Below are 57,671 nucleotides of genomic sequence, written 5' to 3'. Positions count from 1 at the left end.
ACTAAATTCAATCCACCCAATGACATTGCCCGAATATGAAAAATAACTTCTGGAGCAGATCCATAATCAGTATAAGCAACACTGATACCACCGGCAAAAATTTGTGTATATGTAGGGTTTTCAGGATCACTTCCGTTCGTACTGGCATAAATAATTAAAATATTTCCTAATGCCTGTGGACTTTGCTGATATTGTCCTAATCCTGTTAATGCATTGGCCAATTCTTGATTGACATTATAAATACTACAATCACATTCTGGTAAGCTACTTCCACTATTATAAGTGATAGATACGGTTGCTCTTAGCTTTTCTACAACGGCTTTTCCTTGTTTTTCAGCAAAATAAGTTTTATTGCCTTTTTTATCAACGCCGCCGATAAACTCAAATTTTAAATATCGTTTAGTAAATGTTGAATGAAACTTTTGTGTATTTTTATTAATTGCATTGCTATTTTCTTCTGCCATTACATTCCTATCCCGTCATCATCACCTTCGGCCAAATAATATAAAAGATATCGTGAACCAAACCCTGTATATGTGGGATGCGTAAATCCTTCTTGATCCACGAACATTAAATCCCCAGGAAAGTTAACATAAGCCGAGCGTACCAAACGCACACGATCCAAACATAATATCCCCGTTAATACAGGATCAACCCCATCATATATATCCATAAAAACGCCTGCATTCCCTTTGTCCATCAGACGGAAACTGTACATTGTTCCATCAAAATTAGACGAGAACTCTTGCGCATCAATTGCATTCAGAGAAATTATTTTCATGTTAATGATTCTACTTTTGTATTATTGAGTTTTACTGGCCGCTTGTTGTTGGCTACCGGATGGGGCATTAGTTGCTAATTGCCCCTGATCTTTACTGTCTGAGAAAAAAGGTACAGGATCACCCAACCCCGCCATATTGACGCTGACCATGACCTCTTGAAATGTAATCTGGTATTGTATTAATTGAGTCCCTTGACTGGAACTGCGATTAACGGAATAGCCTGTAATTTTGATATTAGGCATTACTCGTTCTGCGGTATGTAAATTATAAAATATAATTTCCTTTTGCGCTTTCTCTAGTGCTTTTTCAAAATAGGCACGCTGCTTTTCTGTTCCCGTAGAAACGTACGTCACTTGACCTTGGCGTGGTTGCTCAACCAAGTTATAAGGGATTTGATGTCCTTGCTCGATTGGAGCGGTGGTTATATTATAGTTTTTGTTATAATTTAACGCGGTCACCCCGCTTTCTGCTAAGGCATTTCCGCTATAAAAAGTAAATTTTTTATTGAATAACTCAATATCTGCGCGGTTTAATCCATTTTCGTAAAAAGCATTACCATTAGCATCGAAAATACCAAACCGAGAGTTCGAGTTAATCAGTTGGTTCAGTGCCTTCCACCCTGCACTTTGCGCATAGGAACCCAGAATGCTCCCCACCCCTATTTTTGCCATCTGGCCCTCCATAAAAAAAGCACCATCAAGGGTGCCTGTTTATTCAATATATTGTTTATTAAAGAAAGAAATCACTATGGAATTATTCCACTGTTTTTTTAACTATGGTAAAAAGAAATACATAAATTATACGAGAAGATCGATCATGAAAAAACTTATCCTTACACTTGCTCTTTTATCCGCACCTGTTGTTGTGCATGCAGAGGAACAAAAGGTTAAAGATGCCTCCATACAACTGCCACAAAAAACGTTTGATGCAGCCGTGAATGCGTTAACCCCTGCATATTGCTCTCTTGACATCTCTTCCAGAATTTCCAAATCCATTGATGTTGTTCGGGATTGTTATAATAATACTCGAGAAGCCTCTCCTGAAAATGATATTTGTGTATTCGAAGATCAAATACTCAAATCCCTTGTGGATACCTATCGATATAGACTTGAACAAATAAGCGATGATGATCCAACCGCTGGAATTAAATTTATTTCACGATACTCTATCGCAACACGTTATGCTAATAAAACGAGTAATTTTCATAGAAAGGACTTAAATATTGATCAAAAATTCAATTATTTCCGCAATAGAGTTCATGAAGCTTTTGATGTTTTAAACGAGAGATGTAAAAAACTTAGACAATAACCCCTCTGGCTCCAACATTGATCGCATCGCCAGTCATCATTGCTTTGTTTCCCATCAAATTGACTAAGATTATTATACAAAAGGTTTCCCTATGATAAAAAAACTTATCCTTACACTTGCTCTTTTATCCGCACCTGTTGTTGTGCATGCAGAGGAACAAAAGGTTAAAGATGCCTCCACACAACTGCCACAAAAAACGTTTGATGCAGCCGTGAATGCGTTAACACCCGCCTATTGCTCTCTTGACATCTCTTCCAGGATTTCCAAATCCATTGATGTCGTTCGGGATTGTTATAATAATACTCGAGAAGCCTCTCCTGAGAATGATATTTGTGTATTCGAAGATTCAATACTCAAAGCCCTTGTCGATACTTATCGATATAGACTTGATCAAATCGGCGATGATGATCCAACCGCTGGAATTAAATTTATTTCAAGATACTCTATCGCAACACGTTATGCTAATAAAGTACATAATTTTCATATAAAAAACCTAACGTCAAAGCAAAAACTTCATTATTTCGATGATAGAGTTTATGAATCATTCGATGTTTTAAACGAGAGATGTAAAAAACTTAGGCAATAACCCCTCTGGCTCCAACATTGATTGCATCACCAGTCATCATTGCTTTGTTTCCCATTGCAGAAGCAACATTTTTCCTTAAACTGGATGGATCTTGTAAAATGCTGCCATTAAAATTCATATGAAAGATTTGATGATTGGTAATATTTTGGGTAATTGTTTGATTCCGTTTTGCCCATTCAATATCCATTCCATTTGATGCCATAGGTCGGTGACGCGTTTCAGGATGTTGGTATTTACCATCCAACGAATCATTGAGATTTTTGGACGGTCTGCTTATTTCAGCAGGTTTTACCAAATCTTTGACATTGTCTGGGGGGGCATGTTCCAACACTCCTCTGTTCCCTTTTGATTCCTTAGCATTGGCTTTACCTGCACCCGCCGTCATCCCTATACCAACAACACCAGCCGCTGCCGCTGCCGCAGTGGCTGGTCCAGATACTGGCAAAGTTGCAAGCACCATTGCCAATCCACCTATTATCATCAGATAAGGGGCGACCTCTTCAAAACCTTTGTTAAATTTTTCAAGACCGCTATTGACCTTGTCAACCATACCTTGAGCATCTGCACCCAACTGTCCGATATCCCCCTTGGTGACTGGTGGCTGATAAGGAACTCCTAAATTTCCCATTGATGCATGATACGATGGATCAACTTTGTAATCTTGGTTCGGTGATGCCGTATTAGCCATCCCGTGTTCTGGGGTTGGTTTAGCACCCCCAGCCACAAACATTCCACCCAAAATAGCAGCAAGCGCAGAAGCTGCAAAAGAACTGGCCATACCAGCAGCCCCTTGGGCAGCACGTTGTGGCTCTGGGCCACATGGACAACAACATCCAAATCCACCCATACCTCCGCCCAAACCAGCACCAGGACCACCAGAACCGCCACCCAATAATTTTTTAATACCCCACAGCCCTAAAATAGCAGCCAAAGCACTTTTAAAATCCATCACTACTTCTACAGTTTTGATAATCCCAGAGGTAAAAGCAGCAACTGCATTCACAATGGCAACCGCTTCTGGAAATTGCTTAAGCATTTTTTGTTGCCAAATGGCCAAATTATCTAACAACTCTTTGCTCATTGCTGCACTTTGTGCATGACTGGCCCTCCATGCATCATCGGTTTGTCCTTTGATTGTAGAAGTATCTGAGTTCCCCTTTAAAGTTGGAGCATATCGTTGAGCAAAATCTCTAGATTTGTCATACAAATCGTTTAAACTACCATTTGCATTGCCCTGCAACGTATCTTGATCGCCTTTCATTAAATTTTGTAAAGGAATATTAGGATCAACATATTGATCCAATTTTTTTTGTAATGCAATCTTATTTGTTGTTGGATCGTTATATGCAATCCCTATCCCACGCACAAATTCTTTAAATAATATTGCAGGATCTGCATTTTTATCTTTTAATAACTTTGCAAATTCTACATTATGTTTAGCTGCCTCTTGAATAGCTTGATTATTCTTAAATTTCTCTATATCTTCTGGATCTGTGCTGTTCCTGCTATTTAATAAACTAAGCACTCTGATTGCTAATTGTTGTGATGCAGCATCTGAGGCTCCACCTCCATTTTTAATCATTGATGAAACTGTTAAAAACTGCTCCTGACTAACATTGGCACGTTTAATATTCCCAATAACATCGGTTGCTTTGTCCCCTTCTGCATATAAATCAGAAATACTCATAAAACGATCTGTAACTTTACGTATCGCAGAGGCAAAATCATCAAAAGTCATTTTTTGTTGTTTGACTAAATTATTATACTCATTAATCGCTGCCAATCGTTTTTGATCAAAAGCAAGACCTAATTGTTGGGTTTTTTGATCTAATGCTGTCGTTGTGACAGTCTGAGAAACGGGCTTGCCATCTTTAAATGTAGTTTTAGTGACCTCTTTATTCATCTGTGCTACTGTATTTTGCACAAACCCCTGCATTTGTGTTTGCGCAATTACTACAGCTTGTTTTACTGCACCTTCGAAACCATCACTTAGTTTAATTTTTACTGTAGAAACTGAATTTCCAAAACCACTAATAGCAGTTGATAAATTACCAATTGCTGTCGTTAATGGCAATAAATCCATCGTAACTTTTTGTGGTTCAGAATTATTAGTTGTACTCATTGTTTATATTCCGTTTTGCTTGCTCATAACTAACGACTTCGTTATAATTATTAATCATAATAATTTCCAAAAAATCGTATAAATCTTGAACCCCGTAAATGGTTTTCAGATCATTCAGCGTCGCAAAACCAGAGGCTACGACTTGGCTGATGGTTTGAGGGACGTTTGGGGTGTATCGGATGACTGATCGGTCACTGAGTCCATTTGGCTGAGAAATTTGCTCAAATGACGCTTGGCGCCGTTGGTAAAAAAATCTGTGTGCAGTTTAAATACCTCCCGCTTTAATCCAAAAATAGTTGACGCTTCTTCGATATATTGTGTTGGATTATTTAATACAGGCTCTGTTATTTGGCTTTGTCCTGGATTTAAATAAATCGCACAACATTGTAATAACGGGTCACTGACCACACGCAATTCATCATAAGGCAATTGAAAAAACATCGATGCAAAATAAATCGCTAGACTTTCAGTCGCTTGATTAATAGCTGCTTTACCTTCTTCACGATCTTCAACCACTTCTTCTAACGATTTATCTTCATTTACTTGTTGAACATAAGAGTAAACTAACGGTAACAATACCGATAAATCTTGAGCCGTTGCATTACGTAAAATCGCATTAATCGCGCGCTCTGCCCATGCTTCGGTATCAAAAGCAGACATTTCCGTGATTTTAAAAAGTTTCCCTTGGTCTCTACCTTTTTCTTCAATTTTAATATCAATTGAACGACGTGCCATCTGTATTTCTCCAGTAAAAAAGGCACCTGTGACGGTGCCTGTTTGTGTTTGATTTTAGAGTTATAATAAATAATATACCTAAACGAAACAAAATATCAGTAAATAGGAGTTCACCCCTATTTACTTTGAAACCTTAAATTTCTAATGTTTCATCCACAGATTCAAAGCGGAATTTACAAGCAATCGGTTGCAAGATTTTCGCATGCGTTGGAATAGATTGCCATTCCAACCAATAGCCATTATTCAACGCAAAGGTTTTCCCTTGTGAAGGAATAATCATCGTGCCATTAAATTTCATGGTTTCACGTTGCACTTGCATGACTTTCGCTAATGCTTGTAACGTTGCCAATGAATCAGAAGCTGCAATAAAAGTAATCGTCAACTCAACGGTATTAGCAGTTGCTAAATACCCACCATAAAGGTTCCCCTCCATAGAGGTTTGCGTTTCCACCATATTTTGATGAGAAAAGCTGAATGGATTGTCAGAGGTCATCCCTTCAAGACTTAAAGGCACACCAACCAACGGGGAAACGAACCCTGTTGCTGTCGATCCAAGACCGACAGCGTCTGCTGCACTATTATTAACCCAAGGATTAGATGCAATTAATGTCAATTTGGTATTAACTGCGGTAATTGTTCTACTAGCTGCCATGTTACTGAATCTCAATGCTGTTCATGTTAATTTGTTGGACGGATTGTCCGTCTGTGTACCAAAAATCAATTGGTGGAGAACCACGTTTTACCCGAGTTTGTGGCGTAACCGATGCCATATCAACTCTAAGATAATAGCCAACTGCGGTAATATTATTAATTTGAGACTGATTTAATCCTGCTTGTTTCAATTCTTGAACTTGTTGATCAGACAAACTAATCCCTGGACGAATAGCCCCAAAGTTTAAGTATTGATCAATTGCAGGTTTAATCGCTGTGGTTAAAATCCCTTTACCATCGGTATTATATGGAATCTGACCTTTGGACAGCATTGTCAAAACAAAGTAATATTGGAACTGACGACGCATCCATACTTGGCAAAACCAGCTATCCAACCAAATATATTGACCTGAAATTTTACCCTCATACATAAAGGTAAAGTTACTGGTTGCAGAAGCCCATAGACCGTAAAAATTATAACCTTTTTCTTTTAAAAGTAGTGCTTCTTTTTCATCATTGACATTTGCTGTTAACAAAGTATTTCTTCTGAATGCTGCGGTAAAGCGACCATCTGTTTTTGTTAGATCCCACGCAGCTGGATAACCCGCAATAAACGCACAAAGTTCAAGGTTATTATAAACGCAAACAACCCCTTCATATTGATCCATTACATTTTCAGCAAATGAAAGATCTTTTATCGTTTGACCTTCTGTTAGCTTCTCATTGATAATAACACAAACATCATCTTTCATAGAATTAGCCCATTTTGCTAATTCTTCTCTCTCCTCTAATGTAGGTGTCCAGCTTAAGAATACAGAGCAAAATGATAAATTAGTTTGACGAATAGTATTTAACAATTTTGTTAAAGAGTTATTGTTGCTAGCTGAAGAAACTTGAATACCGTCAGCAGAAGTCAAACGTAAAGCATCACCCAAAGATCCAGAAACAGTAATCTTTGTATCATTAGAGCCTTCGGCAGTAATGACAATTGCTCTATTGGCTGAAGAATATGTAATAGATCCAACAGCATTGTCACTACCAAATAATGCGGCACTCATGATAGATGCGGCATCACTGAAGCTTTTTGCTCTTCTTAAATCAATTGTCTTTGGTCCATAAGAGTTTGAACCAATAGACACGGTTAGTTCACCTTCAAAATCACGCAACTCTTGCAATGTAAGACGACCAAATAAACTGCCACCGATTAAACTTGCTGGTACGCTACCAGTATAATATGGAGCAATATATAGCTGTTCAGCAACACGATCTGAATTCGTAAAACCAGAAAAGTAAACATTAGCTAATGTATATTCTTGGCTTTTTTCTCCAAATAATTCACTAACTTGGTTAATACTCGTAAAAGTTGTTGTTTGATTAGCAGCAAGCGCTTTATTCGTTTCATCTTGTTTAGTTAACATTAACCCAAACAGGTTATTTCCATTATTCCCGACGTTTAATACGCCAGGATTAATCTTTACAATATTATTTAAAGGTATAGACATAAAATTCTTAATCCTTACTTTATTTTGGATTGTTATTTAAATAAAAAAGGACATATAAATATGCCCTCAGTTTCACAACGGATTTAAACCCGAAATCTTTTAATGATTTTTCCAATAAAAAAGGTATCTTTTCATAGATACCTTTTCCATAATTATCAGTTAAATCAAAAGATGATTAAAAATCAGATAACGCGACGCGCTTCCATTTATTATTTAATACACAAACATAATGATAATTTTTATCATCTTTAAATTCACCCACCGTGCATAGTGCAGAAGAAGAGGAAGGCGTTGATAATATTCCAACAAATTGTTTTCCAATAACTTTAGGTGCAGAGATTTGATTAGTTAATGTAGCTGTTTGACCATAATACCCATTTACACCGCGAATATTCGCACCACCCACAACCTTACTACCAACAAATAAATCACCTCTTGTATCAGCTTTCCCAGCGGCTTGATCTGCATCAGTGAAATTCCCTAAATCCAACAATTTCTTAAAGGTAAAAAATAAAAAAGCACAATATATTATAATATATTGTGCTATACATCTCTTATCTTATACAATTATTAAAAAAATTATTGTTGAAATTCTTTTTTATAATTTATTTTTCTGATCGACATTTAACGCTTTTTGAACTTTCATATAATAAACAAAAGCAGCACTGACGATTGCTAAAGAGGGTGTTAACGTGAACAGAGAAGCAAAAAGGGTTAATCTCGTTTGGTCGGCTGGATTATTCACATTTGGATTCATAAATAGATACCAATAGGCACTGCCCCAACCAATAACACATATAATAACCAATGTTATCAATGATGGTATTTTACTGACTTTGAAGGCTTTCAACTGTGACGATTTAAATGGAAAAGTCAATAATGCGATGACGGCACCAATAGCGATAATAAAGCCCAAACCACCGATGATTCCGGCTTTGAAAATTACAACTGAATCCATAGGAGATCCTTTACTTTATATCAACTTCGATAGAATGATTGTAATAGGATTCTAAGTTAAGCACAATAAACTTTTATCGGTATCGAAAGCAGCTTTTCACAAATGATTTCATGGCTGTGTGTTATCTTTATTGCACACCAAGCGCTTTTTTAAAATCATCAAACTCACCTCTTAATGATGCTTTGCGATCTTCAATTTTACCTTGTTTTTCACTATCATCACCAAACCCTCTGAAAACGATCGAATCAATACAATTTTTTCTAAAAGGGCTTACCGAAATTGCAAATATCCCCCAATCAACAGGTGCCTCATAATAAAATGGAGCACCATCATGTAACGTATCTGGAGGTAAAAATATCATATGAAAAGGTTTTTTAATTGTATCAATTGCAATGCAAGAATCTTTGATTATACGAATATCCAATATCCCCACCACATCAGGTTTTGTTGATATATTTCTTATTTCGATCATTAACATTGTACCATCTTTCGTCTGATATGGTCCACCTTTATAAAAAATGATATAGGGTGTAGTAGAACGCTCAAGCGTATTATTGAAAAGTTTTTGTAAGCTTTCTATTGGTATTTTAGAACTTTTAGGAATAAGCTTTAATAATTTTACAAGATCAACATCTATCTGTATTGTCTTTTTCAAAATAGGATAATACTGATTTGTTGTTGCTTGCAGCTCGATTGGATAAAATGGTAGTACGATTATGAATAAATAGGATTTATTTAATCTTATTTTGTAAAGCTTATTTTTTACAATCACTAGTATCCGCATGATAATATTCAGCATAAGAAATACCCATATTCGTAGTTTCATAACACTTGTAAACATGCCCAATCGTTTTAAGAGCTTGTAGTATATTACCTGTTTTTAGCATCTTATCGTAAGCTTGACTATACAAAACCGCAGTCTTTTTACCAGCAGTAACGCCTATTTTATAACAACCCGTTTTATTAATTTCATTTATTATTTTAATATTATTAATTGTTGCATATGCTTCTCCATTAAAAACATCACGTCGGCTTTTTGTTGGATGAAAAATATGTCCTAGTTCATGTGCTAAAGCTGTTACAATATCTTCAGCATTACCATAAAGATTTTTATTGATAAAAACTACACTATGTTCATTGTCAGTTATACTCCGATCACTATACAAAAATTGCCATCCTTTTGCTTTTACTTCCCTAAGCTGTTTGTTGCATCGTAGGGGAAAAAGCTGCAATACGATCTACATCGCGACCTAGACCCGTTTCAACGGGGGTAATATTTAAGACCTCGGTATAAGCGGCACATTCCTCTGGAAATAACGGAAAACTGTCTTTGGTAAATCTTGGTGGAATGGGTTTTAAAGCTTCTTCTTGTCCTGCCATGATAATGCCGCCTTACTCTTTATTATCAACAGAATTTACCTGCATAGCAATCATTTTAGCGCTGTCTTGGCACATTCCAACTTCTGTATGATATTCAAAATGCGCATCAACAATATAACAATCAGCATATTGTTGATCATCATCCAAATAGGGCATATTTTTCATATCGTCACTGTATAATGGAAATAAAATATTGCTATATTGTGCAAATTGCTCACTCGCCCAACTGTCATTAAATCTTATTTCAAATGCTTTGGCCATTTTATGCGATTTGATCGTTGGATTGCCATAAAATTCAATTGAAACAATCACCTCACAAACTTGATGAATAATTTTGTGCTGATTAGTATATCTTGTTTGACTATACGAAAGCGTTCCTTCTCTTGAAGATTGTATTAAAATATAAGGCGTTTGAGGTGGAGATACCCTATTGCTTAATCCATTCACAATAGATAATTTTTCACCTTTAATCGGTATCGCTTTACGTATAAATTTAGCAATAAGATTATATAACTCTTCTTGATCGATCGTTTCTAATTATAGAAGATCTTCATCTTCTGTTCCATAGGCCACAACCTGACCGTTTATTTGTTTTTGATTTTTCATCAATGACCCGTCATTCTTTATTTATCGAAGCATAAGCATAGCGCAGTTTATATTTATAATTGCGATCCCCTTTGGCATTATATTTCTTTGCTATACTTGAAAAATTAATCGCTTGCCATCCTGTGATGTATTTTTTGACTGTTGCTTTTTTATATTTTAATTGCATTCCAGTATGTAAATGATGCTGGTTAATTTCTGGATTTAATTGTTTAAGCACTCCAATAGTTGTATGGTGAGACAACGCAATTTTATTTAAATTATCCCCTGCTTTAACAGCAATAATATGTTCAACATCATCATTAACGATTGTTTTATAACCAAATTTCGCATGGCGCATTAATAAATAAGTCACTCCAGCTTGAATATTTAGCTGTGGGTTTTGTCGTATTTTATGTTTATTGTTCACGGTTAAGTTAGGTTTATATTCAGGGGGAATAATCAACTCTGCTCCCTCACTTTGAATATGTAATTTCCCATTTTTTAACCAAGTTTTCTTGATATGTAATACTGCCTTTAACCCAGCATCACCATTATTCCCAATTTGCATAGGTCGTAAACGCCATGCAGAATTTTTATGCCCACTTTCTGTCCATATGATTGCCTTGACCAACCGCCAATCAAGATCATGATAATTGGAGGTTGGATATTTCTTTTTAAGATAGTGATTAAATGTATCAACAATTTGACGAATATCAGCATCATACTGATTTCGCATTTCATTCGTTTGGGAAAAACGATCTGAACAATGAATATGACATGCAGCAGGCATGCCATCATAAGACATGTCCAGCCTCTTTTAGTTATAAAACGATAAAAGATTTATCAACAGCGCAATAAAAAAGGCCTTTATCAACTTATTAACCAAGTTTAAAGACCTTGCTCTGCATATATGGATTTATGAAATAAACGCAATAAAACCATTGTGGAATTAATATAACATCTTTATACAAAAGAAGCAAGCCTAAGAACGGTTATTTCTAAAATTAATTCTGATTATTTAAGAAAACATAAACAGCAACCAACCTAAGAGGCTGGTTTTGTTTGCATCTGTAACTCTTTGGCACTGTCTTGGCACATTCCGACCTCGGGATGATATTCAAAATAGGCTGTAGCACTGTAACAATCTGTATATTGGTCTTCCGCATCAATATATTGGTTATTGTGCATCTCGTCACTATAGAGTGGAAAAAGAATATTACTAAACTGTGCAAATTGTTCACTAGTCCAACTATCATTAAAGCGCATTACAAAAGACTTAGCCATCTTGGATGCTTTAATTTTATTTGCACCATAAAAATCAAACTGTATGGTTAATTGTGTAATATTTCGAATAATTTTATGTGTATTCGTATATCTTGTCTCACTAAAAGATAATTGTTCTTCGTGTACCATTTGAAACGACACATATGGAGGTTTAGGAGTGGAAATCCTATTTTCTAAGCCATTAATAACGGTTAATGTTGTTCCTTTGATTGGAATGGCTTTATGTATATATTTACCAAGGATACTGTATAATTCTTCTTGATCTATCACATTTAATTCGGGGAAACCCACATCTGGCGATGCAACCGCGACCACTTGACTATTTTTTTTATTATTAGGCATTAATCTCTCTCTTTAACATTATCGCTATGTTCAACAATTTCAGGATGAAGTTCAAAATAAGCGTCTACGGAACATCTATCTTCCAATTGATCTGTTATACCCAAGCAAAAAGGTTTCACCCGTAAGTTATTGCTATAAAGCGGAATAAACGCTTTGCTATATTGCGCAAATTGTTCAGTCGCCCAACCTTTATTAAATCTGGCCTGGAAAGCTTCAGCCAGCTCTATTGAACTTATTTGTTCATTCCCGAAAAAGAGTATATTCATCATGACTTCTGATTGAATCAGTGATATTTCCTGGTTATCCACGATGTAAGTCTTTAATTCTGGTAAATCATAAATATCTTCGATACATAATAAGATAAAGGGGCGTTTAGGGATAGAAACTCTTAAACTTGTCCTGTTCGCAATCGTTAGATCAATATCTTTGATTAAAATGACTTTCTGTATAAATTTTGCGACAAAATCATACATTTCGCTGTAATTTAATAGTTTTAACTCTGGCAAATCTCCGTTTTTAGGAGCTTTGACCATAACTTTTGATAAGTTATTTTTTGTATTCATTTTTTTTTACCTTATAGATTTGTTTATTAAAATAAAAAAAGATGGCCTGTAAAGGACCATCTTTTTCCTGCGCATTAGCATTTGAAGACACACAAAATAACAGAACCACAAAACAAAAAAATCTGACCATCATATTCCCAACAATAAAAATCTATCGAACCATATCACAGTCAAAATTTTCTTCCGACGTTTGTTTTGTGTCTTTTTGTCTATGATATTCTTCCACTGATTTATAACCAGTCAAAGTCCAGTGTTCAAATACACTATCCTCTGAATCCATAGGCTCTTTATAAAATTCAATAATTTTAATTCTACAATATTTACTTGGATTTTTGATTAAATAAACAATCCTTTTACCCTTATCATCAAATTGCATTTCCAATATTTTATAAGTAGAGCGTTTGCAAACGGCAAAACTAGAAATCCATTCTATGGTCTTTGTTTTTATATATAAATGTCCATAACAGACACGACCGTGCCCTTCGAAAACACCTGTAAAGGGTATATTTTTTTCTTGTGCATTTGCATTTATAGAAAAAAAGGATAATATCACAATAATCAAACTAAAATATTTTAACATGTTATACTTTTAATAAGTTAACGGACATCCTAATGAATCTGTACTTTGATTTTTAAAATCAGCCCTTAATGCGTACCCCGTTGCATTTCAAGAATAACGATAACCTTCAACACGCTGCAATTCAATTATTTTAATATCATACATCAATCAACCTAATCCACAGATATCATAGCACAACCAAAACCATCAATCGATCTTTTCTTGTATTCATCTATTGTTTTATACGCAATAAGATTCCACCATGTATATGGAGGTATTCTCTCAGATGATTCTGGGTTTCCAATAAATTCAATAACTTTCATTCCACAATTTTTACTTGGTTTTTCGATTAAATAAACAATCCTTTTACCTTTATCATCAAATTGTTTTTCCAATATTTTGTAAGGAGAAATTTTACAATTATGGTAATAACTAATCCATTCTATAGTTTTTGTTTTTATATATAAATGTCCATAACATCCACTACCACTACCCATAACAAAAACACCTGTGAAAGGAACATCATTTTCTTGTGCATTTGCATTTATAGAAACACAAAGTAACAAAGTCATCACAAATATATAACAGAAACGCTCAACCATCACACCTCCGAACAAAAGTTATTTAATAATCTTATTCAAAACATAATCTAATTTTATAGCATAGTTTTTATCACCGCGATTATATCTTTCTGCAATATCTTTTGTTCCCATCTTACGCCAACCAGTAATCACAACTTGTCGAGAAGCAGGTACAACCAATATCTTGTCTCCAAGATGTAGTATCTTAGCTTTTGGATTGTGTTTTACCATTGCCTCTGTTGTGCTATGATATGTTGTGGCAAGTGCTGCCAAACTGTTATTTGTCTTATCTTTCCCTACCAATACAATAATGGGTTTGCCTTTTGGATCTTCAACACTTTGATCTTCGAAATTTGCCGTGCGCATTAAAAGATATCCAATCCCTGCCGCAATATTATATCTTGGATTGGTTCTGATCGCAGCCTTGTTGTATTGATTTAATATGTTTGTTAATTCTGGCGGAATAATCAAGGCACCATGACCTTTAGCAGCCAATAAATCATCTAACCCTGGATCTGTTGATTTACCAATTTGAATAGGCATTGTTTTCCATTGTACATGTTTTGCACCTGTTTCAACCCAGATCATGGCTTTGATCGTCAGCCAATCTAATTTTGGATAATCTTTATATTTAGAAGATAGATGTTGATTATAAATATTCACCGTTTGTTTGATATAGGTATCATAAACATCCCATTTAGGATCACCCACTGCCCTATCAATTGTATCTTTCCATTTATCAAGCCCTGTCGATGTATCTTTTACGACTTTTGGTGCTGTTTTCTTTGAATTTGTGTTCTTTTTGGAATGATTTTTATCGCCAACAACAGGATGTTGATTCGATGTTTTTCCTGTAGATGGATGAGATTTGTTCCCTTTTCCTTTATGATTGTTTACTCTGTGTTTTGCCATTGAACAAATTACTCCACATAATCTTCCAGCACCGCATCGTCATCTTCTGGTTTATCGAGCTGCGCCACCACGGCAACTTTGCACCAATCAGAGTTCTCCCATGCTTCCAAGCGTTGCACAACCAACCAGCGTCTGCCGTAAAATTCCAATAAGTCACCACCAGCTCCACGCACACGATCAATGCCAAATGCTTGTCCATTCACATAAACGACTTTGCGTTCGCCTTGTTGGTTCAAAAAGTGAGAATGGGTTAATTTATCCCCTGGCACAGATTGAATTTGTAATTCAACTTGAATGGGGTCTTCGTAAATCGGCTTTTGTTGAGTTCCTTCTAACTCATATCCTTTGGATCGATACAAAGACCCCATAATGTTGGGATTCACAACCCCAATCATTCCTCTAACTAACTCATGAATTTTCATGATCGTTTTCCTTTTATTTTGTGCATCACAACATCTTATTAAAAAAACCTGTCCTCGTTTTTTAAACAAGATGAAAGGCTGTAAATTTCAAACCATAAGAAATTTACAGCTTTTTTTATTCATTAGCGTATAGAAACGCTATTTAATCAATTGATCGGAATCACTATAGGAATAAGTCATTTTTCCTGTTTTAATATCTAGAGTTGCTTTAACAATTGGAACAATCAACCCTGTTTGTGTATAATAATCTCTTTGATAATAACGTGCATCATCGAGACCACTTTGACCTTGATCGTTCACCATGTAAAAGAATGTTTGAATAGGAAGCTTTGCCGGTTCTGCGACCAAGTTGTTCACTGTTAAAGGTGCCACATTAATTAATAACTCATTATAACTATAACTCCCTCTAATAGCTTGCAGTGATTGTTGAGCTTTTAATGCTTCATTAAATATATTGGCTGTATTTGTTCTGACATTTGATAAATCAAAACCGCATTGATGACGCAAGCGATCTGAACCATTATCAGGGATAGAGGTGAAATGATTAATCCATGATGTTGCTGTATCAATTCCCTGATCTTGACAAGCTTTACTGGCGGTTGGATATGTAGAATGCTCGCCACATCTTAATATTCTACCATCTGTCCAGCCATCTACAGGAAACATACATCTTGCCTCATCGCCTGTTTTTCCTTTTGGAACAATCATTGAAGGATAATAAATCAACCCCAAAGTTTTGTTTTGAAAAGCTTTATCAATTGGAATGTCCCGTCTTATATACATAAAAGGAATGCCTTTTTTCGTATAAGATTGATAGCTTGGGTCCCAAACATGGTAACTCGTAGAAGCACTGGTAAAACGAATTAAATTTCCTGAACATAAATAAGCAGGTTTATCACTTGCGCCACAATTTTTGACAATTTTATTATAATTAGCTGTTAAATCCTGTGCAACATTAGCATCTGCTTGCTTGACAAACCCAGCCGCAGACACAATAACAGCCATTAATGAAATTACGCGAAGAAATTTCATATGATGGTATCCTTAAATTTTTAATGAAAAATACTTATATGTCAATAGTTATTTAGTTAAACTCTGTTCCGCTATATTGTAACTATAACTAACTTTTTTGAATGAACTATCTTGATACAATTTTACAATTGGAATAACGATATGATTATTTAAATCATAATATCTTTTTTGAAAAAAACGAGCATCTTCCAATCCAGAATTACCATTTGAATCCGTTGTATAGAAAAATGCTTGTATAGGAAGATCTTGTGCGTTACTGATATGACCGTTGCTGTCCGCTGGCCATAATTTCATAATCATTTCATTGTAATACATAAATGTATCACCCTCAACTATACCTTCAGATACAGCTAAATCACGACTTTTTAACATTTCATTGAAAATGTCAGCTCTGTTTTCTGTACCTTCTGCAACATTAAATCCACATTGATGAATCCCTCTTGTCCAATTTGCTCCGTCAACAGCTTTGGGAACGGAAATAAAATGTTGGTACCATGCCTGTGCAGTATAAATTCCTTGATCTTGACAATTATCACTTTCATTACCGTGCACTTTACTATCAGGTGCGTTAACCCCGCAACCTTTTACCCGTTCATTGGTATCTGCATCAATAGGAAATACACATGAAAATTTGGCTTGTAATTTCCCCTGAGGTCTAATCAAGGGGGGATAATAAATAACGCCAAAATACTGACCGTTAAAACTAAGACGGTTCTTTATATCACGACGCGTAAACATAAAAGAGACACCATTTTCATTTTTATATGCAGTTGGAGGTGCCTCCCATGGTAGATAATCATGGTTGTTCGTCGTAAAGCGAATTAAATTTCCTGAACATAAATAGGCTGGTTGATCACTTGACCCACAATTTTTTACAATTTTGTTATAGTTAGCTGTTAAATCTTGCGCAACATTGGCATCTGCCAAATCAGCGCTTCCAATACTAATTGCAGATATAATAACAGCCATCAATGAAATTTCACGAAGGAATTTCATGGCGTGTTTATCCTTAAATTTTTAAATGAAATATGAGTAGATAACTCGTTTAAAATAGATTTTTTTTTATATTTATTAGTTTCTCTAAGTTATTGAGTTTTTAATATATGTTAAGCATATTCGAATTGAGCACTATTGATATCTTTGACCAAGATGCCTGCTAAAATAATTGTATGATTTTCTAATTCAATAATGGCGTTATTATTCAGATTATATGCGTTATTTAAAATTTCTTTTAAACTATTTTGATCTAAACTATAGTGATACATAACAATTTTATTTTTTGGATTATGATCAAAATTTAAAATAATAGTTTTACCTCCTGCAACAGAAGACTTAGTAAACACAAAGCTATTATTAGAAGCATTACTACCAGAGAACACAGACATCCCTGTTCCTGCAGCAAAAATCGTGTTGCCATCACCTGAAAACATCCATAATGATGACAACACATCATTATTTGGATAAGCATAAACTGAAATATCAGCTGTCGATTTAGAAGCATTAACCATATAGCTGCCTTTATCGCCAACAATCAAGCTATTAGCACCAAAAGCATCAAGGGTTAAATCCAATCCGTTACTACAAAAAATTGATGATGCACCGTTAACTTCAGCATAAGTTTTTCCTGTTCCATTCAAAAACGTTAGATCACGATCTGCGTAAATTGTATTACCGCTTCCTTGAACGATCTGAAGGTTAGTATTAGAAACACCATGTATTGTTGCGTTTGTTGCTTTCTGTACAGTGCTTTGTACTACGTTCTTTTCATCATAATTAATGAAAAAAGCGGTATAGTTATTTCCGCCAAGAATTGTACTCCCACCTAACAGTTTGTTAATACTATAACTTACCGGTGTATTTAGTGTCATTACACCTTGACTTTGATAATCGTTAACTGTCATATCATCTCCTAATTTCTAAAATTATTCTATTTAATTACGTTATTATTCACGACAAAAATCGAACCTTTGGATAACGGCGGCCAATTTTCGTGTGTTTTTAGGAATTTGTTCCATAATGATCTGGTAATTCTGGTAAAACCAACATTCTCATAAGTTGCTTCTTTTTCATTAATCGACATATCATTAATTCCGCGTAATAGGACTTTGCTTTTCCCTAGAGAAATGACAACACCATTTGGAAAGCGACATCCAACAACGACATAGTTTCGTTGATCTTCTTCTATTGTTTGTCCAGAATTTTCATTATCAAAAATTCTATGATGAATTTCAGATGAAATGACACGATCAACAGGTTCAAAACTATCATTATCCTTTGTATTTTCTTGATCTTCATCTTCTTGGACGTGACAATTTTTGGTTATATTTAATACTGAACGTAATAAACACTGCCCTTCATCAAATTGAGCATCGTCTTCATCATCCATTATCTCTTCTGCAGCAGCAGAAACTTTATCTGATGCTTTGAGTTTTTGAATTTTAACCGTTTTTTTACTTGGAGCAGATTTGTTTTTTGTTGTTTTTACCTTAATATCAGCCATCACTTGTTCCTTATGGAAAAATTCTTAGTCTTGGATCGGGAATAGGTCGGATGTACAATGTGCTGCGATATTTTTTGCTGAGCGCCCAAAATTCTTGACCATAGCGGGTCTGAGACAACCATGGATCAATTTTACCAATACTGCCTTTGGTATCTACTGACAAAGAGACACTGCCCTCTGATACAGAGGAAACAGGCCCCATTAATTGATCCCCATCGGCGGTTTTCTTTTGCAATAAAACCAAATGAGAAACCAATAGATTCAATAAAATACGACGCTCTTTTGCACAGCAAACAACCCCTTTGCTGCTGGGGTTGAAATATATTGCCGCACGTTCGGCAATTTTTTGCACATTAAAAGGTCGGAAAAAGCTTTCAAGTTCTGGAAAACTTGCAGCCCATTCCGACCAATCAAATACGACTTCCCGATCCGTTATATCGGATCGTTCGCTCATTAAATTTGTCCTGCTTTCACTTGTTCCAAAGTCTTGGGTAGTCTAGAAGGATCAATCCGTTCTAAACCACTTTTCAGCTCTGATTTCTCATCTGCTTCGTCTAACAGACGCTTCTTTTTATCAGATGCAAAAATTAGACCTTTTTTAACAGGTTCGAATTCTTGATGATCTTTGATCCATGCTTCCCAAAAATCACGAGGAACTTTGGTTAATCCGACACTATTAGAAGGAGCCATAAAAAAAGGCGCTTCGATGCGCCCACTTTGCATTACTCCGTTTAATTTTATACGCTGTTTTCCAACGTCTAAATACATCCCGTGCGGTAATTTGCACGCGACCAAAATATCATCACTCATTCTTTAAACCCCAATCATTTGTGCGACTAATACAGGACGTGTTAAAATGGTTCCCCAAGAGCCTTGTGTTAATTTTTCTTTCATCGAAGAACTTTCACGCACCACACCGTGGCTACGTAATTTTTCAGAGAACGCACAGGTAAATGTATCAATCCCTTGATAATTTTCGACGAATAATTGTACCAATTCACCACCTTCCAAAGAAAGCTGTGGTGCGCTCATTTGAACCAAATTAGGAAAGTTCTTTTTCAATAAATCAAGAACAGAAATACCGTATTCATTTGTTTTCAATAAATAAGCTTGAACATTATTGGAAACAACCAATTTCAATGGGCTATCCATATCCACAGCGCTATCTAAACTGACCACACCTTTGGTTTGGCTTTGTAGCTCACGATATAGCTCTTGGATATCTTCATAGATTTCCATTGCTGTTGCTTTTTCCCAAGTCGTACCTGAGGCTGCTTTAGTTTTTGGTGCAATCGCTGGCAATAAATTAGGATCGTTCAATGCACCGTAATTTTGTAAATTTGCTACCCCAAAGAAATAACTTTGATTTTGCCAATGATTTAACAACAAAGCTGCTGCCAAACGTTTACGAGATGGCAAATCAATATTGGCAAGACCTGCACGACCAACTTCACGATCACCCCATTCTGCAAAAGCTTGTACAAGGAATTGTTGGCGTTGTGGAAAATTGGTATTCATACGGCTATAACCAGCCTGATGAAAATCGCCATAAGCTGCCACATCACCCGCAGGTTCCACGACAGTAAACATCATGGTATCATGTAGCCAATCGCCTTTTTTGGCTTCACCATAAATCTGTGCAGCTTTTAAAGGGGCAATTAATACATCAATGATCTGAGGATCAATATAGGTGGTAAATTGTGAAGGAATAGCATTATTGCCAGCAGTGATGGGGGTAAATGCACTATCACCTACTCTAGCGTTCGTATTATATTCCACAACATTAGGTAAATGAATCCCAAATTCGCTTGCTAAAATAGCTCTGTCACGAGCCCATGATTTTGTTTGAATAGTCATTTAAATAATTCCTTAAATCCACGCTGAAATAGCTACCAAATCGCCACCTTTGGCGCTTGATACATATTTGTATGTTGTTGGAAGAATATTACCCTTCACAGTAACCGCACCTGTTGAAACATCTACGCAAACAGTATCGCCACGTTTGACTGCATCCTTACCTTCTGGCAAAGCAACCAAAAACTCACCTTTTTCGTAAACAGTTACCATGAATCCTTCAGGGATATTCATGGAGGCTTCTTCTAAATATTGTGCTGGCACACCAGTTAATTCACGACCAACAAACCCAGCAGGGACACCTTCACCTGTGTTTACAACGGTTTGAGTTGCTTCATCCACCCAAACAAAAGATCCTGCTTGCACACCATTTGCACCTGCTTGGAAACAACCGTCCCCTAGCAAAGATACTCTGACATTGGTAGAAGCAAAATCACCATGCCAACCTTTTGCTGGCTCTAAATTTACTTTATTTTGAAAAGACATTCTTAAATACTCCGTAATCGTGTTGCACCAAAACGTTGCAAATCACCTTTTTGCATTCTTTTACTATCGCTTGCTCTGCCCTGAGACTTATGGGATAAAACCAGACTTACTGCGTATTTCAATCCAGCATATCCCATAGAGGCTGGCGGTGCTTCACCTGTAATTTCTAAAAGCACACTGCGTAAGATTTCTTCGCCATCATCTTCGCTGATCGCCCATTCACCCACCAATGGCTTTACCAATTGGCGTGCTTCTTGAGCTTGCTTTGCTTTGGCTGTCAATTTCTTTTCAATTGAACGTTCCAAAGAGGCTGCATCAAACGCTTGGACGCGTTTTTTTGGATTTTTCTTACCCAAACGATCACAATCAGACACATCCAACTCTGATCCGCCTTCGTCTTGTGTTGAAACTGTGTCTACAGGTTCTTCGTCGCCGATATAGTCTTCGCCTTCATCCATTACACGATTAACAGCATCATCAATTTGATCGTCTTTGACACAATCGCAATCTGCTGCTGTCATGTTATTTGATAAAATGGCTTGCAAAATTTTGCCAAGATTTTTACGTCTTGTGCCACTGGCAACGGCCACTGCATCTTCGACATCACTGCGATTAAGCGCTGTTTTGCCCAATAAATTTGCCAAAGCTGTTGTAAGTTGCAGCCCTGTATCATTAAGTTTTGGCATTGTGTTATTCAACCTTTCATCTGAAACTCTAACATCTGGACCTGCCCGTCCTTCTGCCACTAATGCGACGTGATCGACATAAATTTCTGTCATAATCCCGTCATAAGATTCCCCTTCAAATTCACCTTTATCCATAATCGGGGTAAATGCATAAGATGCCGATAATTCAGCCTGCGTATTATTCTTAATTGCCTCAATATAATCGCCATCCCAAATGGTGATCGAAGATTGAATATATGGATAAGAAAATGCAGGATCTGAACCCGTCGTCCCAATAACTTTTGAGTTATCCAAACGATGCGCATCTGCTGCTTTATGAACGTAAAGAATGGGTCGCTCTTTAAAAGAGCCCACTGCTTTTTCCAAAGCATCAGGCGAGCGTAAAAAACGATATTTTTTGTTGGGGTCTAGCCCATATTGTTTATGGTTATTGATTTCAACACCATAATATTCACAGACATTTGCTTTGGTTAAATTCGTATTATGCACGCGCAAATGCCCGTTCCAGTCTTCGAAACGCATAGACTGCGCATCAAAAACCAACGTCCTGTTTTTTAATGTCATTGAATTAATTTTTTAATTAGTTGCTTTGATTATACACATCAGTTTGATCTGTTTTATTATAGCTATACTCGACTTGACCTGTTGTGATATCAAGGTCAAACTTTACAATTGGTACATCAACACCAGCTACATTATGATAATCTACTTGATATCCTTGAGCCTCTATCAGGCCAACCGCATTCGTATAGAAAAAAGCTTCAATTGGTAAAACTTTAGGCTTCTCGATTTGATATGATATACCATTAGCTGTATTGACTGCTTTATATGCAGGTATTGTTAAGACCAATTCATTATAATTCGCACTGCCTCTTTCTTTTTGTAGCTTTTTTTGTCCATCAAGAACTGCTTGAAAAACTGATGTTTTATCTTGTTGGTCAATCAAATTAAAACCACATTGATGATTTAATCTGTCTTTATCTATATCTGGAATAGAAGAAAAATGATTGTACCATGCATCTGCTGTATATATACCTTGTTCTTGACAAGGTTTACTATCATTTGGGTAATTTATATTCGCACCACAAGCATCATTTTGTCCATTCGTGTATCGTCTATCAACATATCCATCAACAGGAAACACGCACCTTGTAGGATACACATCTTTATATATAGGCATTCTCTGTGAAGGGTAATAAACTATCCCAGAAGTTTTATCTTTAAAAGCTTTATCAAGAGGAAGATCTTTACGAATATACATAAAGGATATTCCTTTTCTACCTACTGCTGCTGGACTTGGATCCCAAACTCTAAAATCTCTAGAATAATTCGTGAAACGAATTGTATTTCCTGTGCATGTAAAAGCTGGAGCATATTCTCCTCCACAATCAATGATTTTGTTGTAATTACTAGTCAATTCTTTTGCAATGTCAGCACCTCTATTAACAACTTGATCAGCGGTAAAATAGTTAAAATAAACATTACTAAAATCACCTACGTTCATATAAACAATAGGAACAATTTTACCAGTAGTCTTAAAATAATCTTGTTGATAGGCTTGTGCTTCGGTTAGACCTTGAGGATTTAAATAGAAAAATGCTTCCAAAGGCAGTTTATCTGGCTGAATAATTTTTCCATTTTGAAATATCTCTGGTGCTTTAATAACAATTTCATTAGAACCAACGCTACCTTTTCCTTCAAGATCATGCATAGCAATATTATGTGCTTTTATAGATTGAAAAAAAGCATCTGCACTATGGTAACCTGAATTTGATACATTAAACCCACATTGATGAGGGAATCTATCCGCCCATACCATATTTGCAACATTAAAATGTTTATACCATTCATCTGCTGTATAAATACCTTGTTGCTGACAATCAACGCTATTGAGTGGATGGCTTGTAGACTGCCCACAACCTCCATATATTCTGCTACCAGACCAACCAACAGTAGGAAAAGAACAAGAAATTCTGGCATCGTTTATCCCATCAGGATTAGTTTCTGAAGGGTAATAAATATACCCAGAATTCCGTCCTGGGTTCATAAATTTATTAACATGAATATCTTTACGAAGGTATGAAAATGAAATACCATTTTTTCCATTAGCTAACGGATTAGGATCCCATACATGACCATTAATATTAGGGCGAATAATTCTAAACATAATACCAGAACACTTGTATGCTGGACTATTTTCAGAACCACAATGTTCAACAACTTTATTATAATTTGCATTTAACTGATCTGCAACGTTAATCAATTGATCGTCAGCTTTATACGAAAAAGAAACATTTGTAGGATCATCTAAATTTGATTTTACAATAGGAACAAAAAGACCTGTCGTATTAAAATAATCTTGTTGGTAATATTGAGCCTCTACAAGACCATTATGATTACCGTTAATTTTATAAAAAAATGCTTGAATAGGTAATCTCTCTGGATTAGCTGTTATTTGCTTTTCATTCATTGACCACGTTTTTAAAACAAGTTCATTATAGCTATAAAAGGCATGTGGATTCATATTTGCTGCTTTCAAATTTTCACTGAAAGCAACTGCTGTATTTTGAACACCATCCCTCATATCAAATGAACACTGATATTGTAATCTGTATGCTTTATCCTCTACAGATAAAGTAGGATCAGTTAAAGACATAAAATTATCATACCATTCTCTTGCAGTGTAAATCCCCATATCCTGGCATCGCTTATTATTATCAATACGCCCACAGCCATCAGGTCTTCCACCAGTCCAACCATCCGTTGGGAATGCACAAGAAACTATAGACTTATCTTTTCCTGATGGTTGTAGCATATTAGGGTAATAAATGATTCCTGATAACTTCCCCTCAAAATCCAACTTTACTGAAACATCTTTACGCAAATACATATTAGAGAACGCCTGCATTCGAAGGGCGTTAGGACTAGGATCCCAAGCATGGTAAGATGGAGATGCCGATGTAAAACGAATAATATTTCCTGAACATTCATATGCGGGCTTATTATCATCTCCACAATCATTAACAATTTTATTGTAATTTGCATTCAAATCATCGGCGACATTAGCCAATGCTGTATGTGCTGCCCCTAAACTAAAGAAAGCCCCAAACAGGGCCGTAGCAGACACTATATTTAATAGTCTCATTTTATTAACCTTATTCATTATTATTTTGGAAAAATGAATAAAAAGACATAAAAAAAGCCCCCATTCGGGAGCGCCTCAAACCATCAATTTATTCTTTGATTATTCTAAAAATTTTTACGACTAATTATCTCTTTAATCTTCTTTGTATCCACGGCACCCATATTTGAATAATCGGCAAGAACCTTTGCTGTATTCACATCAACTTGTGATTGTTGAACCTCGTCCAACTGCCACAAAGAGTTAAATTCAAAGGTAAGATTAGGATCAATAATGCCAAACAAATGCAGCTGCACAATATTTAAAATCGTTTGGATAGGTTGACGTAAAACAGATTGCTGTAATGCTGAAATTTTATCGTAAAAACAGCGTATTTCCCCATCAGAGGACGCATTTAAACCCGAGGGTGTAATGCCCAGTAGTTTCACCAAAGGAATACCAGAAATAGAGGCCAAATGTTCCTGAGATTGTGCTTGTAATTTATCTAAACCCGATAAAGGTGTTGCGATATTTGTCAAATCTTCACTGTCTTTATCAACAATTTGCAACCCACGATTATCTCGATATGCCGCCATCAACTCTGCACGTTTACTTAATTCTTCACAGCCTGGGCTTAACAGTTGAGATAAATCCGTTTTTAACACCATTGTAGAAAATGATTTAATTAAATCCGCCACTGATTGACGTGTCCGTAACCAATTATCAACATAAGGTTTGCACATAAATGCTAAAGGCACGCCACCGAAATTATAAGCTGGTTTTAAAATATCAGGCACAGGTTGTGAAACCATTGAAATCATACGAGACGCATGAATTTGTTGTCCTAAAACCCACCATATAGAAGGCTTATAAAAATCTTCACTAAATGGATCAATAGCGTCATAATTAACAGGTGTAACCCATGTTGGATCAACCAGTTTAAATCCTTTCAATTCCCCTTTTTTAATTTTCTTAGGGGTTAAAAAAAGAGGACTCATTTTCTCTTCTGGATCATGTAATGCCGTTTGCAAGTCAACATATAAAAAAGATTGTCCAAAATAACCTTCGGTACAAAGTGCTTTTCGAAGCAATCCTTGAACATCCAATCTTTTGAATTCTGCATTAATCTGAGCAATTTTATCATCATAATTGACAATATTCTCTTGGCTTTTAATTGTAATCCATTGCCTTGTTGCTTCTTCTGCTCTAGTCTCAACGACCATACGATATTCACCACGCAAAGAAAGCTGCGCCAAATAAGGATAGCCAGGAAACCCAATCCCCTCTTCGAACAAAGTGGTCATCGGATCATTCGTTATATTAAAATTACGAAACTGATCTGTAAAAATACTGTCACTGACCAACGAATGATCGTCTTCGTCGCTTTCACCCACAATTCCATCTGGCACTTCATAAGGCGCAAAAAGGTCAAGTTTATCAATCGGGCTATTTTTTCTGGTTTCAGAAATATAAATTTCTCTTAGTTTAGTTTTTTTTACCATTACTTCTTTTCTCGACTATTTAAAAAACCACAACTGGCTATTTTGAAATACGTAATAAATTTGCAAAAGACGGCATTTTAGGTAAGCCTTTTTTGATGGCTATGAATGCGAAGGCTCCTGATGCTGCATCGACCTGATCGTCATGACCGCCTTTTGGAAAACAACTTAACTCTTCTAAAAATGCTCTGTTCCAAGAGGCACGGATTAATGCAATATTCCCTATGTTTATTTGTGCGGCAAAAGGCTCGGCTCGGGTTGCTTTATCCCCAGTTTCTCTGATGGACTGAATTTTATATCCAGCCAATAATTTTGTATAATATTGCACCTGAGCAACCCCTGCTTGACCAGGATCTTGAGGTAAAACAATATGCACATCATATCCATCCTGACTGGCTACAGCGGTTACGGCTTTTTCTACTTCATCAGGGCGACCACGAAAACGCACGATATCAAGGATTATATATCCGCCATCTTCATTACGTTGCATTTTAACCCCAACAGTCCAATCAGGATTATAACTTCCCATAGCTTTGCTGGCGGCGAAATCCCACCGCCTCACAATTTTAATTGCTTTCGACGCAGCATCTAGAATTGAAACCCGTTGTGTTTTAAAAAATGATCCTGTTAACACTGTCGGAACGCCTTGATACAAAGCCATCCAATCTCGCTCACCAACCGCTTTTTCAATTTGTGTTAATTCTTTCTCGCCAAAAGCTTGACCCCATAAAGGTTCATTTACTAATCGACCTAAAGGGTCATTTTCCATCGCTCTTGCTGGCAAATGTAAAATATCCCAAGCCTCACCTGAACCATTTTCCATTTCATTGAGTAATCGCCCTGCAAGATCATCAACATGCCAGCGCGTTAAAACCAATATGATCGCACCACCTGGCATAATTCTGGTACGTAAAACGGATTTATACCAATCCCAGATATTTTCTCTGATAACTTCACTTTCTGCATCTTGACGGTCTTTGATTGGGTCATCAATGATCGCTAGATCCCCGCCATAACCCGTCATCGAACCACCGACCCCAGCAGACAGAAAAATACCCCCCTGATTGGTTTCCCATAAATCCTTTGCTTTGCTATCTGAAGATAAAGCAACCGTTGGAAAGATATTTTTAAATAAAGAAGAACCAACAATATTACGCACATCCCTGCCAAAACTATCGGATAATTTTGCAGAGTAACTGGCTGCAATAATTTGTTTAGTAGGATTACGCCCCAAAAACCACGCAGGAAAACGTTTAGACGTTAATTCACTCTTCCCATGTCTGGGTGGCATAAAAACCATTAAACGTGTGATTTTACCTTGTTCAACCGCCTCTAATTTTTCACATAAAAGACGATGATGGGAACCAATACAATAATCTTGTTTTGTATAAATTGTAAAATCAATCAAATGCGCTCGGGCTGACTGCCGTCTTGTTAACTCACGAAGGGCTGCCTGCTTTGCTTGCGCCGATAAAGATTTGCAGCTCTTCATCGCTCATCTCCTCTGGACGCTTTAAATTGGTTACTTCTAATTTTGACTCTGTTAATTTCGCATGAAGGTAAGGTGCAACTTTGTAAGCCACATTCAACGCTAAATCATAATTTTCCTCTTCTAGACTTTTATTCATGATAAAAATCATAACCTCTAAAGGTGTTTTTTGTGTTTTAGAAATTGATTTAGTCGGTGCTTTTCTTACTGTTTTTTTTGGAGAAACTTTAGTGGATGGTATTATATAAGCACTTGCTTTAGACATTCATCTTAACCTATCACTTAATCCTTGATACTATTATTTTGACCTTGGTTATAGACGGTATTAGAAGTCAAAGCATATACATTACCAAAAACTTTCCAACCTCTTGATGCAGATGCTAGCAAAATTCCAGTTGTGTATTTCCTAAATATATTACTGCTAATAATATTTGTGTTCATTCCCGATGGAGATGATGCATTCATTACAATCGCATTCACGTTATTTTCTGTTCCAGCACCTTCAAATTGATTACCTGTAATAATATAACCGTCCACATAACTATTACAGCAAATGCCATATCCGTTTTTTTGGTTAGTAAACACCAAATTATTACTGAATAAGAAACAGGTGGTTCCACCAGATAAAAATACTGCACAATCTGTACAATCAAATTGAGACAATGAAATGCTGATTTGATATCCATTTTCTGGCACAACAACGCCATATTTACAATTTGTAAAATTCGATTGAGAAATTGATAAACCCTGAGTGCCTACACCATTTTCCACACCGTCCAAAAGGTATAAAAAGTTACAATCTGTAAAATTAGTTACAATAGAAGAAAGGGTCTGATTGGATGATCCGATGCTACTATTAATAATAACTCCTTTGGAATTCGTGTTTGTATTTGGATAATAATTACCAATAAAGTCGCAATCGATAATGTTGTTAAATGAAATTGTGTTCAGGTTTAAACATTCTGCCCATCCATAACTGCCAGAAGCTTGACCATTTTGACCGCTAATTGCGACATTTCTCATTGATAAATATCCCCCTCCAAATCGATAAGGGTTTTTATTCTCTAGTTTAATGGCTGTACCTGTGTTGGTATCTTTTGTAATAAAGCTGATATCATGTATATTATAACGGCATTCACTCTGCGCCCCATCGTAATGAGACATACTGAGACCAGAGCTTGTGCCACCACTCCATAACAAATTGGTCACGCCTTTGCCCTGTCCCTTAATCGTGATCGATTGGCTTCTATTTGAATATTGTCCTTGATTTAAATTCAATTGGATATTGCTTTTAAATAAATAAGTGCCTGATCCAAATTCAATAACTGCGCTTGCTAAATTAATCTCTGCTACAATTTTATTCCATACGGCTGTACAATCAAACGCCCCATTGGATGCTGCCCCATAATCATCAAAATAATATGTTTTCATAACCATTTTCCATTTCTGTTTTACAAATAAAAATGGCGAACATAATTTTCATTATATTCGCCACTAATTCATTCAAAATAATAAACGCTAATCTTATTCTAAGATTTTTTATTTCATTACTTCATTCAATAACAAAAAAATTACAACGATACATACTTGGCTTTAATCCTACAATTTTGGTAAACACTTTGGTAAATGCACCCTCATCCTTATATCCCACGTTACAAGCAATTTTATGAATTGGCATGCGCGTAAATTGCAAAAATATTTGCGATTGATGGACACGAAAACGTTGTAAATATTCAGTCACATTGAAACCAGTTGCATTAACAAAACGTCTTTGCAGTGTTCGTTTAGTTAATCTTGCGACAACAGATAACTTGTTTAAAGTAATTTTATCCCTAATCTTAGTTGTTGAAATCCATCGTTGAACTCTTAGTATCGCATCATCCCCATGATAAAAAGACGGCTCAAAAATACTATAATGTCGTTGTTCTTTGTTCGTAGGTTGTATTAAACACATCTTAGCCGTATCGGCCATTACAATTGGACCTAACAATCGCTTAATCAAACATAATCCCAAATCTGCCCAACTCAGACCACCACTTGCAGTGATAATATCTATATCATCAATCAATAGTTGATTGATATTTAAATGAATCTGAGGGAACGCTTTTTGCAAAGAATTTGCATATTTCCAATGTGTGGTAACAACTCTATTTGCCAACAATCCTGTTTCACCTAATAAAAAAGCCCCTGTTGAAACAGAGGCTAAAATTGTACCCTTTTGGTGGTGACACTGCAGAAACTTAATATATACATTATCCTTTGAAATAGAAGGTATCCCTTGTAAATCAGGGGGAATAATAATTGCCGAGAAATCTTTATCCGGATGATAGGATTTTAAAAATGCAATGTCCGTATAATCAATTTTATCTTCTAAATCAATGATGCTTACTTTTACATTAGGCAAACATTGTTCGACTACTTTTTGAGCCAATTGATTCGCTATGTTAAATAGGTCTTTTAACCCCAATATGCTTGCCTCTTGTGCGCCAGGATAACGTAAGATACCAATATGTATTGATTGAAAATTTTTCATTTTTGCCGTCATAATTATATTAAGTGAGAATGATTACTTAAATAAATAGAACCCATAAAATTGTTCTATTTTATTTTGCTGAAAACAGGAAAATATGACAAAGATTTATCATCAGTTTTCCTGAACAAAGACAGGTTTGATGAAATAAGCTACAAACTAAATCTAAATATTATATATAAGATAAGGAAGAAATTATTCACAAAACCTGCCATTCGTATTTTTGTATATACATACAAAAAACTGGACAATAACCTTTAAACTATTTGTCAAATGGCACTTATATGTTTCCATTGGTATAAAATATTTTTTTAACACATACATATTCGAAATGACTTGATCAGTTTATATTTATAAAATTATATAAAAAATGTAATATTCTAAATTAATCAATAGGATTCCTTAATGATTTTCAACAAAATTACGGCATCACTCCTTGCAGGCAGTATAATATTGGGTATTCCAACCTATATATTCGCGAGAGAAACACAATCTGTTTTTCAAAAAAAAACAAATGAACCCTATACATCTTATTTAAAAGAAAGCGATATAGTAAATAGTCTAGCTTTACTTCCACCCCCGCCAAAAGAAAATAGTGCTGCTTTTCTCGCTGACCAAGAGGCATATAAACAGGCATCTACACTTGCGCATACTCCCAGATGGGGTGTTGCTCAATCCGATGCAGATCTAAGCGATAGCAATATTGGGAAACCGTTTTCAAAAGCCCTCGGTGTATCCATTTCCAAGGAAAATACACCGGCCACTTATCATTTAATGCGTAATATTATGGCCGATAGCGGCTTTTTAGGAACCAAGAAAGCCAAAAAATACTATAAACGCGTCAGACCCTATGTGTATTATCATACACAGACCTGTTCCCCACAAGATGATAATATATTAAAACATAATGGGTCTTATCCTTCTGGTCACACCGCCATAGGTTGGTCGACCGCCTTGATATTTGCAGAAATGTTTCCTCAAAAACAAGATGAAATTTTGCAAAGAGGATATGATTTCGGGCAAAGTCGAGTTGTTTGCGGTGTCCATTGGCAAAGTGATGTCGATGCGGGTCGTATCATTGGTGCAGCTATTGTTGCAAGGCTACATGCTAACCAAAAATTTATGCAAGATTTTCAAAAATCTAAAAACGAGCTAATTGAAAAAATGAAATAACAAGAATAGCCCCATTATTGGAATGATAATGGGGCTATTTTTTAAAAAGAGTATATACTTAAACGATTAATAATCGCCATCAATAAGATTTTCTTAAATTTCTTTTGAAAAAAAATGTATTATATACTCGCACCTATAATAAAGACGCAATGAATACATTGTACAATAAATTTAACATAACTTTGACAAGAATGCAAGTCCTATTCAACCATCAAACTAGATATTTTATCGACATAAAGCTTTGGAAAAATTTGGATTGCCACGCGCTTTTTGACAAATTTGAGTAATATCTTGTTTGATAATTTCCCAAGACTGATTGGCATTGAATTGTAAAATAAGTTCATATCGCTTTTTCTTGATGCTGTCGTCATCCAAACCATCAATTGTCAAAGCGATTTTTGCTTGTAAAGGGCATAATTGCGAACTTTTGCAATATATCCGAGATTGCTGTAAGGTTACAATCTGTTTGCCCTCTGCATCCCCACTGGGTAATTTATCCTGTAAAAAAGCAACAGCAACTTCTAGTGGTTTTTGTTCTGGTTTCCCCGTATATAACGTTTTAGCTGATACAGGCAAGGACACGAATAATCCAAGAGCGTAAATTACTATAATCTTTTTTATCATTTAATATCTTCTTTTCGCGATAACAAACCACCAAAAGAGTATCATTTTAAATCTTTTATTATAAGATTTATTTCACAAACACATTTTCAAACGCTTCTTCTAGCAAAATAAAGGTCGAAAGCACTTGTCCCATTGTATAATGCAAATTCAATTTCATTGCTTGAGAGATGTCTTTTGTACTCATATTCCCCAGCACGATCATATTTAATATTTCTTTATGATAGCGCCCTATTTCATTCCATAGTTTAAAAAGTTTTTCATAGGCTTCATGTTGCGCAGCAGAGGGTTCCCAAGAACATCCCACTCCGTCCCTCATAAAATTCATTTTAGCGTATAGATCCCCTGTTCGACCCAAAGCCTTTTCACATAAAATTGCATATTTTTCCGCATAATCTCTTTGTTCTTTGGTAATAGATCCTCTGTTCAACATCTCATCATAAACCGATTTACGGCGTAAACGAGTGGTAACCCTTTTAGGATTATCTGAATCTACTTGTTTCTCGACTTGATATTCACCACGTAAATATGGAACGATCATCCCTTGTTTTTTTACAATTTTTGGAAACGTAATCTGTGGTTGCTTCTTGGTATAATTCGTCAATTTAATTTACTCCTTAATAATAAAACGCTTTAATTTTGTTGAATCATGTTTTGCAATATCTTTATATTACGAGTGATTTTTTGCCGATGATTTATCAAGACTCGCTCAACATCATGAGCAGATGGGAAAAAAGGTGTTAAAACTGCCAATTCTCTACAGGTATCTGTATTAAAAAATAGCAAAGGAACGGCTTTAAAAATTGAATATAATGATTTCACCTTAAGGTTAAAAATCTCGTTATTCAAAGGATTAGCAATCGCAAAATTAATAATTTTAAAGAAATCAACAAAAACTTCAAAATTAACCACGGTCTGTGACAACAGCTCTAACTCTGCCAAATATTGCTGAACTTTCTCTTTTCCAAATAAAGAAGAAGTAGAACCAATTATAAACTTATTTTGCACATATTCTTCGGTTGTTGGAACAACAGAAATCCAATCTGGTAACGTCAATAGGTGATGCTCAACATATCCATCATTGATGTTTTCAGAAACTAAATACATAAAACATTCCTATTTTTACGCGTGTATTTTCAAATCATTAAAAATAACTAAGATTTTTTTTTTCATCAGATTGAACAGACGTCGTTTTTAGCCATTGATTAGCAATCCTACACCACCTACGCCATGCTGCTGACCAATCCATTTTGATTGCTTCTTTTCCGTGCTTAGCATGCCAAAAGTCTTTAAAATCCTCAACCATAGTGTCTGGGCAAAGATTTAAATCAAAAGCAAATTGACGACATTGTGTATCTGGATACCAATCTGAGGGTAAACGGGAACCCGAAGCATAATAAAGATTTTCATTTTTACTCTTGATATTTTCTTTTACCGTTTCCATATCAGTTAAGATGTCTATATTTTGTATTTCTTTTTTTATATCTTTATATAAGGAAGAAAAATTTATAACATTTTGTTCTCCTTGATTTTTTTTACGATAACCAGAACATTTTTTTTTATTTTCAAACTGGTTATCGTTTTTTTTATAATCAAGATCGAACTCATTACCACTATTATGTTGATTACGTTTTTTTTGTTCTCGCACAATACGACGACAATATAAGATACCTTCGTCAGTAACGGAACACACATCATTATCGATTAATTTTTGTAATAAGCGTTCAGCTCTGTCCTTGCGAATACCAACCCGTTTGGCGATATCAGCCACATTCATTGGGCGACCATTAATAACCAAATATCCTATTTGATCGCTTTTATGCATAATCGCAATTAAGTTAATCCACAATCCTTGTGCTGCTAAATCACAACTTTGTAAATTAATATCATTCAACCATGCATCCCAATAAAATTTCCCCCAACTATACTTAAAACCCATTTTTTCCATGGTGTTTACCTTTAACCACAACTTTTGAAGAGTAATTATCAAATATTCAATATTTGCTTTTTAACGAAATAATTTACCCTTAATCTTTATTGTTGACTCATAGATCTCAAAGATTCTATTTAGTAATGAATAATTGTTCTTATGCTAATAAAAATATATTAAAAAAACTCTTCAATACTTGCCGATGGAAATATAAAATCAACTTCTGAAAGAATTTTATATAAAAACAGAATTCTCGCACCATGAGAAAATTTAAAAAAAAACAATTTCACTTTCAACATCTTTAATTAAGAAAATAAATTTGAGTTAATTATTTTATATATCCTCTTGAATATTTAGAAATACATAATAAATTCTTCATAAACCGATACCTCCTCTATTTGATATAAATATCTTTAAATATGTATTATATTCCAATATAAAAACCATTTAAAATATTTATAGCGATAAAATTATTAATATAAGGTGAATAATTGTAATGTAAGTTACTTTTAAGGTTATTTAACCTTATTGTCAACATAAATTAAGGCTATAAATCCTGATAGCTTTTCAACATTCAGTAAATTAATGAACATGAAGAATAAAATCTTACTAGATCAAATTGAAAAATTACTACAAGAAAAAAAAATTAGCGCCAGAAAAGCTTCAATCAAAGCCGGTGTTGGAGAGGATTTTATCAGAAATTTAAAAAGATATAATAATATACCTAAAACTGATAAATTGATAAAATTGGCTCAGGCACTAGATGTAAACGTAAACTTTTTCCTTAATCCGGTGAAAAAACACGACTCATCATCAAATATCGAGGCAAATTCACCGATTCCAATTACAACCATCTATATTCGTGGCGAAGTCCAAGCCGGACAATGGAACACAGCAACGGAATGGCCAGAAAACGATTGGATCCCTTTGACTGTACCTGTTGATCGCCGTTACAAGCATTTTAACAGCTTTGCCTTGACCGTTAAAGGGGATTCCATGAACTTATTATATCCCGAAGGGACCATTGTTATAGCGATTAACTTTTCTGATATTGGACGAAATCCAGAAGATGGGGACTGCGTCATCACCATTAGAAGAGATTCTTTGACTGATTGTTATGAAGCAACACTAAAAATCATACAAATCAAAGAAGATGGCAGCGTTCTTTTATGGCCAAAAAGCGATAATCCGAACTTTGTCAAACCGATTATTTTGCCGAAATTAACCAAAGAGTATCAAGGGAATGGTATGGATGGCGACATAGCTTCGACCCCAGATATTACAATTCAAAGCCTCGTGATTGGCAGTTATAATATGGTTGGAAAAATGAATATAAAATAATATCTACACACCGTTATAATGAAATATAAATAGTATATCGAAATTATAATTAATCCGAACATATTTTAGTATCAATAAGGTTGTAATATAATAATGAATGTGTTATAAATCGTAACATTCTTAATCAATCAGCAATTAAGAGTTTGAAACAATTTACAAATATTTGGAGGTAAATAAGTGAGCTTCGGATCACAGAAGTTCAAAACTCAGTTTGCATCTTAATCGTGCTGAATAGATAATATCTTATTTATAACGATTGCTTAAATTATTGATGAAGATTTCAATGGATTATCAGACAGACATCTAACAGTAACTCTATTTTAATATTGTGAATATCATCACGATTATTAATATGGTTCGCTGTGTATCTTGGGCGTTTGTTTCTGAAGATAAAATTATCGATACTCTGCACGCCAGTTTTTATTTAAAAATTATAGTAATCAAACGGTATGCAAAAGACTAAAATATTATAGATTTGCTTTCAGTAACTAGGATTTTTAAACTTCATATATTTTTGATATTACCCCACTACATAAAGCGAATGAATGAGCTCACTTTTTAGAAATGAAGTATTAGAAGCTAAACGCGATACTTGGCTTGGCAAAGTTCAAGATATCCAACCTATTCCTATTAAAATTATATCAGTGATATCCCTGATATTTACAATATTAGTGGTTTTATATATTTATTACGGTGGATATACCCGTCGAACCCATGCCGTTGGTAGTATGATGCCTACTTCTGGATTAGTTACCGTTGGGTCGAGGGCAACTGGGGTTATCGTCGAAAAAAATGTCAAAGAAGGCGACTTTGTAACAAAAGGGCAAAAACTTTTTGCAATCAGCCTTGAAAATAATAATGTTAATGGACCGGCTCAGGCACAAATCAATCAAGTGCTTAAAAAACAAAAACAAATATTGATCGATCAATATAATTTGCGCAAAGATAATGCCCCTATTGAAAAAAATAATATTACCAGTACGCTAACCAATTTATATCGGCAACACCAAAAAGTTACCGATCAAATTAATCAAGATAATGTTATTATTCCAAAAATCCAGGCTTCGCTAAATATGATTGAAAAAGCCAAAAAAATGGCTTTGGCAACGAATTTAGAATATCAAAATCAATTATATACTTACGCTCAAATTCTAGGGTCTCATTCTCAGTTTTTGCAAAGTCAAACCTCTATAGAAGGGCAAATTTTAGAAAATACCTCTAAACTTCGTTTATTTGATAGCACATTAAAACATGATTTATATGATATTCAACAAAAAATAACTCAAACTGAAGAAAAAATTATTCAAGGTGAAAAAGACCAAACTATTATCATCACCGCACCAATAAGCGGCAATATCACCGCATTACGTGGCTACATTGGTCAACAAGTTACGCAGAACTCTGCTTTACTCAGCATTGTTCCAGAAGGACAGCAGTTAGAGGCAGAACTTTACGTCCCCAGTTCTGCAGTAGGTTTGTTAAAAAAGAACGATACCGTTGTTTTGAGTTATTCCGCATTTCCTTATCAAAAATTTGGTTTATATAAAGGGATAGTATCAGAAATTACCTATACGCCCATCACTTCTGAAACGATGGGCAAAGAAGATAGCGAACGGCTTAAAAACGAATTTGCGAATAAAAATGCTGAAGGTGACCATAATCTCTATCGTGTTAGGGTAAGGCCAAGCGACCAATTTATCGTGGGATATCACAACCAGAAACATTTTTTACAACCAGGGATGCGTGTAGAGGCTGATATCGCGATTGATTATCGCCGGTTATATCAATGGATGCTAGACCCATTCATCAAAGTCAAAAATACCGTTCAAACCAGATTGATTAAACCAACACCATGATAGATGTTCTGAACAAACTCAATTTTAGTTTCCGACATACAACCCCTGTTATTCTTCAAGTAGAAGCAGCAGAATGTGGTTTGGCCTGCCTTGCAATGATTATGGGGCATTATAAAAATTATATTGATTTGACGACGTTTCGTCGTCGTGAATCCATTTCTATCAAGGGAATTACGTTACAAAATATTATTGATGTCGCACATCGCAATCATATGGTAACCCGTCCGTTACGCCTAGATATAGATGAACTGAATAAATTAAAACTACCTTGCATTTTACATTGGAGTCTGAATCATTTCGTTGTATTAACTGAAGTCAAAAGCAATGGTATTATCATTAATGATCCTGCCCATGGGCAACGTAAAATCTTATGGGAAGAGGTCAATAAAGAATTCACAGGGGTTGCGTTAGAAGTTTCACCCAATGAAAAATTCGAGCGTAAAGATGAGCGTAATAATTTAAAATTAAGAGATTTATTTAGAAAAACCGATGGTTTAAAAAAAACATTAAGCTATTTATTCTTTGCCTCATTAGGTCTTGAACTAATCGCCATTATTATGCCAATGGCCTCCCAAGTTATTATTGATGAGGTCATTGTGACCTTAGATAAAAATTTACTGACCACAATTGCCATTGGGGTGGGATTATTAATTTTATTACAAATGATTATCGCCACCGCAAGAACATGGATGATGATGTTATTTAGCACACGATTAAATGTGCAATGGAATGCTGGACTTTTTGACCATTTGACCCGTCTGCCGCTTGATTATTTTTTAAAACGTCATGTTGGTGATATTTTGTCGCGTTTTGGATCATTGGGCACCATTCAAACCACCATTACCACCGATATGGTTCAAGCGGTGATGGATGGTATTATGGCAGTAGGCATGTTAATCATGCTGTTTATATACGGCAAATGGTTGGCGATTGTAACTGTTGTTGCGGTGACACTGGATGCAATTGTTCGTTTTATTGCATATCGCCCTTATAAACAAGCCTCTGAAGAGGGCATTATCTACAGTGCTAAAAAAGATTCTCACTTTATTGAAACCGTGCGTGGGATGGCCAGCATTAAATTATTAGGATTGCGCGAGCGCCGTCGCGCACGTTGGCTCAATTTATTAGTGGACAGCATCAATGTTGGCTTAAAAACGCAACGTTATGATCTGATTTTCGGACGTATTAATGATGCAATTTTTGCCTCTGACCGCCTGATTATGATGGTTGTTGGGGCATATTTTGTAATGGATAACCAAATGTCTGTTGGGATGTTGGTGGCGTTCTTATCTTATAAAGATCAATTTACAGGACGTATTGGCAGTCTAATTGGTGCTGTGTTTAAACTTCGTATGTTATCAGTTCAAAGCGACCGCATCTCTGATATTGCCCTTACCCCTACAGAAAAGAATACAACTGATTACAATCTGCCCCAAAGCACAACCAGTTTGCCAGATCAAAAACAATCTGAACAACTAGAATGCCATAATTTAGGTTTTCGATATTCACCAGCCGAGCCTTGGGTTTTTCAAAACTTGAATATACAGATCCCTCAGGGGCAAAGTATTGCGATTGTAGGCACGTCGGGATGTGGAAAATCAACTTTATTAAAACTTATGATGGGGCTTACGTTCCCAGAAGAAGGGCAGATTTTATACAAAGGGCAAGATATTACTAAACAATCCTTGGATAATTATCGTCAAAATATTGCAGGTGTTTTACAAGATGATGGATTATTTTCCGGATCTATTGCAGATAATATTTGTGCCTTTGATGATAATCCAGATCCTGACCGTATCATAGATTGTGCGAAAAAAGCAGCCATTTACGACGATATCATGGCAATGCCCATGAAGTTCGAGACATTTGTTGGGGATATGGGCAGCTCATTATCGGGCGGACAAAAGCAACGGGTTATTATTGCACGGGCTTTATACCGTCAACCTGAAATTTTATTCCTTGACGAAGCAACCAGCCATCTTGATGAATATACAGAAAGCCATATTGCTGAGACCTTGAAAAATATGCAAGTCACGCGTGTAATCGTAGCACACCGACCTGCAACGGTGGCATTATGTGATTACATTATTATTTTGGATCCTATGACCATTCAAAAAGGCGAGATCCAATTTGTTAAGAGAGAAGATTTGTACCCTGACGAAGAATAAATAAAAAGCCTATTCCTTTTTCGAGAAATAGGCCTTTTATTTAACTATCATATTAGTAAAATTTATTTACCTGTGGCTGATTTTAAATGTTTATTACATTCGCTGTAATATCCACCACCTTTTTGAATCCATTTAAGACCACCATTTTTATTTGATGTTTTATTCAAATGATATTGCTTTTTACAGGTATTCATACGAGCAGTTCCCTCTTTTTCACTAGCGAATTGAGGATCAACTTTATCTGGGAAAACAACATCCCCGCTAACTACTGGTGCTTTTTCTGCTGCTTCTTTTTTAGTGGAATCTTTTTTAGCTGGTTCATTCGTTGCAGCTGCTGGCTTATCAGCTTTTGGGGCATTTGCTGCCACTGGTTTATCCGTTGATGCAGCAGCTTTTTGATCGCAATGTGCGGCTTTGAATTCTTTGAAATTCTTTTCTTTCAATGTATTGCTCTTTTTAGCTTCACTAAATTGCTCATAACATGCTTTTCCTTCTGCTGCATGTGCAGAATAAGAAAAACCAGCCATCGTACCAACAGTTAACGCAGCAACTGCAGCATATGATCCCAATACAGAAATTGGAGAAAGGAAATTTTTCATGGATTACCCTTTTGATGTAAAGAAAATTGCCCGATGAATAATGCTGTAATATTGATGAAAAGCATTATTCATTCGTTGATTAGAATTATGAGTTAATCTGCTCGTTATGTAAAGCCATATCCAATCCTTCGCGTTCTTCGTCTTGAGTAACACGTAAACCAACCAGCTTATCAATCACCTTTAATAAAACCCAAGAGACCACACCGCTCCAAATGATCGTCACAATAACGGCTTCAATTTGCGCAATTACCAATCCAACGGACGCTGAAATCCCTGCTGGATCAGATTCTGTGGCTGATAAAGGGCCGAATGCAAATACACCCGTTAAAATAGCACCAATAATACCACCAATACCATGCACACCAAACGCATCCAACGAATCATCATACCCTAATTTATGCTTCAAGTAAGAACAGCTCCAAAAACATGCTATACCACCAATAAAGCCCATTAATAATGCAGGCCCAGGTAAGACAAACCCTGCAGCTGGTGTAATCACCACAAGCCCCGCAATGGCACCAGAAACAATCCCCAAAACGGTTGGTTTCTTGCGCTTGATCCATTCAATACACATCCAACCAATACCACCTGATGCAGCTGCAATTTGAGTGACCAACATCGCCATCCCTGCACGTCCATTTGCACCTAACGCTGAACCCGCATTAAAGCCAAACCAACCCACCCATAACAAAGAAGCACCAATAACTGCATATCCCACATTATGAGGGGATAAGTCACGTTTACCAAACCCTATTCTTTTGCCAACCATGAGGGCACAAACCAAACCAGCCACCCCAGCATTAATATGCACCACAGTACCACCAGCAAAGTCAATTGCCCCTAACGCAGCCAACCATCCTGTTGAAGTCCAAACCCAATGCGCGATCGGCACGTAGGATAATAATCCCCATGCAAGACAAAATAAACATAATGCACTGAATTTCATTCGTTCCGCAACGGAACCAACCAAAATTGCCACAGAAATAATAATAAATGTCATTTGGAAAACAACATAAACACTTTGTGGAATAGTCATCATCACAGGTGCCGCGGTATCTGACCCCAGTACAAATCCTTTATCAATACCAAAATGATAATGGTCTAGAATCCCACCCAACATAAATTGAGAGAGATTCCCAATAAAAGGTGTTCCTGTGGTGAAAACAAGACTATATCCAATCACAACCCACAATATACTCATCATACAACAAATAGAAAAAGACTGCATCATCGTTGCCAGAACGTTTTTCTTTCTGACCATCCCCGCATAAAACAACGCCAAACCAGGAATAGTCATCAATAAAACCAACGCTGAGCTGATTAACATCCATGCTGTATCCCCTGTATCCAACGTTGGTGAAACAATCGTGGCACCATAAGCATGCATGGGCATTAAGCATAACAACCCAATCAACAAATAATTTCTTAGCCGCAAAATATTCAGAATTCTGCCCCTCATCGAATAAAATCCCCCTCTGAAATAATATGTATGAAAAATATAAAATCCCCAAACAACCCAAAATGATAATTATACTTCAATAAATAAATTGTTATTGATATATATGTTAATTCTAAACACGAAACTGTGATTGTGGGTAATATTTTTTTACCGAACCAATATAAAAATTAAATCTGTTTCTTAAAAATGACATATTATATAAACTGAAATATAGTAATAATATCTATTTACGCTTTATCTTAAAGATTTTTAAAAATAAATATTCCGAGGCTTTATTAATGAGTGATTCTTTATCGCGTTATCCATATCCTATTATTCCAGAACAAAACGCTATGAATAATCCACGCAATACGCTTGCTAGTGGTCCAGACAGTCATGAAATCAATCTGGATGCATTATGGATGAAAATAGTTGATGAGAGCCGTGCCTGTTGTGACCCTTTGTTGGCCAGTTTTTTTAATGCGTGCATTCATCGCCATCCTAATTTCTCAGCAGCGTTAGCGGATATTATCGGACGCAAATTGGGCGACACCTCTATTTCACCATCAGCCTTGACGCATCTAATTCAAGAAACCTATCAACTCAGCCCTCCTTTGGTCTCCGTTGCAGCGGCGGATTTAATTGCAGTCATGATGCGTGATGCAGCTTGTACAAACTTGGTGACGCCTTTTTTATTTTTTAAGGGATTTCATTCAATCCAAGCCCACCGCATTGCCCATTGGTTATGGAGACAAGAGCGTCCTTTCCTTGCGTTACATATGCAAAGCCGTATTTCCGAAGTCTTTGCGGTAGATATTCACCCCGCTGCAAGATTGGGTCAACGGGTTATGATTGACCATGCCACAGGTGTCGTCATTGGGGAAACGGCTGTCATCGAAGATGATGTTTCTATCTTACAAGCTGTAACCTTAGGTGGAACAGGAAAAGTCGAGCAAGATCGCCATCCAAAAGTTCGTCGTGGCGTCTTAATTGGTGCTGGTGCCAAAGTTCTGGGCAATGTAGAAATTGGGGAAGGGGCAAAGATTGGCGCTGGCTCTATTGTACTGCAAAATGTTTTGCCTTACACCACAGTCGTTGGCAATCCCGCCCGTCCAGTTGGGATCAAACACAAAGACATGCCTGGGATTTCAATGGATCTATCCCTGCCCCCGATTGATTATGTGATTTAACATCAATATAGTGCAAAAGGGTTCAGTATATGAATGATATATCTGCGAATAGTTTGTCCGCTGACAGCCCCATTACAGACCTAGCTGCTGATTGCTTAGGATACAGCCCTTTTGCAAAAAATATTGCGACGATTTTAGATAATGCCACCACCAGAGGAGATTGCTTAGTCCTTGGCATTCATGGGGAATGGGGTTCTGGGAAAACCTCGGCGATTAATTTAGTGATAGAACATTTAAAATGGATGCAAAGATATCGCCCAAAATATGCAAAATTCAAAATATTAAATGATTTATTTTTATATAAAACATTCGAACCAGATAGACCTTTACAGATCAAAGAAACCAAACCACGCACAACGATCATTCACTTTTCACCTTGGCTATTTTCTAATCAAGAAAATTTAACAACTGCATTTTTTCACGAGCTTGAAAAGCAACTTGATAACAGCTGGGACAATATCAAAGCGTTTTTGAAAACCATTGCTGCATTAACGTTACCTTCACTTGAAGCGCTTTCTTATCTAAATCCCGCGACCTCCAAAATGGTAGGAAATACCACACAACTCCTTATTAAAAACCTTCAAAAAAGACCTTCTTTAGAACAAACAAAGCGAGCATTAAATAAAGCTCTAAAAGCACAAAAGCGCCCCCTACTAATCATTATCGATGATATAGACCGCCTGCCTGCTGATGAAATGCGCCAAATTTTCAGACTGGTGAAATCCATAGCAGATTTGCCTTATGTGACTTATCTTTTAGGGTTTGATCGTAAAATTGTTGAAAGAGCACTTGAAAAAGATACCGATCCCGAAGGGCCTCAATGGATTGAAAAAATAGTGCAAGGCTCTTTTGATTTACCCCTCATCCTACAGCCCAGATTAGAATTGTACTTTATAGAAAAACTCAACAAGCAGTTAAATGATCTATATAAACTTTTATTTGACAATATAGAGCTATCTTTTTATCTATATCCATTTTTTAACATTCTTATATACAAACAGCTTAAAACACCTCGTCAAGTTAATCGCTTGATCAATAGCCTTACATTACAATGGATGGCAACCAAAAAATTTATTAATCCTTTTGATCTTATTTTCATTGAATCTTGTCGTTTATTTAGGCCTAAGCTCTATAGTTTAATTAAAAATAATAAACAAGATTTCTGTGGTCAAAATAGAACTTTCCTCGACCTTGTTTCAAAGCTTATCTTTCAGGAAGATTCTAAACAAGATATAGAATCCTTTAAAATATGTTTTCTTAATGAATCACCATACCCATTAATGAAATCCAAGAGAATTTCGTCTGAAAAATATTTTGAAAATTACTTTTTATATGATCAAAATCCAGCCTTCTTGCCTGTAGAAGAAACAGAAATTATTGATGATCTCTTATCTCAAAACAACACTGAAGAAATTATTAAAATTATAATTCAAAACATAAATGAAAAGTTGGAAGGAGGCTATCCTAAAAATTTAGCGTTATTGGACGAATGGCAAGAAAATATTCGTCAATTTGAAAATAATGAGTTAAAGAACGTTCTGACTATTATAACCGCGACACATAATCAAATTTGTGTAAAAAACCGATTGGCAGCAACAAAATCAAATGCGCTTTTTTTAGATATTTGCAAGATATTTTCATATGAAAAGGAATTTGATACTTTTATTCCCAAACTATATAAACAATATCCACTTTCTAACCTTTTAATACATTATATTCAAAATTGTAAATATGTAAGACTAAATGGATATATAGAAGATAATATAATCTCAAATTTTTTAGATGAAAATATAACTATTCTGCAAAGCATAAAAGAAATTTACAAAGAAAAAATCACAGAACTAGAAAATAATAAAGGTCTAAAGGCCATATCCCACAATTTAATATTTTTAATAACTGCTGCTACAGAGACAGAAGCTTCAGGAAAATATAGAGGTGTTTGGATTCAAGAAAAAATAAAAGATAATGAAGAAAATGCATTATGTATTATCAAAAGCATAACTCTAGATCCAGTTAGCGGCATTTCTTTACATGAAAATTTTCAATCCAAACGTTACTATGGTCCTAGCTCTCTAATTCACAACAATGTTAACCTTCATCCTCTCTTTAATGCCGCAATATCTATACACAAAAATAGCAATAATGAAGAGAGTAAACAAATAGTTCATGCATTTTTAGTAGCTTATCAATACCCCGTTGATAATTTAATAACACATAACTAATTTCATCTCCTCTCTTCTCGAGAGGAGCTTACAAAAACCTACTTGACACCATTGATCGGCAGAAATTTAAACATTTTTTCCTCTTTAAACGATGCGGTGGCGTTGCCAGAGAAAATGTTGGTTTGGTCTTTGCCAAGGTCTAGTTTTTTAACTTTGCCTGATTTTTCAGAGAAATCGATTTGATTTAGATCAACCCAGAATATATTGGGCGTTAGTGCGGATTCAAAATAATAGCGTTTATTTTGCTGATCCGCCAAGGTGCGCCATCTAGTTGAGGAAATATTGGGCTCGTTTTCTGTATTAATCCCAAACGGCACAGACGCATTTCGGATCACACTAAACACACCTGCCACCGCAGTACGATCATCAAGTTTCTTGGGAATAGCATTAATATAAAAAGAAGCTCTGGCAAAACGATCCGCAGCACGGTTGGTTCCAGGCAGCATCACTGTTCCCCCGATGGATTTCCAATAGGCATCCAACGCCAATTGCTGGTCAAATGTAGGGGAGTTCGTCAGCACTTGATATTTGCGATTATGGTGAATGATTTGTTTGCCATCAATATATTCGATAATGGCACTGTCGCCTGTTGGATCAGAAATAGACATGTGTAAACTGGCCATTCTTTTCTCGCCTGGGACAGTGTCCGTTATCACAGTAAACGGTTCTTTTTCCAAAGCGGCAACCGCTTCATCAACGGTGGCAAAATTATCCAATACATATTGCCCCCATACAGAAATCGATAAAGTTGGCTTATCTTTGACAGGTGTGGGATAGACGGACTCTACTAACCACAGCATATTCACATCCAGACCTTTTTCATTCATTCCGTCTGTGGTTGCAATATCATATCCCGTGGCAATCACGCTGCCATATTTAGACTTCCAATGGATTGTTTTGTCGCCCGTGGCACCGTCTCTATCCATTCCTTGGGGGAGTATCCATAAATTCGTTCCAACGTCCCGCTTCCAATCCATAGATCGTGCAGTGATAATTTGATTATTATCGCCTAAATAAACAGCCCTAGTGCAAGCAAAACTGGTCGAAGAAAACAAACAAGCCCCTGCAATAACAGCATTCAGTAATTGACGCATGATCTACCCCTTTGATTCCCAATACAGTTTTATTATAACATAATCGCCGAATAAAAAATTACAATTTATTCTGTGATGAATTCTTCCAGCTCGTCCAATCTTTTAGAAACAAAATCAATATCAAGCCTGTTGACCCATGCGCTGAGATGATCTGGTTGGTTATGATCAACACCCGTATCGAATTTATCAGCCCAATATCTTAATTGACCTTGTAGAGACATCGTCAGGAAACAAGGATTATCATGATGGCTGGGGATCAATTCATAAATAACAGTGTTGGGTTTACAAAAAGCAATATTAGACAGCCCAGCCCCTAGTAGTGCCACCACAATATTAGCTTGTTGAAAGATTATAATTTGCTCATCAATGCTATATTTTTCAGGATCAAGGATAAAATATCCTCTTGCCTCTAGTAACTCAATCAACTCACCTTCATTACTTAAATGGCGATGCTCTTTGTTAGCACGGCTAATATAAATCTTATCGTGACATAATTCTGGGGTAACAGGAATTTTTACAGTCTCGACCATCGCTTCATACGCTTGAACCGATAATTTAGAGTCAATAAAATCTGCCTCACCTGTCGCCAATTCATAATATATCAAAGATAGAAAGAAATATTGTTGATCTTTTTTTACTTTGAGACATTGGGATAATTCTATGCCCAGCAACTCCAAGGTACGCTGTTGCCAAGAGGTCAACTCCATCGGAATGAGATATTTACCTTGTATGCCCGATTGTTTCGCTGCGTAAAACGCAGGGATCGCATGGGCTAACCAATGAAAATAATTATCTTCCCAATGGTCAAAGCAGCAAAAAACAGATTCTTGATCTTCATGAATAATCAAACGATCAGAGTGAACAGACAAAGAGCGTAATAACTCACCATTGATAAAGTGACTGCTATTAACGATAGTTCTGTTATCTTTGAAAAAAACTTTGTAATAAACGTCTAAAACAACGTTTTGTAAGCGATAACAATAAATCGGCTTGGCAGCACTTTTCCAGTTCGAAAACGGGTAATAATGTTGGTTCGATAAACGCTCAACGCCCGACCATTTTAATTGACCATCACATAATTCACAAAATTCAACTTCAACTTGTTCTTGTGCAACATCGGCAAGGTATAACTCCTTTGGTTCTGATTCTAAAATTACTTCCTTGGAATCCTTCTGCGCTATAAACTGTTTTTTTATTGCAGAAAAAAGCGATTTTAACCCCATAGAATTATACCTAGATAATGAGAACAAAGACTAGAAGAAATGACGTGTGATCTCATATAGAGCAATCGCACCAGCCACAGACACATTTAAACTGTCAATATCGCCCGTCATCCGCAAACTGGCTATTTCATCGCAATTTTTCTTGGTCAACTGCCTGATCCCTGCGCCCTCTGCCCCCAAAACCAACACAACACGGCGTTTCACAAAGTCAGCACCATTCAACAAATTCCCATGTGCATCCAATCCAACCGCCCACAAACCTGCTTCTTTCAACTTGGTCAATTCACGGGAAAGATTAACCGCACGCATAATGGGAATAGTATCCAACCCACCAGAAGCTGCCTTGGCCATAACACCACTTTCATCAGGAGAATGACGATCTTGTAAAATCACCCCAGCCGCACCAAAAGCCACCGCAGAACGTAAAATCGCCCCAATATTCCGTGGATCAGTAACTTGATCCAGCATTAAAATAGGCCCTTCACGCTCTAACATATCCTCTATACTAGCGCTGCCTAACGGCATTACATGTAGCGCAATCCCTTGGTGCACAGCCTCTTTGCCACAGATTTGATCCAACACGGGACGTTCAACAATTTCATGTCCTGTTTTAAGCGGCATTTCCAATTTTGAAGTCACGGTTTCATACGCATCAGACGTTGCCACTAAACGCATTTTTTGACGTTTACGATTTAATAACGCAGCTTGTACTGCATGTTGCCCATACAACCAAAAACCACCCTTTATATTATAATTCGTATTGTTATTTGTATTGGGACGAGGTCTTCTATTCATGGATTATCAATCTTTAAAATTATTAAAAATCAAACTTTATAAAAAAAAACAAAATTTCTCCAGCGAAAAGTTATTTATCTTGTTGACAATTGATTAACAAACCTGTTATTAACCTTCTATCTTGATTACGGAGGGGTGCCCGAGTGGCTAAAGGGGGCGGACTGTAAATCCGCTGACGTACGTCTACGTTGGTTCGAATCCAACCCCCTCCACCATCCATGTTATGTAACATGTTGATTTCAGTATCTTTTAATAAATTGTCATTTACTTTTAATAATAAGATTAACTTTTATATCATAACGAAAAATTTTACCCATTCTCGTAAGTAAATATACACATCTTAACCAATCCTTTTCGTTTAATTGCTTCTATGCATCAATATTATTCACAAGACTAATTCTATTTTCTTTCTAGATTCTTATTCTTGATTCTTTACAAAAGACGAATTCGATACAAGGCTTTATTTCCTTAAATTCTGTTGACGATAATCGTACGATTTACGATCATATTTCATCCCATTTATTCTCTCAAATAATATAATTTTATATTATACACAGAGTTACTAACAGTTTTATCCACAAAAAATAAAAACAAAATTTTAAAATAACCATATTGATGGCTGTTATATTGTTTCCTTATCCCATAGTTCGATGTCATTCAATGAGGATCACGTTTAGTATTATGGCGACATATGCAGCTTGATTAAATGGCCTCACAAGTTCAATTTAAATTCTTAAAAAACCATCCAAAAAATTGATTGAATTCCATCGATTGAAAACCATATATAGCTCATTGTTATTATTCGAGGTTTATATGGTTGAAACAACTGCTCTGTCTGTTCATAACATTGCAGACAAAACAATTAAGACCTTTATCACCCATATCGAAATTATCGTTCGGGCTGGTTTTCCTTCCCCTGCTGGGGATTATATTGAAAATAAACTAGACCTGACCGACCATTTAATCAGTCATCCAGCTGCAACTTATTATATTCGAGTATCTGGTGATTCAATGATGGATTATGGTATATTTGACCATGATTTGCTGATCGTTGATCGATCATTAGAGCCTCATCAAGGTGATATTGTTATTGTTGCTTTGGATGGGGAATTAACGTGCAAATTATTAGCCTTTAAAAATAACACCCCTTATCTTAAATCAGGTAATCCAGACTATCCCCCCATAGAGATGAAGGATAAAGAAATTTATATTTGGGGTGTCGTCATTCATAATATACATTCTTTTCGAAAACGTCATCCATGATTGGTCTGATTGATTGCAATAATTTTTATGCATCTTGTGAGCGGGTGTTTAACCCTGAGCTAGAAGGAAAACCAATCGGTATTTTATCGAATAATGATGGTTGTGTTATTGCTCGGTCTAATGAGTTAAAACCGTTAGTACCGATGGCAATGCCAGCCTTTAAAATTCCGCCTCATATCAAAAAACAAATTACCTTACTCAGCTCCAATTATGAACTTTATGGGGATATGAGCCAAAGAGTATTTTCTATTGTTCAAGATTACATTATTGATACCGAACTTTATTCTATTGATGAAGCATTCTTACACCTACAACACCAACGTAATCCGGTTGAATATTGTCGCAATCTAAGAAAAATAATACGTCAAAGCACAGGCATCCCAGTTTGTGTGGGTATCGCCCCCACACGAACCCTAGCCAAAATTGCCAACCATATTGCGAAAAAGAAAGTGGGCTCTCAAGGAGTTTATTATTTAGATCCAAATGCGTCTGATTTTATAGAACAACTAGAACAACTCCCAATTTCCGAGATTTGGGGTATTGGTCGTCAATTATCCGCTAAATTAAGCAATATGGGCATTCGAACAGCATGGCAACTAAGGAATTTTGATGCTCATTTTATTGGTAAACAATTCTCAGTTGTTTTAGAGCGCACTATTTTAGAGTTACGTGGCATTGCTTGTATTGAATTAGAAGACATACACACACCAAAAAAGAATATCATGACTTCTCGCAGTTTTGGAAAAGCGACAAATAATATTGATGACCTACACGATGTCATTCGCCTGCATGCCAGCAGAGGGGCTGAAAAGCTGCGCACTCAACAATCCTTGGCACAAGCAATCTTAGTTTTTTTGAGAACCAACCGTTTTGGTGAACAACAATCACAATATCATCCATCGATCGTTATTCCATTACTCTATCCAACCAACGATACACGCCATATCATTACAGCCGCTCAAGAAGGGGTTTGCCGTATATTCAAAGAAGATTACTCCTATCAAAAAGCAGGTGTAATGATGCTGGATATCGTCGATCAAAATAAAAGACAGTTAGATTTTTTTAGTCAAACCGAAGATACAGAAACAAAAACGCGCAGCAATCAACTAATGTCCACTCTTGATACAATTAATAAAAAAATGGGCAGAAATACCATCAGCTTTGGTGGCATCAACACCAATGCCCAATGGAACCTTAAACGTGATCTATTAAGCCAACGATATACAACCCGTTGGGATGAGCTACCTGTGGTTAAGATGATGTAAATATGAATAGATTTCAAAATTAAAATATGTCATGCATAAAACTATGCATCATATCAGAACCCTGACATTATGTTCCTAAAAAAACTCATAACATTTTCGTATCAAAATATACTCAGGATAATAGCTGATAATAATTATGTTTTGATGCAAATTTAAATCTTGCCAAACATAATGATAAGTAAAAAACTCCATTTTGATTGCACGCACTACTGGTTTTTTACCAATTACATTTTCAATAAGTGCTTCACTCTGTGTATCTTTCTGCTAACCAAATCCTATGAATTGATCAAATGTATGATGCATTCTACTAAGACGAGTATATTACAAGTGGATTTCACCGCTTCTCGTTTCAAATGAGAAGTATAAATTCCACTTGTGACTTTGACTATATTTAATTTCGCTTATGATTTGGAACATAAAAGAACCACCTTAACAGGTGGTTCTTAAAATTCACTAATTTACTAAAACCGATTATTAGAAATCAGATAAGGCAACTCGTTTCCATTTATTAGCAGCAACACAAACATAATGATAATTAACATCATCTTTGAAATCACCCGCACTACAAGCCTCAGATGACGAAGATGGTGTTGAAAGTTGCTCATGAAATTTCGTGGCAGATACTTGTTGTGTCACAGTTAAACTTTTACCATAATATCCATTCACACCCCGGATATTAGCACCGTCAGCCAACTCACTGCCAATCAAGAGGTCGCCACGTGTATCTGGTTTTCCTGCCGCTTGATCGTCGCTAGTATAGTTGCTTGAATCTAAAGTTAAATAAACCCCCTTAGAGTCATCATTATTTTTAAATAATATTTTTTTACTAGCTGATATTGATAAACCCTGTTTCATCGTTGGATAAATATTAAAAAATGAATCTCTTATCCCAAACCTAACCAGAGGTTGGGCATTCTCGATTGAGGAAGCTGTGTGTATATTGTAAAAATCAAAACCACCATAAGCATTAGTTGAATCAATATTCGTAAATTCAGTATGAGCATTGCCTGGATAATACTCATTCCACGTTTGCATTGTCCCTTGCCCATTAACGCTTTTTTGAGCTGGGTCATAGCTAGCCGAGGCAGTAAAAATTCGCTTATGAAAAAATGCGTTTTCTTCAGCATATATCTGTTTTGCGAAACTGACTGAACCATCTCCTTCTTGGCATAACCCTTGATTAGAATCAGATCCCAGCAAACAAACCCCACCATAATGAGCGCCATTATAATTAAAAGCGATTGAACCCATACGTGATCCTTTGTATAGTCCTTTTTTACGATCACGTTGACTGTCAACATCCATTACTAAACGTACACCATAATCAGACCAATTTTTTGCACCAGCAACCTCCGTATTGACAATAGTGCTCATATGAAGAATATGACCACCCGGCACACGGCTAGCAAAAGAACTCATAATATGATTTGAACCTAGAACAACAGAGCTTGTGCTATTTCCTTTTACATCAAAAGGTAGTGGTGGACCATTTCCCCCTATGAATGTGCTAAATCCAGAGAACTCTAGTGCATCCCCACCCATTTGTGCAACATAAGCCTTTGGCAATCCGTCTGGACCATTAACAAGATAAGCAAAGCTGTCCTCTGCTAATGCATTTGGATCACAATTTGGACGGCACTCAAAAGAGGTCACCCAACCATGAAAGAGTAAGCTCTTAGGTTTCGTCCAATCATGTGCACGAAAATCAAACTCTTCTCTTTGGAAGGAGTTGGCTACTGCAGTTGCTTTATCACCTAATACTTTTGTACCATCTGCAGTTAGAAATTCGTTCTCAGCCATTACTCCATTAGGTACACCTACAAATATCATTGGCACTTTATATTCAGAGAGCTGATTATCTAAATAATTCATATCAGGAATTTGACCATCTGATTTGTCATTTTTTCCTGGAACTGCCCAATCATAAACATAAATATGGTTTGCGTCCCAAGATTTTATAAATCCCCAATACCGTTTAGGTCTTATAAAATCACCTTTACTGACTATTGTAGGATCAATGACATTTGTTGCCACATACATCCCAACATGTAGTTGTGACATTTCCGCATTTGTCATTGGAGAAGATAAATTCACCACACCTGAACCAAAGGAGGCAGCTTGCGCAACAACCCTAGCTGATGAATTTTCATCAAAATGATAAAAACCAACAGTAGTCATATCATTTCTAGATATAGCAGTGGCACCTCCACGATAATCTTTTCCAGAAATTGCTGCCTGTCCACTGCCACCACTCATGCCCCCAGCTGATGAAAAAACACATAATGTACAGCCTGCATTATAATTACTATAAGGTCTTCCATAAATAGAAAGACCTGTAGGGACAAGATGCTTATTGCTATCATAATCCCCACCAAACTGCACCATTTCTTTTCCTAATGTAAATGATGATGTTGCATCAGGAACCATTTTAATCAATGGACGGTTGATAATAGACCCATCCACAGCTTGATATTGTGTCGCAATTTTGATTTGTGACGCTTGAATATTATTGTTACTCTTATAGTCCTTTGCTTGCGCAAGGAATATAAAAGTTGCACAAGACAACAATAATCCTACACCAATACTCGAAAAAAGTTTAAAATTCATGGTTGTATCCTGATGGTATATTTAATCATAAATAAAAAATGTTATTTAAAATAATTAACAACATTATTACATCATTATTTAAAAACATTAATAATTAAATTTTATTCACTTCCCCCGCCAGACTTTAATGAGTGCACAGATTGCGCGGATTACCAAAGATAGTGGGATACAAACGGCAATGACTGGAATGACCCACGGATCGTGGATTTTGATCCATTCAGCATTGCTTTCCCACCACCAGCGCAAGATTTCAAAGAAGTTCATAATGTTTCTCTATCCCCCTTACAATTCGATACAAGGCATAGAGGTTGACTACTGCAAAAACGCCCCATGCGACCAAGCTGAAGTGCCATTGTCCATAAATGAGGATATTTAAAAATCCCCATATCAAGAGTGAGGACGCGAAGAATGCTGCTATCCCTCTGCCGATTATGCTTTCACAGCGCAAAGCGATAAATTGAAATAAACCAAATACAATAAACAGCCATTGCCACACATCAAAAGGCAATATCTTCAAAAATCCATCAATAAAAGATCGTTGAATAATAAAACTATTGGGAATACACAACCCATATATTCCAACAACCATCAACAAAACAGAACTCCACCACTCTGCAAACCAATGATCGTGTGCTTTCATCGAACTAATTAATCTTCTGACCATCTTTAGCCTCCACTTTTGTAACAGACGGCGTCTTAAACGATGCTAGTATGTAAATCAGTTTCCATAATTTGTGTGATTGACTGGCTTGATCTGGTATTTTCCAAAATCGCATAATCAACGTGCAAATGGTCACCATCGTCGTCAAAACCGCAACAATATTCCCCGCAACGTCCCCTGGAATTATACCCAGTAAATATTGAAAACATTGCACTATTAAATCATTATCCATCTCTCTTCCCCTTTATAAAAAAGGCATAAAAAAAGACGCTATCGCGCCCCGTTTTATGCCTAATTCTTTCTATTCGATAGTGATATGGATTATATTATTCTTTCCATACTTGCATGATAACTTTGCTACCTCGTTTAAATAACTCGACGAAATAAAGATTATCATCTGGAGTAGTTGTATTCCAAAACCACATTTTTCTATGTTCATGATCTACAGTAATACCCAAATCAGGAATAGACACGAAAGAAGCCGTCAATGTAGCGTCTACTAATTGGTTCCCGTTGCCTGTTGCAGCATATAAACATTCATGAAAACCACTCACTTTAATAGTACCAGAAGTGGTTGCCAGACTGATTCCGCCTGTTGCTCCTGCAATTAATTTTACTTTAAATGTATCAACAATAATTTCACTGCTATCATTTGCTATATCACCAATATATTTTTGTTTAACTGGAATATTAGACCATGATTTATTTGTAGCATTATATACAGAAGGTAATTTACTAGAATTTAAAGCAACTGCCCCATCTTGTATTATAGAGTCAGAAGTTAAATCGCTAATTTTTCCTAAGTTTACTGCACCGGTTGAAACTAATGGACCATCAAAATAATAATTATTTAAATTTACAAATGTATTTCTATTATACATTTGAAAGACATTGTAATTTGGAAAAAGTCCCGCAGATCTAGAATCAGTATATTGTTTATTAGCAATATTATCTAAGGCAGTTTGTTTCCTTGTCGGATCCGATATTTCATTAGCAATATCTGTTTCGATTTGCTTTCTTTCTGCTGCGGTTCTGGTCTTTTCAAAATATCTTTGAGTAATCCCATTATTTTTGGTTCTTGCGCCATAAGTAGCTCCCCACATATTTGGAAAGTTAATATATGTATTCCAACTATCTATGAACTCTAATCTATAGATTTTAGCACTAGTCGCTATCAGATTTTCAGCTCTTTGCCCATCGATAATGACATTAACCCATTTAGAACCATCCCACCAACAAGGCTTTTTAGAATTGGTATCAAAAGATTGCGTTCCAACTTCGATATTTGCTGTATCTGGTAATGTAATTTTTTTATCAGCAGGAATATAAGGAACTCCCAATGTTCTTCCCTTTGTAACATCATCAGTATCTACATCCCAAATAACCGGAGTAATAAAACCATCTTGTTTGGTATCATCGTCGGATTTAGTAAAATAATTTGTAGAAAACCCAACAGTACCAGCCATATAATGCGAAGTAATCGTTTTTACATCATCATAATCATATTGTGTTTTAATCACAATATCAGATATTTTCTTAGGTACCATTCTAAATAATCTTGAAGAAAAATACCAAGGGTCTCTAGTGTTATATGATGTCAAACTATCATCTACGTTGATAGAATCATGACCCAATATTTTTGTAACACTTTGCGCAAAAAGTGTTTGACTACTAGCCTGACGAGCTCCTTTCAATGCATAAGTTTTAATACCAATAGCATTTTTACCATCAACAGATCGGCATGTATATGGAGATTGAAAAATATCAATACCATCATATTCCAAATAATCCCAACCGTTATTATTTTTTAATGAAAAATCGCTATTACCATCACCAAAAATCTTAAATCGTTCGAAATTTAAATACGATGTTTGAACATATCTCTCCAAGATGCCAGCCGGTTGCGCGAGTGTATAAGTATCAATAAGTTTAGCATCATAGCTATTTATATTACTCCTAGCATAACCACTTACAATAACTTGACCGTTTAAATATATACCCTGTGCAGATATATTAAAATGCGTACCTTTCGTTTCTTTTTTTCCATACCGGTCAATTTGTTCCCTACCTACCATAAACGAAAAAGTATCATCTTTTACACTGAATATTGTATTCGTATTCAACTCACTGACGTTTGATTCATTATCTGTATATTCATTTGGAACTATTGTGTTAAGATATATACTTTTCGTTGTTAAATTACCCTGTCCGTCGGATTTAATTAATCCATTATCAGAATTGATTGATTTGACGTTGAGATCGACAGTTCCATCATTAACAACATATTGAGATAAATCGGTAAGGATCTGATCTCCTCTTGAAATATTTGCATGATAAATAGGGAATGTTATTCCAAACATAGAAGAGCTGCCAATATGTTTTAGAAATAAAATATCACCATAGTATAATGTAACGACTAACTGCCTCATTTTTTCAGCAGTTGAACCATCACTCATAGAAGTATCCCCATTCACCATTGGGACATACAATCTAATTTGAATACCATACTTGTTAAATTCATCAGCATTAGCTGTCGGAACAGAATCTACTGATATTTTAATAATGTTTCCTTCTGCGATATCATTGTTATTTGCTATATCTATAACTTTGTTATCAGACAGCAATTCGCCAACCATCTTAACATCAGAAATCTTATTATTTTTTACTTTTTCGATAAAATTATCTGACGTAGCGTCTGAAACAGAAACAACTTTAATACTATTATCCAATAGATTTTCTAGAGTTTGTCCAGAAGCTCCAACCAACGCGCTCTCATTAATAGATTTCACATTCAGATCAGCAGTTCCGTTGTTAACACAGGTTTCAATCCATTGATTACCGTCCCACCAACAGGGTTTTTTGGTATTGATATCAAAAGATTGCGTGCCGATTGCGATAGTTGTTGTATCTGGTAGTGTATCCTTTTTATCAGCAGGGATATAAGGAACACCTAAAGCTCTTGCTTGTGCAGAGTCATCAGTATCAGTATCCCAAATAACAGGGGTAATAAACCCATCATCGTCACCTGTAAAATAATCTGTTGCTAACCCAATAGTACCAGCCATATAGTTATTGGTAATACCAGAAACACCAAGATTTCTATTTAATTTTATATTATTGAGCTTTTGAGGATTCATCCTTAAAGTTCTAGAACCATAATACCAAGGATTTTCTGGATCACCATAAAAACTGCCACCATACTTTACAGTATCGTGCCCTAAGAAACCTTCTGTACCAATAATAGTCATCCTTTTCCTAGTTGGCTCTATATCAACAAATTCTCCTTTATCAGCATCCCATTTTTGATATAATATTGTATCAAATAAAAGGTTCATACTGTAATCGCCAATTAAGCCTCGTAACCCCCCAGTAGATAAAAATGTTTCATATTGCAACTCTTGGGTTGAATTTTGATAAAAGATTCTATTGTCTAATGTTTTCCATGCATAGAATGATAAATAAGGTGCTTTCCCATAGTAAATGTCACCCAAATCGTAGTCTGTAGTGCTTGAATACACACCGCCATTTTCAGATGAAAAATGCTGTACAGCAAGTTTTCCATTTCCGTTGGATTTAATTTGTCCATTATCGGAAGTGATTGATTTGACATTTAAATCGACGGTTCCGTCATTTGTGTAACTTTCGCCTTTATCGCCCTTTTCGCCTTGGATACCTTGTTCACCCTTTTCTCCCTTATCTCCTTTTGGGATGGTGAAGTTTACGATGACATCGCTTGATGTTCCGACATTTTCGACG

General features: G+C 35.9%; 59 protein-coding genes and 1 tRNA gene (1 of these 60 running past the window's edge). 11 read left to right on the top strand and 49 right to left on the bottom strand.

All coding sequences use genetic code 11. The annotated features are described in order from the left end of the window. The 3 genes in view from PQG54_RS10950 to PQG54_RS10940 are tightly spaced (at most 21 nt apart) and all read right to left on the bottom strand, a layout consistent with a single transcriptional unit that may run on beyond the window. Window positions 1-464, bottom strand: partial view of a hypothetical protein gene (locus PQG54_RS10950; protein WP_271790539.1) — the start only. Its footprint begins 595 nt before the window's first position; the window shows 464 of its 1,059 coding nt (coding positions 1-464); it begins with the start codon at window positions 462-464; the stop codon falls past the left edge of the window. Beyond that, on the bottom strand, window positions 464-781 hold the full coding sequence (locus PQG54_RS10945) for a phage baseplate plug family protein (protein ID WP_271790540.1): 318 nt from the start codon (window positions 779-781) through the stop codon (window positions 464-466). The genes PQG54_RS10950 and PQG54_RS10945 overlap by 1 nt, the downstream gene beginning before the upstream one ends. Before the next feature lie 21 nt (window positions 782-802). Beyond that, window positions 803-1,453 (bottom strand): phage baseplate protein, encoded by a 651-nt coding sequence (locus PQG54_RS10940; protein ID WP_271790541.1) that lies wholly within the window; start codon window positions 1,451-1,453, stop codon window positions 803-805. Between the two features lie 145 nt (window positions 1,454-1,598). Between PQG54_RS10940 and PQG54_RS10935 the strand changes: the two genes are divergently transcribed. Together PQG54_RS10935 and PQG54_RS10930 are read left to right on the top strand one after the other, a co-directional pair. Beyond that, window positions 1,599-2,090 carry a hypothetical protein gene (locus PQG54_RS10935; RefSeq protein ID WP_271790542.1) on the top strand — a complete coding sequence of 164 codons (492 nt, stop codon included), beginning with the start codon at window positions 1,599-1,601 and terminating at the stop codon, window positions 2,088-2,090. Between the two features lie 91 nt (window positions 2,091-2,181). Beyond that, window positions 2,182-2,676 (top strand): hypothetical protein, encoded by a 495-nt coding sequence (locus PQG54_RS10930; protein ID WP_271790543.1) that lies wholly within the window; start codon window positions 2,182-2,184, stop codon window positions 2,674-2,676. On the opposite strand, the gene PQG54_RS10925 is transcribed toward PQG54_RS10930, so the two are convergent. From PQG54_RS10925 to PQG54_RS10770, 32 genes are all read right to left on the bottom strand, one after another. Next, complete coding sequence (locus PQG54_RS10925; protein WP_271790544.1) at window positions 2,666-4,798, bottom strand: hypothetical protein; 2,133 nt, start codon at window positions 4,796-4,798, stop codon at window positions 2,666-2,668. The genes PQG54_RS10930 and PQG54_RS10925 overlap by 11 nt on opposite strands. 135 nt (window positions 4,799-4,933) lie before the next feature. Beyond that, entirely contained in the window at window positions 4,934-5,533 is a 600-nt protein-coding gene (locus tag PQG54_RS10920) for a hypothetical protein (RefSeq protein ID WP_271790545.1), read from the bottom strand. A 133-nt stretch (window positions 5,534-5,666) separates the two neighbouring features. Beyond that, window positions 5,667-6,185: a phage tail fiber protein gene (locus PQG54_RS10915; RefSeq protein WP_271790546.1), complete on the bottom strand. Its 519-nt coding sequence runs from the start codon at window positions 6,183-6,185 to the stop codon at window positions 5,667-5,669. A 1-nt stretch (window position 6,186) separates the two neighbouring features. Continuing rightward, window positions 6,187-7,686 (bottom strand): DUF3383 family protein, encoded by a 1,500-nt coding sequence (locus tag PQG54_RS10910; protein WP_271790547.1) that lies wholly within the window; start codon window positions 7,684-7,686, stop codon window positions 6,187-6,189. A gap of 175 nt (window positions 7,687-7,861) precedes the next feature. Continuing rightward, window positions 7,862-8,176 carry a hypothetical protein gene (locus PQG54_RS10905; RefSeq protein ID WP_271790548.1) on the bottom strand — a complete coding sequence of 105 codons (315 nt, stop codon included), beginning with the start codon at window positions 8,174-8,176 and terminating at the stop codon, window positions 7,862-7,864. A 108-nt stretch (window positions 8,177-8,284) separates the two neighbouring features. Further along, entirely contained in the window at window positions 8,285-8,644 is a 360-nt protein-coding gene (locus PQG54_RS10900; protein ID WP_271790549.1) for a hypothetical protein, read from the bottom strand. Between the two features lie 127 nt (window positions 8,645-8,771). Then, the gene (locus PQG54_RS10895) at window positions 8,772-9,443 is read right to left on the bottom strand and encodes a hypothetical protein (RefSeq protein WP_271790550.1); all 672 of its coding nucleotides are present in this window, start codon (window positions 9,441-9,443) and stop codon (window positions 8,772-8,774) included. Continuing rightward, window positions 9,400-9,810 carry a hypothetical protein gene (locus PQG54_RS10890; protein ID WP_271790551.1) on the bottom strand — a complete coding sequence of 137 codons (411 nt, stop codon included), beginning with the start codon at window positions 9,808-9,810 and terminating at the stop codon, window positions 9,400-9,402. The genes PQG54_RS10895 and PQG54_RS10890 overlap by 44 nt, the downstream gene beginning before the upstream one ends. A 28-nt stretch (window positions 9,811-9,838) precedes the next feature. Then, window positions 9,839-10,024, bottom strand: a complete 186-nt coding sequence (locus PQG54_RS10885; protein ID WP_271790552.1) for a hypothetical protein — start codon at window positions 10,022-10,024, stop codon at window positions 9,839-9,841. A 12-nt stretch (window positions 10,025-10,036) separates the two neighbouring features. Next, the gene (locus PQG54_RS10880) at window positions 10,037-10,552 is read right to left on the bottom strand and encodes a phage neck terminator protein (protein WP_408869481.1); all 516 of its coding nucleotides are present in this window, start codon (window positions 10,550-10,552) and stop codon (window positions 10,037-10,039) included. A gap of 88 nt (window positions 10,553-10,640) precedes the next feature. Then, window positions 10,641-11,414 (bottom strand): LysM peptidoglycan-binding domain-containing protein, encoded by a 774-nt coding sequence (locus tag PQG54_RS10875; RefSeq protein ID WP_271790554.1) that lies wholly within the window; start codon window positions 11,412-11,414, stop codon window positions 10,641-10,643. A gap of 239 nt (window positions 11,415-11,653) precedes the next feature. Next, entirely contained in the window at window positions 11,654-12,235 is a 582-nt protein-coding gene (locus tag PQG54_RS10870; RefSeq protein ID WP_271790555.1) for a phage neck terminator protein, read from the bottom strand. Beyond that, window positions 12,235-12,798, bottom strand: coding sequence for a hypothetical protein (locus tag PQG54_RS10865; protein ID WP_271790556.1), 564 nt, complete (start codon window positions 12,796-12,798; stop codon window positions 12,235-12,237). The genes PQG54_RS10870 and PQG54_RS10865 overlap by 1 nt, the downstream gene beginning before the upstream one ends. A 151-nt stretch (window positions 12,799-12,949) precedes the next feature. Next, window positions 12,950-13,378, bottom strand: a complete 429-nt coding sequence (locus PQG54_RS10860; protein WP_271790557.1) for a hypothetical protein — start codon at window positions 13,376-13,378, stop codon at window positions 12,950-12,952. 152 nt (window positions 13,379-13,530) lie between these two features. Beyond that, window positions 13,531-13,959, bottom strand: a complete 429-nt coding sequence (locus PQG54_RS10855) for a hypothetical protein (RefSeq protein ID WP_271790558.1) — start codon at window positions 13,957-13,959, stop codon at window positions 13,531-13,533. Window positions 13,960-13,977: 18 nt separating this feature from the next. Then, on the bottom strand, window positions 13,978-14,850 hold the full coding sequence (locus PQG54_RS10850) for a dimerization/docking domain-containing protein (RefSeq protein WP_271790559.1): 873 nt from the start codon (window positions 14,848-14,850) through the stop codon (window positions 13,978-13,980). 8 nt (window positions 14,851-14,858) lie between these two features. Further along, the gene (locus PQG54_RS10845; RefSeq protein ID WP_271790560.1) at window positions 14,859-15,272 is read right to left on the bottom strand and encodes a hypothetical protein; all 414 of its coding nucleotides are present in this window, start codon (window positions 15,270-15,272) and stop codon (window positions 14,859-14,861) included. Between the two features lie 138 nt (window positions 15,273-15,410). Then, window positions 15,411-16,304 carry a hypothetical protein gene (locus tag PQG54_RS10840; protein ID WP_271790561.1) on the bottom strand — a complete coding sequence of 298 codons (894 nt, stop codon included), beginning with the start codon at window positions 16,302-16,304 and terminating at the stop codon, window positions 15,411-15,413. Window positions 16,305-16,352: 48 nt separating this feature from the next. Next, on the bottom strand, window positions 16,353-17,300 hold the full coding sequence (locus tag PQG54_RS10835; RefSeq protein WP_271790562.1) for a hypothetical protein: 948 nt from the start codon (window positions 17,298-17,300) through the stop codon (window positions 16,353-16,355). 110 nt (window positions 17,301-17,410) lie between these two features. Continuing rightward, window positions 17,411-18,205 carry a hypothetical protein gene (locus PQG54_RS10830; RefSeq protein ID WP_271790563.1) on the bottom strand — a complete coding sequence of 265 codons (795 nt, stop codon included), beginning with the start codon at window positions 18,203-18,205 and terminating at the stop codon, window positions 17,411-17,413. Window positions 18,206-18,231: 26 nt separating this feature from the next. Next, entirely contained in the window at window positions 18,232-18,804 is a 573-nt protein-coding gene (locus PQG54_RS10825) for a hypothetical protein (protein WP_271790564.1), read from the bottom strand. 10 nt (window positions 18,805-18,814) lie between these two features. Then, window positions 18,815-19,258, bottom strand: coding sequence for a DUF4054 domain-containing protein (locus PQG54_RS10820; protein WP_271790565.1), 444 nt, complete (start codon window positions 19,256-19,258; stop codon window positions 18,815-18,817). Beyond that, window positions 19,258-19,614 (bottom strand): hypothetical protein, encoded by a 357-nt coding sequence (locus PQG54_RS10815; protein WP_271790566.1) that lies wholly within the window; start codon window positions 19,612-19,614, stop codon window positions 19,258-19,260. The genes PQG54_RS10820 and PQG54_RS10815 overlap by 1 nt, the downstream gene beginning before the upstream one ends. A 3-nt stretch (window positions 19,615-19,617) precedes the next feature. Beyond that, window positions 19,618-20,661 (bottom strand): major capsid family protein, encoded by a 1,044-nt coding sequence (locus PQG54_RS10810; RefSeq protein WP_271790567.1) that lies wholly within the window; start codon window positions 20,659-20,661, stop codon window positions 19,618-19,620. A gap of 12 nt (window positions 20,662-20,673) precedes the next feature. Further along, window positions 20,674-21,144 (bottom strand): structural cement protein Gp24, encoded by a 471-nt coding sequence (locus tag PQG54_RS10805; protein WP_271790568.1) that lies wholly within the window; start codon window positions 21,142-21,144, stop codon window positions 20,674-20,676. Window positions 21,145-21,146: 2 nt separating this feature from the next. Beyond that, entirely contained in the window at window positions 21,147-22,394 is a 1,248-nt protein-coding gene (locus PQG54_RS10800; RefSeq protein ID WP_271790569.1) for a DUF2213 domain-containing protein, read from the bottom strand. Between the two features lie 16 nt (window positions 22,395-22,410). Further along, a complete protein-coding gene (locus tag PQG54_RS10795) occupies window positions 22,411-24,975 on the bottom strand; it encodes a hypothetical protein (protein ID WP_271790570.1) in 2,565 nt (854 codons plus the stop codon). Window positions 24,976-25,079: 104 nt separating this feature from the next. After that, a complete protein-coding gene (locus PQG54_RS10790; protein ID WP_271790571.1) occupies window positions 25,080-26,453 on the bottom strand; it encodes a DUF1073 domain-containing protein in 1,374 nt (457 codons plus the stop codon). Window positions 26,454-26,490: 37 nt separating this feature from the next. Further along, the gene (gene terL, locus PQG54_RS10785; RefSeq protein WP_271790572.1) at window positions 26,491-27,942 is read right to left on the bottom strand and encodes a phage terminase large subunit; all 1,452 of its coding nucleotides are present in this window, start codon (window positions 27,940-27,942) and stop codon (window positions 26,491-26,493) included. Beyond that, complete coding sequence (locus tag PQG54_RS10780; RefSeq protein ID WP_271790573.1) at window positions 27,890-28,204, bottom strand: hypothetical protein; 315 nt, start codon at window positions 28,202-28,204, stop codon at window positions 27,890-27,892. The genes terL and PQG54_RS10780 overlap by 53 nt, the downstream gene beginning before the upstream one ends. Window positions 28,205-28,221: 17 nt before the next feature. Further along, window positions 28,222-29,370 (bottom strand): hypothetical protein, encoded by a 1,149-nt coding sequence (locus PQG54_RS10775; RefSeq protein ID WP_271790574.1) that lies wholly within the window; start codon window positions 29,368-29,370, stop codon window positions 28,222-28,224. A gap of 121 nt (window positions 29,371-29,491) precedes the next feature. Then, window positions 29,492-30,472 carry a GlxA family transcriptional regulator gene (locus tag PQG54_RS10770; protein WP_271790575.1) on the bottom strand — a complete coding sequence of 327 codons (981 nt, stop codon included), beginning with the start codon at window positions 30,470-30,472 and terminating at the stop codon, window positions 29,492-29,494. A gap of 402 nt (window positions 30,473-30,874) precedes the next feature. On the opposite strand from PQG54_RS10770, the gene PQG54_RS10765 reads away from it, so the two are divergent. After that, the gene (locus PQG54_RS10765; RefSeq protein ID WP_271790576.1) at window positions 30,875-31,642 is read left to right on the top strand and encodes an acid phosphatase; all 768 of its coding nucleotides are present in this window, start codon (window positions 30,875-30,877) and stop codon (window positions 31,640-31,642) included. Between the two features lie 225 nt (window positions 31,643-31,867). Here the strand turns inward: PQG54_RS10765 and PQG54_RS10760 are convergent, their stop codons facing one another. The 4 genes from PQG54_RS10760 to PQG54_RS10745 form a co-directional block, all read right to left on the bottom strand. Beyond that, window positions 31,868-32,266 (bottom strand): hypothetical protein, encoded by a 399-nt coding sequence (locus PQG54_RS10760; RefSeq protein ID WP_271790577.1) that lies wholly within the window; start codon window positions 32,264-32,266, stop codon window positions 31,868-31,870. 67 nt (window positions 32,267-32,333) lie between these two features. Beyond that, window positions 32,334-32,867, bottom strand: coding sequence for a hypothetical protein (locus tag PQG54_RS10755; protein WP_271790578.1), 534 nt, complete (start codon window positions 32,865-32,867; stop codon window positions 32,334-32,336). Between the two features lie 29 nt (window positions 32,868-32,896). Further along, a complete protein-coding gene (locus PQG54_RS10750; protein WP_271790579.1) occupies window positions 32,897-33,370 on the bottom strand; it encodes a hypothetical protein in 474 nt (157 codons plus the stop codon). Window positions 33,371-33,407: 37 nt separating this feature from the next. Next, window positions 33,408-34,211 carry a hypothetical protein gene (locus tag PQG54_RS10745; protein WP_271790580.1) on the bottom strand — a complete coding sequence of 268 codons (804 nt, stop codon included), beginning with the start codon at window positions 34,209-34,211 and terminating at the stop codon, window positions 33,408-33,410. Window positions 34,212-34,784: 573 nt separating this feature from the next. Between PQG54_RS10745 and PQG54_RS10740 the strand changes: the two genes are divergently transcribed. The 3 genes from PQG54_RS10740 to PQG54_RS10730 all read left to right on the top strand — a co-directional run bounded on the left by PQG54_RS10740 (window position 34,785) and on the right by PQG54_RS10730 (window position 39,558). Beyond that, window positions 34,785-35,534: a LexA family protein gene (locus PQG54_RS10740; RefSeq protein ID WP_271790581.1), complete on the top strand. Its 750-nt coding sequence runs from the start codon at window positions 34,785-34,787 to the stop codon at window positions 35,532-35,534. 545 nt (window positions 35,535-36,079) lie between these two features. After that, the gene (locus PQG54_RS10735; RefSeq protein WP_271790582.1) at window positions 36,080-37,390 is read left to right on the top strand and encodes an HlyD family secretion protein; all 1,311 of its coding nucleotides are present in this window, start codon (window positions 36,080-36,082) and stop codon (window positions 37,388-37,390) included. Then, on the top strand, window positions 37,387-39,558 hold the full coding sequence (locus PQG54_RS10730) for a peptidase domain-containing ABC transporter (protein WP_271790583.1): 2,172 nt from the start codon (window positions 37,387-37,389) through the stop codon (window positions 39,556-39,558). The genes PQG54_RS10735 and PQG54_RS10730 overlap by 4 nt, the downstream gene beginning before the upstream one ends. 62 nt (window positions 39,559-39,620) lie before the next feature. On the opposite strand, the gene PQG54_RS10725 is transcribed toward PQG54_RS10730, so the two are convergent. Together PQG54_RS10725 and PQG54_RS10720 are read right to left on the bottom strand one after the other, a co-directional pair. Next, window positions 39,621-40,157 (bottom strand): hypothetical protein, encoded by a 537-nt coding sequence (locus PQG54_RS10725; RefSeq protein WP_271790584.1) that lies wholly within the window; start codon window positions 40,155-40,157, stop codon window positions 39,621-39,623. An 85-nt stretch (window positions 40,158-40,242) separates the two neighbouring features. After that, window positions 40,243-41,550: an ammonium transporter gene (locus PQG54_RS10720; RefSeq protein WP_271790596.1), complete on the bottom strand. Its 1,308-nt coding sequence runs from the start codon at window positions 41,548-41,550 to the stop codon at window positions 40,243-40,245. Between the two features lie 398 nt (window positions 41,551-41,948). Between PQG54_RS10720 and cysE the strand changes: the two genes are divergently transcribed. After that, window positions 41,949-42,785 (top strand): serine O-acetyltransferase, encoded by an 837-nt coding sequence (gene cysE, locus PQG54_RS10715; protein ID WP_271790597.1) that lies wholly within the window; start codon window positions 41,949-41,951, stop codon window positions 42,783-42,785. A gap of 29 nt (window positions 42,786-42,814) precedes the next feature. After that, a complete protein-coding gene (locus PQG54_RS10710) occupies window positions 42,815-45,007 on the top strand; it encodes a KAP family P-loop NTPase fold protein (protein WP_271790585.1) in 2,193 nt (730 codons plus the stop codon). A 38-nt stretch (window positions 45,008-45,045) separates the two neighbouring features. Here the strand turns inward: PQG54_RS10710 and PQG54_RS10705 are convergent, their stop codons facing one another. The 3 genes from PQG54_RS10705 to rlmB all read right to left on the bottom strand — a co-directional run bounded on the left by PQG54_RS10705 (window position 45,046) and on the right by rlmB (window position 48,119). Continuing rightward, complete coding sequence (locus tag PQG54_RS10705) at window positions 45,046-46,101, bottom strand: linear amide C-N hydrolase (RefSeq protein ID WP_271790586.1); 1,056 nt, start codon at window positions 46,099-46,101, stop codon at window positions 45,046-45,048. A 65-nt stretch (window positions 46,102-46,166) separates the two neighbouring features. Continuing rightward, complete coding sequence (locus PQG54_RS10700) at window positions 46,167-47,324, bottom strand: glycosyltransferase family 61 protein (RefSeq protein WP_271790587.1); 1,158 nt, start codon at window positions 47,322-47,324, stop codon at window positions 46,167-46,169. 30 nt (window positions 47,325-47,354) lie between these two features. Continuing rightward, window positions 47,355-48,119, bottom strand: a complete 765-nt coding sequence (rlmB, locus tag PQG54_RS10695) for a 23S rRNA (guanosine(2251)-2'-O)-methyltransferase RlmB (RefSeq protein WP_271790588.1) — start codon at window positions 48,117-48,119, stop codon at window positions 47,355-47,357. A 129-nt stretch (window positions 48,120-48,248) separates the two neighbouring features. Between rlmB and PQG54_RS10690 the strand changes: the two genes are divergently transcribed. The 3 genes from PQG54_RS10690 to PQG54_RS10680 all read left to right on the top strand — a co-directional run bounded on the left by PQG54_RS10690 (window position 48,249) and on the right by PQG54_RS10680 (window position 50,647). Then, window positions 48,249-48,334: transfer RNA gene (locus PQG54_RS10690), tRNA-Tyr, on the top strand. A gap of 598 nt (window positions 48,335-48,932) precedes the next feature. After that, window positions 48,933-49,382: a LexA family protein gene (locus PQG54_RS10685; protein WP_271790589.1), complete on the top strand. Its 450-nt coding sequence runs from the start codon at window positions 48,933-48,935 to the stop codon at window positions 49,380-49,382. Continuing rightward, entirely contained in the window at window positions 49,379-50,647 is a 1,269-nt protein-coding gene (locus PQG54_RS10680; RefSeq protein WP_271790590.1) for a Y-family DNA polymerase, read from the top strand. Before PQG54_RS10685 ends, PQG54_RS10680 begins: the two co-directional genes overlap by 4 nt. 474 nt (window positions 50,648-51,121) lie before the next feature. Here the strand turns inward: PQG54_RS10680 and PQG54_RS10675 are convergent, their stop codons facing one another. The 5 genes from PQG54_RS10675 to PQG54_RS10655 all read right to left on the bottom strand — a co-directional run. Then, window positions 51,122-53,254, bottom strand: coding sequence for a hypothetical protein (locus tag PQG54_RS10675; protein WP_271790591.1), 2,133 nt, complete (start codon window positions 53,252-53,254; stop codon window positions 51,122-51,124). A 105-nt stretch (window positions 53,255-53,359) separates the two neighbouring features. Then, on the bottom strand, window positions 53,360-53,518 hold the full coding sequence (locus tag PQG54_RS10670) for a hypothetical protein (RefSeq protein ID WP_271802047.1): 159 nt from the start codon (window positions 53,516-53,518) through the stop codon (window positions 53,360-53,362). Next, complete coding sequence (locus tag PQG54_RS10665) at window positions 53,505-53,918, bottom strand: hypothetical protein (protein ID WP_271790593.1); 414 nt, start codon at window positions 53,916-53,918, stop codon at window positions 53,505-53,507. The genes PQG54_RS10670 and PQG54_RS10665 overlap by 14 nt, the downstream gene beginning before the upstream one ends. Beyond that, complete coding sequence (locus PQG54_RS10660) at window positions 53,899-54,147, bottom strand: hypothetical protein (RefSeq protein WP_271790594.1); 249 nt, start codon at window positions 54,145-54,147, stop codon at window positions 53,899-53,901. Before PQG54_RS10660 ends, PQG54_RS10665 begins: the two co-directional genes overlap by 20 nt. A gap of 94 nt (window positions 54,148-54,241) precedes the next feature. Next, the coding region (locus PQG54_RS10655; RefSeq protein ID WP_271807723.1) for a hypothetical protein at window positions 54,242-57,671 on the bottom strand (3,430 nt) is incomplete at its 5' end.

The organism is Commensalibacter communis, assembly GCF_947179015.1.
GTDB lineage: Bacteria > Pseudomonadota > Alphaproteobacteria > Acetobacterales > Acetobacteraceae > Commensalibacter > Commensalibacter communis.
Note: the sequence above shows the minus strand (reverse complement) of the source record. Positions and strands in the feature narration are given on the sequence as shown.

Coding starts and splice junctions, on each gene's coding strand:
- PQG54_RS10800 (WP_271790569.1), bottom strand. CDS start 22,394: ATGACATTAAAAAACAGGACGTTGGTTTTTGATGCGCAGTCTATGCGT.
- cysE (WP_271790597.1), top strand. CDS start 41,949: ATGAATAATCCACGCAATACGCTTGCTAGTGGTCCAGACAGTCATGAA.
- PQG54_RS10840 (WP_271790561.1), bottom strand. CDS start 16,304: ATGAAATTTCTTCGCGTAATTTCATTAATGGCTGTTATTGTGTCTGCG.
- PQG54_RS10710 (WP_271790585.1), top strand. CDS start 42,815: ATGAATGATATATCTGCGAATAGTTTGTCCGCTGACAGCCCCATTACA.
- PQG54_RS10940 (WP_271790541.1), bottom strand. CDS start 1,453: ATGGCAAAAATAGGGGTGGGGAGCATTCTGGGTTCCTATGCGCAAAGT.
- PQG54_RS10705 (WP_271790586.1), bottom strand. CDS start 46,101: ATGCGTCAATTACTGAATGCTGTTATTGCAGGGGCTTGTTTGTTTTCT.
- PQG54_RS10925 (WP_271790544.1), bottom strand. CDS start 4,798: ATGAGTACAACTAATAATTCTGAACCACAAAAAGTTACGATGGATTTA.
- PQG54_RS10865 (WP_271790556.1), bottom strand. CDS start 12,798: ATGAATACAAAAAATAACTTATCAAAAGTTATGGTCAAAGCTCCTAAA.
- PQG54_RS10820 (WP_271790565.1), bottom strand. CDS start 19,258: ATGAGCGAACGATCCGATATAACGGATCGGGAAGTCGTATTTGATTGG.
- terL (WP_271790572.1), bottom strand. CDS start 27,942: ATGAAGAGCTGCAAATCTTTATCGGCGCAAGCAAAGCAGGCAGCCCTT.
- PQG54_RS10790 (WP_271790571.1), bottom strand. CDS start 26,453: ATGGTAAAAAAAACTAAACTAAGAGAAATTTATATTTCTGAAACCAGA.
- PQG54_RS10775 (WP_271790574.1), bottom strand. CDS start 29,370: ATGAAAACATATTATTTTGATGATTATGGGGCAGCATCCAATGGGGCG.
- PQG54_RS10735 (WP_271790582.1), top strand. CDS start 36,080: ATGAGCTCACTTTTTAGAAATGAAGTATTAGAAGCTAAACGCGATACT.
- PQG54_RS10835 (WP_271790562.1), bottom strand. CDS start 17,300: ATGAAATTCCTTCGTGAAATTTCATTGATGGCTGTTATTATATCTGCA.
- PQG54_RS10815 (WP_271790566.1), bottom strand. CDS start 19,614: ATGAGTGATGATATTTTGGTCGCGTGCAAATTACCGCACGGGATGTAT.
- PQG54_RS10935 (WP_271790542.1), top strand. CDS start 1,599: ATGAAAAAACTTATCCTTACACTTGCTCTTTTATCCGCACCTGTTGTT.
- PQG54_RS10725 (WP_271790584.1), bottom strand. CDS start 40,157: ATGAAAAATTTCCTTTCTCCAATTTCTGTATTGGGATCATATGCTGCA.
- PQG54_RS10765 (WP_271790576.1), top strand. CDS start 30,875: ATGATTTTCAACAAAATTACGGCATCACTCCTTGCAGGCAGTATAATA.
- PQG54_RS10665 (WP_271790593.1), bottom strand. CDS start 53,918: ATGGTCAGAAGATTAATTAGTTCGATGAAAGCACACGATCATTGGTTT.
- PQG54_RS10885 (WP_271790552.1), bottom strand. CDS start 10,024: ATGGCAGGACAAGAAGAAGCTTTAAAACCCATTCCACCAAGATTTACC.
- PQG54_RS10750 (WP_271790579.1), bottom strand. CDS start 33,370: ATGTATTTAGTTTCTGAAAACATCAATGATGGATATGTTGAGCATCAC.
- rlmB (WP_271790588.1), bottom strand. CDS start 48,119: ATGAATAGAAGACCTCGTCCCAATACAAATAACAATACGAATTATAAT.
- PQG54_RS10740 (WP_271790581.1), top strand. CDS start 34,785: ATGAAGAATAAAATCTTACTAGATCAAATTGAAAAATTACTACAAGAA.
- PQG54_RS10770 (WP_271790575.1), bottom strand. CDS start 30,472: ATGAAAAATTTTCAATCAATACATATTGGTATCTTACGTTATCCTGGC.
- PQG54_RS10895 (WP_271790550.1), bottom strand. CDS start 9,443: ATGCTGAATATTATCATGCGGATACTAGTGATTGTAAAAAATAAGCTT.
- PQG54_RS10700 (WP_271790587.1), bottom strand. CDS start 47,324: ATGGGGTTAAAATCGCTTTTTTCTGCAATAAAAAAACAGTTTATAGCG.
- PQG54_RS10760 (WP_271790577.1), bottom strand. CDS start 32,266: ATGATAAAAAAGATTATAGTAATTTACGCTCTTGGATTATTCGTGTCC.
- PQG54_RS10930 (WP_271790543.1), top strand. CDS start 2,182: ATGATAAAAAAACTTATCCTTACACTTGCTCTTTTATCCGCACCTGTT.
- PQG54_RS10945 (WP_271790540.1), bottom strand. CDS start 781: ATGAAAATAATTTCTCTGAATGCAATTGATGCGCAAGAGTTCTCGTCT.
- PQG54_RS10795 (WP_271790570.1), bottom strand. CDS start 24,975: ATGAGACTATTAAATATAGTGTCTGCTACGGCCCTGTTTGGGGCTTTC.
- PQG54_RS10920 (WP_271790545.1), bottom strand. CDS start 5,533: ATGGCACGTCGTTCAATTGATATTAAAATTGAAGAAAAAGGTAGAGAC.
- PQG54_RS10825 (WP_271790564.1), bottom strand. CDS start 18,804: ATGGCTGATATTAAGGTAAAAACAACAAAAAACAAATCTGCTCCAAGT.
- PQG54_RS10830 (WP_271790563.1), bottom strand. CDS start 18,205: ATGACAGTTAACGATTATCAAAGTCAAGGTGTAATGACACTAAATACA.
- PQG54_RS10875 (WP_271790554.1), bottom strand. CDS start 11,414: ATGTCTTATGATGGCATGCCTGCTGCATGTCATATTCATTGTTCAGAT.
- PQG54_RS10860 (WP_271790557.1), bottom strand. CDS start 13,378: ATGTTAAAATATTTTAGTTTGATTATTGTGATATTATCCTTTTTTTCT.
- PQG54_RS10670 (WP_271802047.1), bottom strand. CDS start 53,518: ATGAACTTCTTTGAAATCTTGCGCTGGTGGTGGGAAAGCAATGCTGAA.
- PQG54_RS10870 (WP_271790555.1), bottom strand. CDS start 12,235: ATGCCTAATAATAAAAAAAATAGTCAAGTGGTCGCGGTTGCATCGCCA.
- PQG54_RS10850 (WP_271790559.1), bottom strand. CDS start 14,850: ATGGCAAAACACAGAGTAAACAATCATAAAGGAAAAGGGAACAAATCT.
- PQG54_RS10810 (WP_271790567.1), bottom strand. CDS start 20,661: ATGACTATTCAAACAAAATCATGGGCTCGTGACAGAGCTATTTTAGCA.
- PQG54_RS10780 (WP_271790573.1), bottom strand. CDS start 28,204: ATGTCTAAAGCAAGTGCTTATATAATACCATCCACTAAAGTTTCTCCA.
- PQG54_RS10805 (WP_271790568.1), bottom strand. CDS start 21,144: ATGTCTTTTCAAAATAAAGTAAATTTAGAGCCAGCAAAAGGTTGGCAT.
- PQG54_RS10845 (WP_271790560.1), bottom strand. CDS start 15,272: ATGAAAATTCATGAGTTAGTTAGAGGAATGATTGGGGTTGTGAATCCC.
- PQG54_RS10915 (WP_271790546.1), bottom strand. CDS start 6,185: ATGGCAGCTAGTAGAACAATTACCGCAGTTAATACCAAATTGACATTA.
- PQG54_RS10900 (WP_271790549.1), bottom strand. CDS start 8,644: ATGGATTCAGTTGTAATTTTCAAAGCCGGAATCATCGGTGGTTTGGGC.
- PQG54_RS10660 (WP_271790594.1), bottom strand. CDS start 54,147: ATGGATAATGATTTAATAGTGCAATGTTTTCAATATTTACTGGGTATA.
- PQG54_RS10730 (WP_271790583.1), top strand. CDS start 37,387: ATGATAGATGTTCTGAACAAACTCAATTTTAGTTTCCGACATACAACC.
- PQG54_RS10745 (WP_271790580.1), bottom strand. CDS start 34,211: ATGGAAAAAATGGGTTTTAAGTATAGTTGGGGGAAATTTTATTGGGAT.
- PQG54_RS10910 (WP_271790547.1), bottom strand. CDS start 7,686: ATGTCTATACCTTTAAATAATATTGTAAAGATTAATCCTGGCGTATTA.
- PQG54_RS10680 (WP_271790590.1), top strand. CDS start 49,379: ATGATTGGTCTGATTGATTGCAATAATTTTTATGCATCTTGTGAGCGG.
- PQG54_RS10685 (WP_271790589.1), top strand. CDS start 48,933: ATGGTTGAAACAACTGCTCTGTCTGTTCATAACATTGCAGACAAAACA.
- PQG54_RS10855 (WP_271790558.1), bottom strand. CDS start 13,959: ATGGTTGAGCGTTTCTGTTATATATTTGTGATGACTTTGTTACTTTGT.
- PQG54_RS10675 (WP_271790591.1), bottom strand. CDS start 53,254: ATGAATTTTAAACTTTTTTCGAGTATTGGTGTAGGATTATTGTTGTCT.
- PQG54_RS10720 (WP_271790596.1), bottom strand. CDS start 41,550: ATGCCCATGCATGCTTATGGTGCCACGATTGTTTCACCAACGTTGGAT.